Origin of the sequence: Pseudooceanicola nanhaiensis, from assembly GCF_020171315.1 — a bacterium.
GTDB lineage: Bacteria > Pseudomonadota > Alphaproteobacteria > Rhodobacterales > Rhodobacteraceae > Pseudooceanicola > Pseudooceanicola nanhaiensis_A.
Map to the genome: position 1 here is coordinate 509371 of NZ_JAIUZP010000001.1, position 54062 is coordinate 563432.

The 54062-nt window shown below is 66.8% G+C and carries 60 protein-coding genes and 2 tRNA genes (1 of these 62 running past the window's edge); 42 read left to right on the plus strand and 20 right to left on the minus strand.

Annotated elements, in window-relative coordinates; genetic code table 11:
* The 5 genes in view from LCM32_RS02330 to LCM32_RS02350 are tightly spaced (at most 1 nt apart) and all read left to right on the plus strand, a layout consistent with a single transcriptional unit that may run on beyond the window.
* Positions 1-184: the 3' portion of a TRAP transporter large permease gene (locus tag LCM32_RS02330; RefSeq protein ID WP_224819442.1), read on the plus strand. 1094 nt of this gene lie to the left of the window's left edge; only the last 184 of its 1278 coding nucleotides appear in the window; the start codon falls outside the window, past its left edge; it ends in the stop codon at positions 182-184.
* A 1-nt stretch (position 185) separates the two neighbouring features.
* Entirely contained in the window at positions 186-926 is a 741-nt protein-coding gene (locus LCM32_RS02335) for an IclR family transcriptional regulator (RefSeq protein ID WP_224819443.1), read from the plus strand.
* Positions 923-2998, plus strand: a complete 2076-nt coding sequence (locus LCM32_RS02340) for a hydantoinase/oxoprolinase family protein (RefSeq protein WP_224819444.1) — start codon at positions 923-925, stop codon at positions 2996-2998. Before LCM32_RS02335 ends, LCM32_RS02340 begins: the two co-directional genes overlap by 4 nt.
* Entirely contained in the window at positions 2995-4548 is a 1554-nt protein-coding gene (locus LCM32_RS02345) for a hydantoinase B/oxoprolinase family protein (protein ID WP_224819445.1), read from the plus strand. The genes LCM32_RS02340 and LCM32_RS02345 overlap by 4 nt, the downstream gene beginning before the upstream one ends.
* A complete protein-coding gene (locus LCM32_RS02350) occupies positions 4535-5287 on the plus strand; it encodes an HpcH/HpaI aldolase family protein (protein ID WP_224819446.1) in 753 nt (250 codons plus the stop codon). The genes LCM32_RS02345 and LCM32_RS02350 overlap by 14 nt, the downstream gene beginning before the upstream one ends.
* An 18-nt stretch (positions 5288-5305) precedes the next feature.
* Here the strand turns inward: LCM32_RS02350 and LCM32_RS02355 are convergent, their stop codons facing one another.
* From LCM32_RS02355 to LCM32_RS02375, 5 genes are all read right to left on the minus strand, one after another.
* Positions 5306-6238, minus strand: a complete 933-nt coding sequence (locus LCM32_RS02355; RefSeq protein ID WP_224819447.1) for an AEC family transporter — start codon at positions 6236-6238, stop codon at positions 5306-5308.
* A gap of 15 nt (positions 6239-6253) precedes the next feature.
* On the minus strand, positions 6254-6595 hold the full coding sequence (gene arsC, locus LCM32_RS02360) for an arsenate reductase (glutaredoxin) (protein ID WP_224819448.1): 342 nt from the start codon (positions 6593-6595) through the stop codon (positions 6254-6256).
* Entirely contained in the window at positions 6592-7650 is a 1059-nt protein-coding gene (locus tag LCM32_RS02365) for a quinone-dependent dihydroorotate dehydrogenase (protein WP_224819449.1), read from the minus strand. The genes arsC and LCM32_RS02365 overlap by 4 nt, the downstream gene beginning before the upstream one ends.
* Positions 7647-7985 carry a DUF952 domain-containing protein gene (locus LCM32_RS02370; protein WP_224819878.1) on the minus strand — a complete coding sequence of 113 codons (339 nt, stop codon included), beginning with the start codon at positions 7983-7985 and terminating at the stop codon, positions 7647-7649. The genes LCM32_RS02365 and LCM32_RS02370 overlap by 4 nt, the downstream gene beginning before the upstream one ends.
* A gap of 115 nt (positions 7986-8100) precedes the next feature.
* Positions 8101-8322 carry a hypothetical protein gene (locus LCM32_RS02375; RefSeq protein WP_224819450.1) on the minus strand — a complete coding sequence of 74 codons (222 nt, stop codon included), beginning with the start codon at positions 8320-8322 and terminating at the stop codon, positions 8101-8103.
* 71 nt (positions 8323-8393) lie between these two features.
* Here LCM32_RS02375 and LCM32_RS02380 point away from each other — a divergent pair, with 71 nt between their 5' ends.
* On the plus strand, positions 8394-9026 hold the full coding sequence (locus LCM32_RS02380; RefSeq protein WP_224819451.1) for a TetR/AcrR family transcriptional regulator: 633 nt from the start codon (positions 8394-8396) through the stop codon (positions 9024-9026).
* A gap of 136 nt (positions 9027-9162) precedes the next feature.
* Entirely contained in the window at positions 9163-10719 is a 1557-nt protein-coding gene (locus LCM32_RS02385) for a bifunctional metallophosphatase/5'-nucleotidase (protein ID WP_224819452.1), read from the plus strand.
* Between the two features lie 164 nt (positions 10720-10883).
* Here LCM32_RS02385 and LCM32_RS02390 read toward each other — a convergent pair whose 3' ends face one another.
* Positions 10884-11384 (minus strand): DUF4405 domain-containing protein, encoded by a 501-nt coding sequence (locus LCM32_RS02390; protein WP_224819453.1) that lies wholly within the window; start codon positions 11382-11384, stop codon positions 10884-10886.
* Positions 11385-11537: 153 nt separating this feature from the next.
* Here LCM32_RS02390 and LCM32_RS02395 point away from each other — a divergent pair, with 153 nt between their 5' ends.
* Positions 11538-11852, plus strand: coding sequence for a DUF1992 domain-containing protein (locus LCM32_RS02395; RefSeq protein WP_224819454.1), 315 nt, complete (start codon positions 11538-11540; stop codon positions 11850-11852).
* Positions 11853-11866: 14 nt separating this feature from the next.
* Here the strand turns inward: LCM32_RS02395 and LCM32_RS02400 are convergent, their stop codons facing one another.
* Positions 11867-12334, minus strand: a complete 468-nt coding sequence (locus tag LCM32_RS02400) for a hypothetical protein (RefSeq protein WP_224819455.1) — start codon at positions 12332-12334, stop codon at positions 11867-11869.
* A gap of 241 nt (positions 12335-12575) precedes the next feature.
* Between LCM32_RS02400 and LCM32_RS02405 the strand changes: the two genes are divergently transcribed.
* The 3 genes from LCM32_RS02405 to LCM32_RS02415 all read left to right on the plus strand — a co-directional run bounded on the left by LCM32_RS02405 (position 12576) and on the right by LCM32_RS02415 (position 15830).
* Positions 12576-12902, plus strand: coding sequence for a DUF883 family protein (locus LCM32_RS02405; RefSeq protein WP_224819456.1), 327 nt, complete (start codon positions 12576-12578; stop codon positions 12900-12902).
* A gap of 6 nt (positions 12903-12908) precedes the next feature.
* Complete coding sequence (locus LCM32_RS02410) at positions 12909-13277, plus strand: hypothetical protein (RefSeq protein WP_224819457.1); 369 nt, start codon at positions 12909-12911, stop codon at positions 13275-13277.
* Positions 13278-13490: 213 nt separating this feature from the next.
* A complete protein-coding gene (locus LCM32_RS02415) occupies positions 13491-15830 on the plus strand; it encodes a penicillin acylase family protein (RefSeq protein WP_224819458.1) in 2340 nt (779 codons plus the stop codon).
* Between the two features lie 419 nt (positions 15831-16249).
* Here LCM32_RS02415 and LCM32_RS02420 read toward each other — a convergent pair whose 3' ends face one another.
* The 4 genes from LCM32_RS02420 to LCM32_RS02435 are packed head-to-tail and all read right to left on the minus strand — an operon-like array spanning position 16250 to position 19933.
* Positions 16250-17014, minus strand: coding sequence for an IclR family transcriptional regulator (locus LCM32_RS02420; RefSeq protein ID WP_224819459.1), 765 nt, complete (start codon positions 17012-17014; stop codon positions 16250-16252).
* A 53-nt stretch (positions 17015-17067) separates the two neighbouring features.
* Positions 17068-18366 carry a TRAP transporter large permease gene (locus tag LCM32_RS02425; RefSeq protein WP_224819460.1) on the minus strand — a complete coding sequence of 433 codons (1299 nt, stop codon included), beginning with the start codon at positions 18364-18366 and terminating at the stop codon, positions 17068-17070.
* Positions 18367-18386: 20 nt separating this feature from the next.
* Positions 18387-18923, minus strand: coding sequence for a TRAP transporter small permease (locus LCM32_RS02430; RefSeq protein WP_224819461.1), 537 nt, complete (start codon positions 18921-18923; stop codon positions 18387-18389).
* Positions 18920-19933, minus strand: coding sequence for a TRAP transporter substrate-binding protein (locus LCM32_RS02435; RefSeq protein WP_224819462.1), 1014 nt, complete (start codon positions 19931-19933; stop codon positions 18920-18922). The genes LCM32_RS02430 and LCM32_RS02435 overlap by 4 nt, the downstream gene beginning before the upstream one ends.
* 251 nt (positions 19934-20184) lie before the next feature.
* Between LCM32_RS02435 and LCM32_RS02440 the strand changes: the two genes are divergently transcribed.
* Positions 20185-20553 (plus strand): MarR family winged helix-turn-helix transcriptional regulator, encoded by a 369-nt coding sequence (locus LCM32_RS02440; protein WP_224819463.1) that lies wholly within the window; start codon positions 20185-20187, stop codon positions 20551-20553.
* An 18-nt stretch (positions 20554-20571) separates the two neighbouring features.
* On the opposite strand, the gene LCM32_RS02445 is transcribed toward LCM32_RS02440, so the two are convergent.
* On the minus strand, positions 20572-21072 hold the full coding sequence (locus LCM32_RS02445) for a flavin reductase (RefSeq protein ID WP_224819464.1): 501 nt from the start codon (positions 21070-21072) through the stop codon (positions 20572-20574).
* Between the two features lie 309 nt (positions 21073-21381).
* On the opposite strand from LCM32_RS02445, the gene LCM32_RS02450 reads away from it, so the two are divergent.
* From LCM32_RS02450 to LCM32_RS02465, 4 genes are all read left to right on the plus strand, one after another.
* Positions 21382-21879 carry a GNAT family N-acetyltransferase gene (locus LCM32_RS02450; protein WP_224819465.1) on the plus strand — a complete coding sequence of 166 codons (498 nt, stop codon included), beginning with the start codon at positions 21382-21384 and terminating at the stop codon, positions 21877-21879.
* A 62-nt stretch (positions 21880-21941) separates the two neighbouring features.
* Positions 21942-22634: a molecular chaperone DjiA gene (locus LCM32_RS02455; RefSeq protein WP_224819466.1), complete on the plus strand. Its 693-nt coding sequence runs from the start codon at positions 21942-21944 to the stop codon at positions 22632-22634.
* Entirely contained in the window at positions 22634-23659 is a 1026-nt protein-coding gene (locus LCM32_RS02460; RefSeq protein ID WP_224819467.1) for an endonuclease/exonuclease/phosphatase family protein, read from the plus strand. The genes LCM32_RS02455 and LCM32_RS02460 overlap by 1 nt, the downstream gene beginning before the upstream one ends.
* A gap of 39 nt (positions 23660-23698) precedes the next feature.
* The gene (locus LCM32_RS02465) at positions 23699-24112 is read left to right on the plus strand and encodes a hypothetical protein (protein ID WP_224819468.1); all 414 of its coding nucleotides are present in this window, start codon (positions 23699-23701) and stop codon (positions 24110-24112) included.
* Between the two features lie 94 nt (positions 24113-24206).
* Here LCM32_RS02465 and LCM32_RS02470 read toward each other — a convergent pair whose 3' ends face one another.
* The 4 genes from LCM32_RS02470 to LCM32_RS02485 all read right to left on the minus strand — a co-directional run bounded on the left by LCM32_RS02470 (position 24207) and on the right by LCM32_RS02485 (position 29840).
* Positions 24207-25763, minus strand: a complete 1557-nt coding sequence (locus LCM32_RS02470; protein WP_224819469.1) for a Ppx/GppA family phosphatase — start codon at positions 25761-25763, stop codon at positions 24207-24209.
* An 83-nt stretch (positions 25764-25846) separates the two neighbouring features.
* Positions 25847-28021 (minus strand): RNA degradosome polyphosphate kinase, encoded by a 2175-nt coding sequence (locus LCM32_RS02475; protein ID WP_224819470.1) that lies wholly within the window; start codon positions 28019-28021, stop codon positions 25847-25849.
* Positions 28022-28084: 63 nt separating this feature from the next.
* The gene (locus LCM32_RS02480) at positions 28085-28768 is read right to left on the minus strand and encodes a chromosomal replication initiator DnaA (protein ID WP_224819471.1); all 684 of its coding nucleotides are present in this window, start codon (positions 28766-28768) and stop codon (positions 28085-28087) included.
* A gap of 1 nt (position 28769) precedes the next feature.
* On the minus strand, positions 28770-29840 hold the full coding sequence (locus tag LCM32_RS02485) for an AI-2E family transporter (RefSeq protein ID WP_224819472.1): 1071 nt from the start codon (positions 29838-29840) through the stop codon (positions 28770-28772).
* 156 nt (positions 29841-29996) lie between these two features.
* On the opposite strand from LCM32_RS02485, the gene proS reads away from it, so the two are divergent.
* The 3 genes from proS (at position 29997) to LCM32_RS02500 (ending at position 33972) form a co-directional block, all read left to right on the plus strand.
* Positions 29997-31349, plus strand: a complete 1353-nt coding sequence (gene proS, locus LCM32_RS02490; protein ID WP_224819473.1) for a proline--tRNA ligase — start codon at positions 29997-29999, stop codon at positions 31347-31349.
* A 681-nt stretch (positions 31350-32030) separates the two neighbouring features.
* Positions 32031-33176, plus strand: a complete 1146-nt coding sequence (locus LCM32_RS02495; RefSeq protein ID WP_224819474.1) for a M20 family metallopeptidase — start codon at positions 32031-32033, stop codon at positions 33174-33176.
* A 406-nt stretch (positions 33177-33582) separates the two neighbouring features.
* The gene (locus LCM32_RS02500; RefSeq protein WP_224819475.1) at positions 33583-33972 is read left to right on the plus strand and encodes a hypothetical protein; all 390 of its coding nucleotides are present in this window, start codon (positions 33583-33585) and stop codon (positions 33970-33972) included.
* Positions 33973-34090: 118 nt separating this feature from the next.
* On the opposite strand, the gene LCM32_RS02505 is transcribed toward LCM32_RS02500, so the two are convergent.
* Positions 34091-34165: transfer RNA gene (locus tag LCM32_RS02505), tRNA-Thr, on the minus strand.
* A gap of 241 nt (positions 34166-34406) precedes the next feature.
* On the opposite strand from LCM32_RS02505, the gene LCM32_RS02510 reads away from it, so the two are divergent.
* From LCM32_RS02510 to LCM32_RS02600, 19 genes are all read left to right on the plus strand, one after another.
* Positions 34407-34592, plus strand: a complete 186-nt coding sequence (locus LCM32_RS02510) for a hypothetical protein (RefSeq protein ID WP_224819476.1) — start codon at positions 34407-34409, stop codon at positions 34590-34592.
* A gap of 6 nt (positions 34593-34598) precedes the next feature.
* Positions 34599-35867 (plus strand): UDP-N-acetylglucosamine 1-carboxyvinyltransferase, encoded by a 1269-nt coding sequence (gene murA / locus LCM32_RS02515; RefSeq protein WP_224819477.1) that lies wholly within the window; start codon positions 34599-34601, stop codon positions 35865-35867.
* A complete protein-coding gene (locus LCM32_RS02520; RefSeq protein WP_224819478.1) occupies positions 35864-36334 on the plus strand; it encodes a DUF2948 family protein in 471 nt (156 codons plus the stop codon). Before murA ends, LCM32_RS02520 begins: the two co-directional genes overlap by 4 nt.
* 98 nt (positions 36335-36432) lie before the next feature.
* Positions 36433-37737, plus strand: coding sequence for a histidinol dehydrogenase (hisD, locus tag LCM32_RS02525; protein WP_224819479.1), 1305 nt, complete (start codon positions 36433-36435; stop codon positions 37735-37737).
* A gap of 3 nt (positions 37738-37740) precedes the next feature.
* Entirely contained in the window at positions 37741-38220 is a 480-nt protein-coding gene (locus LCM32_RS02530) for a UPF0262 family protein (RefSeq protein WP_224819480.1), read from the plus strand.
* Positions 38221-38223: 3 nt separating this feature from the next.
* Positions 38224-38682 (plus strand): low molecular weight phosphatase family protein, encoded by a 459-nt coding sequence (locus tag LCM32_RS02535; protein ID WP_224819481.1) that lies wholly within the window; start codon positions 38224-38226, stop codon positions 38680-38682.
* Positions 38683-38732: 50 nt separating this feature from the next.
* Complete coding sequence (locus LCM32_RS02540) at positions 38733-39128, plus strand: ketosteroid isomerase-related protein (RefSeq protein WP_224819482.1); 396 nt, start codon at positions 38733-38735, stop codon at positions 39126-39128.
* Positions 39125-39706, plus strand: a complete 582-nt coding sequence (locus LCM32_RS02545; protein WP_224819483.1) for a GNAT family N-acetyltransferase — start codon at positions 39125-39127, stop codon at positions 39704-39706. The genes LCM32_RS02540 and LCM32_RS02545 overlap by 4 nt, the downstream gene beginning before the upstream one ends.
* Positions 39707-39817: 111 nt before the next feature.
* The gene (locus LCM32_RS02550) at positions 39818-40690 is read left to right on the plus strand and encodes a carbon-nitrogen hydrolase family protein (protein ID WP_224819879.1); all 873 of its coding nucleotides are present in this window, start codon (positions 39818-39820) and stop codon (positions 40688-40690) included.
* A 79-nt stretch (positions 40691-40769) separates the two neighbouring features.
* Positions 40770-40988 carry a translation initiation factor IF-1 gene (infA, locus tag LCM32_RS02555; RefSeq protein WP_010137880.1) on the plus strand — a complete coding sequence of 73 codons (219 nt, stop codon included), beginning with the start codon at positions 40770-40772 and terminating at the stop codon, positions 40986-40988.
* 85 nt (positions 40989-41073) lie between these two features.
* On the plus strand, positions 41074-41652 hold the full coding sequence (locus LCM32_RS02560; RefSeq protein ID WP_224819484.1) for a Maf family protein: 579 nt from the start codon (positions 41074-41076) through the stop codon (positions 41650-41652).
* Entirely contained in the window at positions 41649-42683 is a 1035-nt protein-coding gene (locus tag LCM32_RS02565) for a ribonuclease E/G (RefSeq protein ID WP_224819485.1), read from the plus strand. Before LCM32_RS02560 ends, LCM32_RS02565 begins: the two co-directional genes overlap by 4 nt.
* Entirely contained in the window at positions 42680-42898 is a 219-nt protein-coding gene (locus LCM32_RS02570) for a DNA gyrase inhibitor YacG (RefSeq protein ID WP_222493124.1), read from the plus strand. The genes LCM32_RS02565 and LCM32_RS02570 overlap by 4 nt, the downstream gene beginning before the upstream one ends.
* A gap of 101 nt (positions 42899-42999) precedes the next feature.
* Positions 43000-43074: transfer RNA gene (locus LCM32_RS02575), tRNA-Phe, on the plus strand.
* A gap of 163 nt (positions 43075-43237) precedes the next feature.
* Complete coding sequence (locus tag LCM32_RS02580; RefSeq protein ID WP_224819486.1) at positions 43238-44443, plus strand: tyrosine-type recombinase/integrase; 1206 nt, start codon at positions 43238-43240, stop codon at positions 44441-44443.
* The gene (locus LCM32_RS02585) at positions 44436-45530 is read left to right on the plus strand and encodes a hypothetical protein (RefSeq protein WP_224819487.1); all 1095 of its coding nucleotides are present in this window, start codon (positions 44436-44438) and stop codon (positions 45528-45530) included. Before LCM32_RS02580 ends, LCM32_RS02585 begins: the two co-directional genes overlap by 8 nt.
* Before the next feature lie 100 nt (positions 45531-45630).
* On the plus strand, positions 45631-45834 hold the full coding sequence (locus LCM32_RS02590) for a helix-turn-helix transcriptional regulator (RefSeq protein WP_224819488.1): 204 nt from the start codon (positions 45631-45633) through the stop codon (positions 45832-45834).
* Positions 45834-46235, plus strand: a complete 402-nt coding sequence (locus LCM32_RS02595) for a hypothetical protein (RefSeq protein WP_224819489.1) — start codon at positions 45834-45836, stop codon at positions 46233-46235. The genes LCM32_RS02590 and LCM32_RS02595 overlap by 1 nt, the downstream gene beginning before the upstream one ends.
* Positions 46236-46303: 68 nt before the next feature.
* A complete protein-coding gene (locus LCM32_RS02600; protein WP_224819490.1) occupies positions 46304-47353 on the plus strand; it encodes a tyrosine-type recombinase/integrase in 1050 nt (349 codons plus the stop codon).
* Between the two features lie 251 nt (positions 47354-47604).
* Here LCM32_RS02600 and LCM32_RS02605 read toward each other — a convergent pair whose 3' ends face one another.
* Complete coding sequence (locus LCM32_RS02605) at positions 47605-48987, minus strand: MFS transporter (RefSeq protein WP_224819491.1); 1383 nt, start codon at positions 48985-48987, stop codon at positions 47605-47607.
* Positions 48988-49411: 424 nt separating this feature from the next.
* On the opposite strand from LCM32_RS02605, the gene LCM32_RS02610 reads away from it, so the two are divergent.
* The 4 genes from LCM32_RS02610 (at position 49412) to LCM32_RS02625 (ending at position 52678) form a co-directional block, all read left to right on the plus strand.
* Positions 49412-49765 (plus strand): cyclophilin-like fold protein, encoded by a 354-nt coding sequence (locus LCM32_RS02610; RefSeq protein WP_224819492.1) that lies wholly within the window; start codon positions 49412-49414, stop codon positions 49763-49765.
* Positions 49766-49925: 160 nt separating this feature from the next.
* Positions 49926-50876 carry an alpha/beta hydrolase gene (locus tag LCM32_RS02615; RefSeq protein WP_224819493.1) on the plus strand — a complete coding sequence of 317 codons (951 nt, stop codon included), beginning with the start codon at positions 49926-49928 and terminating at the stop codon, positions 50874-50876.
* A gap of 120 nt (positions 50877-50996) precedes the next feature.
* On the plus strand, positions 50997-52169 hold the full coding sequence (locus LCM32_RS02620; protein WP_224819494.1) for an MFS transporter: 1173 nt from the start codon (positions 50997-50999) through the stop codon (positions 52167-52169).
* A gap of 71 nt (positions 52170-52240) precedes the next feature.
* Positions 52241-52678 carry a cyclophilin-like fold protein gene (locus LCM32_RS02625; protein WP_224819495.1) on the plus strand — a complete coding sequence of 146 codons (438 nt, stop codon included), beginning with the start codon at positions 52241-52243 and terminating at the stop codon, positions 52676-52678.
* A 74-nt stretch (positions 52679-52752) separates the two neighbouring features.
* On the opposite strand, the gene LCM32_RS02630 is transcribed toward LCM32_RS02625, so the two are convergent.
* Together LCM32_RS02630 and LCM32_RS02635 are read right to left on the minus strand one after the other, a co-directional pair.
* A complete protein-coding gene (locus tag LCM32_RS02630) occupies positions 52753-53523 on the minus strand; it encodes an SDR family NAD(P)-dependent oxidoreductase (protein ID WP_224819496.1) in 771 nt (256 codons plus the stop codon).
* A 55-nt stretch (positions 53524-53578) separates the two neighbouring features.
* Positions 53579-53968 (minus strand): DUF2255 family protein, encoded by a 390-nt coding sequence (locus LCM32_RS02635; protein WP_224819497.1) that lies wholly within the window; start codon positions 53966-53968, stop codon positions 53579-53581.
* Between the last annotated feature and the right edge of the window lie 94 nt (positions 53969-54062).

Sequence of the window (54062 nt, forward strand, 5' to 3'; positions counted from 1 at the left end):
GATCGGGATGATCACGCCGCCGGTGGGGCTGTGCCTCTTCATCGTTTCGGCCATCGGCAAGCAGCCCTTGGAGAAGGTCGCGCTGGCGATCCTGCCGATGATCGCGATCTGCCTGATCACGCTGCTGCTGGTGGCCTTCATCCCGGCGCTGACCCTCAGCCTGCCCGCGCTTCTGGGAGGATAACATGGGCGATATTTCCAACTCCAACACGACGAACCAATCCACCGTGGCGGCCTTTGCCATTCTGGAGGAAATGGCCCGGGTGGCCGAACCTTCGCGGGTGACGGATCTGGCCAACACGCTGGGGATGCCGCGGGCGCGGATCTACCGCTACCTGCAGACGCTGGTGACGCTGGGCTATGTCCGGCAGGACCCCGAGACGGAGCGTTACCGGCTGACGCTGAAGCTCTTCCACCTCGGGCAGGCGATCGCGGACGGTACCCAGCTGACCGCCGCCGCGCGCCCGATCATGCAGGCGCTGCGCACGCAGGTGCAGCAGACCGTCACCCTCTCGATCCCCGAGGCCAGCGGCATGCGTGTCCTCGACATCTTCCGGATCGAGACGCCGGTGCAGATCGTCACCAAGCCCGGTGCGGTGCTGCCGCTTGAGACCTCGGCGCAGGGCAAGCTGGCGCTTGCCTACTGGGCGCCGGTGGCGGGCCGTGACCTGCCCGAGCCGCTGACGTCTCAGGTGGCGGAGGCGCGGCGCAAAGGCTGGGCGGTGGCGCCACAGGAAACCCTGCCGGGCGTGAACGCCGTCTCGGCCCCGATCTTCGACATCGAGGGACGCTTCGTGGCGACGGTGACCATCGTCGGCTCGGTGCAGCACCTCACCCCGGAACCGGCGGAGGCCTTCGTGGTCGCCGTCACGCGCGCGGCCCGCGAGATCTCGGCCGAACTTGGATGCATGGAGTACCCCGTATGACCCGATATTCCCTCGCCATCGACATCGGCGGCACCTTCACCGATGCGGTCCTGCTGGCCGACGATGGCCGCAGCTTCGTGGACAAGACCCTGACCACCCACAACAACCTGCTGGAAGGCTTCTTCCGCGGGGTGGAGCTGGTCACCGGCCACGCGGGCATCGCGCCCACCGACGTGGACGACGTGGTGGTCCATGCCACGACCGTGGTGACCAACGCGCTGATCGAGCGGAAGGGCCCGCCGGTGGGGCTGATCCTGACGGAGGGCTTCCGCGATATCCTCTATATCCGCGAGGAGCACCGCTATGACATGTACGATCCCCAGATCGAATTCGCCGAGCCGCTGATCCCGGCGGAACGCACCTTCACCCTGAAGGAACGCACCTATGCCGATGGCAGCGTGGGCGTGGCGGTGGACCGCGACGAGGTCCGCAAGGTCATCGCGGAGTGCCGCGCCAAGGGTGTCGTCTCTGTCGCGGTCTGCCTGCTGAATGCCTACCGCAACGGGGGGAACGAGGAAGAGGTGCGCCGCGTCTTTGCCGAGGAAGCGCCGGAGATCTATGTCTCACTCTCCTCCGTCATCGCGCCGCAGATGCGGGAATACCTGCGCGCCTCGACCGTGGCGATCAACGCCTACACGGTGCCGATCACGCGGCCCTACCTGACCGCGCTGATCGCCGAGCTGAAGGCGCGCGGCTTCAAGCAGCAGCCGCTGATCATGCTATCGAACGGCGGGGTGATCGGGGCGGAACGCGCCTCCACCATGCCGGTGCGGATGATCGAAAGCGGGCCTGCGGCGGGGGCACTGGTGGCCTGCTACTTCAGCCGGATCTTCGGCATTCCCGACCTCATCAGCTTCGACATGGGGGGCACTACGGCCAAGGCCTGCATGGTGCAGAACCACGAACCGCTGGTCACCGGCACCTTCGAGGTCGACCGCCGCTATCGCTTCAAGCCCGGTTCCGGCATGCCGATCACCGTGCCCTCCATCGACATGATCGAGATCGGGGCCGGGGGCGGCTCCATCGCCTGGGTGAACGACCTGGGCCTGCTGAAGATCGGACCGGAATCCGCGGGCTCCATGCCCGGGCCGGTCTGCTATGGCCGCGGCGGCGAAGACCCCTGCGTGACCGATGCGGACCTCGTTCTTGGCATCCTGAACGCGGAACGCTTCCTCGGCGGCGACATGCAACTGAACCTTGCGGGCGCCGAGGCGGCCTATGACAGGCTGGGCGAGACGCTGAACCTGCCGCGCCACAAGGCGGCATGGGGTGTCTTCGAGGTGGTCTGCGAGCAGATGGCCGCCGCCACCCGCACCCATGCGACGGAGCGCGGCATCGACTACCGCGGCCTGCCGCTGCTGGCCTTCGGCGGAGCGGGCCCGGTCCATGCCTGCATGGTGGCTGAGCTGACCGAAAGCTCCAAGGTGATCTATCCGCCGCTGGCCTCGGTCCTCTCGGCCTTCGGCACGCTGGTGACACCGGCGCAGATCGACCTGGTGCGCAGCCATGTGGCCACGCTGGACACCATCGACTGGTGCGGGGTCGACAGCGTGCTCGACAGCATGATCCTCGAAGGCTCCACCGCACTGGCCGAGGCAGGCATCCGCGAGGATGAGTTCAACTTCGCCTTCGCGGCCGAGATGCGCTACCTCGGCCAGCAGTCCGAGGTGCGGATCGACCTGCCCGCCGACCCGCGCAAGATGCGCGACGCGCAGGCGATCAAGGACCTGTTCGAGGCGGAATACGACAAGCAGTACGGCCTCAAGCTCGACGGGATGGAGATCGAGATCGTGAACTGGCTGGTCACGGCCTCTGGCCGCCAGCCGAAGCGCGATCCGGGTCAGGCGGGCCTCGACGGCGACCGGGGCGAGGAAACGCGCCCCGTCTACATCAAGGGCGACGCGCAGGAGGTGCCGGTCTGGCAGCGCCGCGCGATCACCGAAGAGGACCGTATCGCAGGTCCGGTCATCATCGAAGAACGGGAAACGACGATCTTTGTCCTCGGCGGCTGGGTCGTGACACGGCACGAGAGCGGCAGCCTCGTGGCCGAGAAGACGGGAGAAGCAGCATGAGCATGGATGGCGTCGAACTTCAGATCCTCTGGTCGAACCTGATCGGGATCGTCAGCGAACAGGCCCGCGCGTTGCAGCGCATCGCCTTCTCGCCCATCGTCCGCGAGGCGGGCGACCTTGCCAACGGCCTCTTCGATGAACAGGCGCGCATGGTGGCGCAGGCCGTGACCGGCACGCCGGGGCATATCAACTCGCTGGCGGCGGCTGCGCGCAACCTGCTGGAAAACTGCGACCGCGACAGCCTGAAGCCGGGCGACGTGCTGATCACCAATGATCCGTGGATGTCCGCGGGCCACTTCTTCGACATCACCGTGCTGTCGCCGATCTTCAGGGGCGAACGGATCATCGGCTATGCCGGCTCCACCATCCACCACGCGGATATCGGTGGCTATGGCATCGGCTCCGGCGCGCGGGACATCCACGAGGAGGGGCTCTGGATCCCCACCATGAAGCTCTACGAGGCGGGCAAGCCGAACGAGACGCTGTTCCAGATCATCCGCCGCAACGTGCGCACGCCCGATGCGCTGATGGGCGATCTTGGCGCGCAGGTGTCCTCGGGCATCATCGCCTCGGACCGGCTGAATGCGCTGTGCGACCGCTATGGGCTGGATGACATCGCGGAACTGTCGGAGGAGATCATCGCCCGGTCCGAAAAGGCCACGCGCGACGCGATCCGCAAGCTGCCGGGCGGGACCTATCACGGCGCCTCCACCTTCGACGTGCCGGGCGGGCAGACGATCACGCTCAAGACCGCCGTCACGGTGGATGCCGAGGCGGGCGAGATCGTGGTAGACTTCGACGGGTCGTCGCCGCCGTCCTCCATGGGGATCAACGTCGTGCCTGCCTATACCCACGCCTATGCCACCTTCGCCGTGCGCTCCTCGCTGAACCCGGACCTGCCGAACAACGCGGGCTCGCTGGCGCCGATCCGTCTGAAGCTGCCCGAGGAATGCGTGGTGAACGCCAAGTATCCCTCGCCGGTGAACGCGCGCCACGTGGTCGGCATGTATGTGCCCTTCCCGATCCTCAAGGCGCTCGCGCAGGTGATCCCCGACAGCGTGGTGGCGGAAGGGTCCGGCGCGGTCTGGACCGTGCAGATCCAGGGCAAGGACAAGGAGGGGCGGCCCTTCACCTCCTCCATGTTCAACTACTCAGGCGGCATGGGCGCGCGGGCGTCCAAGCCGGGCATCTCGGCGGTGTGCTATCCCACCGGCGTCTCGGCCGTGCCGGTGGAGGTGCTGGAGGCGACCTATCCCATCGCATTTACCTGCAAGGAGCTGGAACACGGCTCGGGCGGGGCAGGGCGGCAGCCGGGCGGCGATGGCCAGCGGATTGGCTACCGCATGCGCACCGGGCGGTCGTGGCTGCTGAACACGATCCCCTCGCGGTTGAAGTCGGGCCCGGAGGGCCTGCTGGGGGGCAGCGACGGCAAACCGGGGGTGTTCCAGATCAACGGCGAAAGCGTCGAGGACACCCGCAAGCGCGAGATGCAGGCGGATGACGAGGTCTTCATGATCACCCCCGGGGGCGGCGGCTATGGACCCGCGTGAGGCCTTTGCCCGCCGCCTGCGGGCAGGCGATCCGCTGACCGGGACCTTCGTGAAATCGCAGGACCCGGCGACGGTGGAAATCCTCGGGCAGGCGGGTTTCGACTGCCTGATCCTCGACGCGGAACACGCGCCCTATGACCGCGGCACGCTGGCGCTGATGCTGATGGCGGCGCGGGCGGCGGGGATCGCGGCGCTGGTCCGCGTGCCCTGCGAGGTGCCGTGGATCGCCACCGCGCTGGATGCGGGGGCAGCGGGCGTGATGGTGCCGCAGGTGCGCGACGCGGATCACGCGCGCGCCCTCGTGCGGGCGATGCGGTTCGCGCCCGACGGCGACCTCGGCTTCTCGCCCTCCACGGCGGGGGCGGGCTATGGCGCGCGGGGGATCGCGCGCCACCATGCGCAGCAACAGAAGGAAGCGGTGCTGATTTGCCAGATCGAGGACCCGAAGGCGGTGGAGAACGCGGGCTGGATCGCCTCTGTCCCCGGCGTCGATGCGCTGCTGGTGGGGCCGGTGGACCTGGCCGTCTCCGCGGGCGAGACCGATCCCGCTGCGCCCGCCGTGCAGGAGATGTGCCGCAGGGTGATCTCGGCGCAGGGGGCGGCGACGGGGCTCTTCCTCGGACAGCCCGCACAGGCCGGGCAATGGCGCGAGATCGGGGCCAGCCTCTTCATCCTCGGCACCGATCAGGGGTTCCTGATGCAGGGCGCGCGGGGCGCGGTGACGGCCTTTCGCGGCTGATCCACCGGCCTGCGGGGCTTAGTGGGTCACGAACCAGATCACCGCACTGACGGTGATGAAGGACAGCGCCGTGGCCACCACCACGGCCGAGGCCGCGGGCATCTCGGCGCCGTGCCGCCGGGCGAGGATGGGGAAGATCGTCATCATCGGCAGCGCGGCAAAGACGATACCGATGCGGCGGATCTCCGGGTCGATCCCGGGCATCAGCGCCAGCGTCAGGCTGGCCGCCAGCGGGTGTACCACCAGCTTCACCACCGTCAGGACCGAGACGCGCCGCCAGACGCCGTGGACCTCGTACATGGCAATCGTGCCGCCCACGATCACCAGTGCCGCCCCCGGTGCCATCGCCGCCAGCATGGTGATCGAGGTCTGGAGCGGCGTCGGGATATGCACCCCGAGGCCCGCCACCGTCAGCCCGAGGGCAAGCGCGATCACCAGCGGGTTGGTGATCAGCCCGTGGCCGATCTGCTTCACCGCCGAGACGATGCCCGAGCCGTGGGAATAGAGGTAGTCAGAGGCGATCAGCGCGATCGGCAGCACCACGAGGTTCTCGACGATCAGGATCGAGGCCACGACCGGGGCCGCCGCATCGCCGAAGACGGCGGAGGAGATCGGGATGCCGAGGAAGGAGGTGTTGGACACGCCTGCACCCAGCGTCATGATCATCGCCTGGTTCGGCGGCTGCTTGAGCCAGAGCCGCATGACCGCAAAGAGCACCGCCATGGAGATCAGCGAGCCGATGGCATAGGCGAGGATGAAGAGCGGGTTCATCCCGCCGCCGCTGGCCCCCTTCACCACGGCGGCGAAGATCAGCACCGGCAGGCTGACGCGGACCACGAACTGGCTGACCGCGCCCATGTGTTCGCCGGGGAAATAGCCGGATTTCACGATCCCGAACCCCAGTACGATCAGCGCGTAGAGGGGGAGGATCAGCAGCAGGTTGTCGATCACGGCGAGGAGGCTCCGTCAATCGAAGAGGCGCAACACCTCTTCCGGCGGGCGCCCGAGGGCGGCCCGTCCATTCTGGAACACCACCGGCCGTTCGATCAGCTTGGGGTGTTCCGCCATAGCAGCCAGCAGCGCCTCCTCATCGGCACCGGCCAGGTTGAGTTCCTTGAAAAGCGCCTCCTTGCGGCGGATCATCTGTTCCGCCGGCAGGCCAAGCGCCTCCCGTGCCGCCTTCAGCTCGTCGAGCGTGGGCGGGTCGTCGAGGTAGCGGCGCACCTCGGGGGTGATGCCGCGCGCCTCCAGCAGGGCCAGCGTCTCGCGCGACTTGGTGCAGCGCGGGTTGTGCCAGATCACTGTCATAGCCAGTCCTCGATGCCGGTGCCCACGGCCTCGGCCACGGTGGCAAAGCCGTCCTGCTCCAACAGCCGGTCGAGGCCCCGGGCGATGTCACCCGCCAGCGACAGGCCGCGATAGGCCAGTGCCGAATAGAGCTGCACCGCCGAGGCGCCCGCGCGGATCTTGGCATAGGCCTCGCCGGCGGAGCTGATGCCGCCGACGCCGATCAGGGGCACGCGGCCCTCGGTCAGCTGTGCCAGCCGGGCCAGTTGCCGGGTCGAGAGGTCGAAGAGCGGCGCGCCGGAGAGGCCACCGGCCTGATCCTTGTGGCGGCTCAGCAGCCCGTCGCGGCGCAGGGTGGTGTTGGTGGCGATCACCGCATCCACCGGTGCGCTCAACGCGACCTCGGCCACGTCGGCCAGTTCCTCGGTGCTCAGATCGGGGGCGATCTTCAGGAAGATCGGGATCGGCCGGGGCAGGGCGTCACGTGCCTCCAGCACCCGGGCCAGCAGGGCGGAGAGCGCGGCCTTGCCCTGAAGGTCGCGCAGCTTCTCGGTGTTGGGCGAAGAGACGTTGACCGTGGCGAAGTCGAGATGCGCCGCGCAATGCTCCAGCACCTTCACGAAGTCGCCGGGCCGGTCCTCGCTGTCCTTGTTCGCGCCGAGGTTCAGGCCGATCACCGCATCGCGGGGGCGCTGCGCCAGACGGGCGCCGACGGCTTCCATGCCCTCGTTGTTGAAGCCGAAGCGGTTGATCACCGCATTGTCCTCGGTCAGGCGGAAGAGCCGGGGCTTGGGGTTGCCGGGCTGGGGCCGGGGCGTCACGGCGCCAACCTCGAGGAAGCCGAAGGCCGCGCGGGACAGGGGCGAGAGCGCCTCGGCGTTCTTGTCGAAGCCGGCGGCGAGGCCCACGGGATTGGCGAGGCTCAGCCCCGCCACCTGCGTGCGCAGGCGGGGCGAGGTCACGAGGCCGGAAAGCGGCACGGCCCCGGTGCGCAGGGCCAGCAGGGCAAGCCTGTGGGCGCGCTCCGGGTCGATCCGGTGCATGACGCCGAGGCCGAGGCTTTCCAGCGGGTTCATTCCATCGCCTCCGGGAAGACATGTGCGCCGTCCACCAGCGGCAGCGGCGCGTGCCACGCGACGTCCGACAGTGCCAGCTTGCGGTAGAGATGCGGGAAATCGGCCCCGCCACGCGAGACCTCCCACTTCAGCGCGTCGCCAAGCGCATCGGCTTCCACCGCGGCGAGGATCAGCCCCTCGGCCCCGGCGAAATGCTTGGCCGCGGTTTCGGCGGCCTGCGTGGCGGTGGAAAAGTGGATGAAGCCGTCGGCGAGGTCGACGGGCGCGCCCTCGGTCTCTCCCGCAGCTTCGAGCGCCTGCCATTCGGCGGCACGGAAAATCTTGTAGATCAGCATGAGGCGAGCCATGCCAGCCCCCCGCCGCAAGGTCAATCCACCTTGCGCGGCGGGGGCGCAAGGCGAGGGCCGCTGCCCGTTTTCTGATCCGGAAAACGGGCAGCCGCGAAGCAGGTCAGAGCCAGCGGTGGCAGTGGCGGTGGATGCGCGGGATGATCACGTAGACCATCGAGAGCACGACCATCGGCACGATGATCAGCGTGCGCTGCCACATCTGCCATTCGGGCGTCAGGGGCCCGGCCACGTAAAGCAGCGACGTCACCAGCGGGTAGACGACAAGGAAGACAAAGAGAGAGAGGCGGATGCGGGAAGGGGCTTTACCGGTGGGGGAGGACATGCGAAAACTCCTATCGAAACGGGGCGTACTGGTTATATGTACGATGCGTTTCGTTTTGTAAAGGGGGGGCGATGTCCGACAGCGAGAAAGGCGAAAGCGCAGGCGAGACGCGGCGCAAGACCAGCCGGCATTCCATCGGCGCCCGGCGCAATCCCGAGACGGAGGCGGCGGTGCTGGCGGCGGCGGAGGTCCTGCTGCGGGAAAAGGGCGCGCGCGGCCTGACGATGGAGGCGGTGGCGAAACGGGCCCGGGCCTCCAAGGCGACGCTCTACCGCTGGTGGCCCAGCCGGGGCGCGCTGCTGCTGGCGGTCTACAACCGGATGAAGGGCGAGATTGACTATCCCGACACCGGCAGCCTGCTCGACGACATCGGCATCTTCTACGACCTCGTGCAGCGGCACTGGCAGGCCAGCGGCGGCATTGTCTTTGCACAGATCATCGCCGAGGCGCAAAGCGATCCGGGCGTGGCCGAGGCGCTGAACACCTATCGGCGCGAACGGCAGGTCCAGCTGATCAAGGTGGTCGAACGCGCCATCGGGCGCGGTGAACTGCGCGCAGGGGCCGAGGCCGAGGCCCTGACCGATGCGATCATCTCGCTCATGTGGGTGCGGTTGCTGACCGGGCGGGTGGGGCAGGACGGCCATGTCATGGCGCGCGGCCTGTTGCAGGGCTGGATCTGCGACCGGAATGTAACAGGCGTGTGACAGTTTGATGACAGCTTAGGCGGCGGTGAGCAGCCTGCCGCTTCGTCATGAAGGTGACTCAGAGATCGGTTTTGACTCGTGCCCGGGGCCGGGGCAGCATTCCGGCACATCATACCGTTATCGAAGGGATATAGTGATGCCTGTCCGTCTTCTGACGAGCGCCGCCGTGCTGGCTCTCAGCGCCGGCGCAGCAATGGCAGATTACAACCTGACCATTCTGCATACGAACGATTTTCACGCTCGTTTTGAACCGATTTCCAAATACGACTCAGGCTGTTCGGCCGAGGACAACACCGAGGGCAAATGCTTCGGTGGCTCCGCCCGCCTGATGACCGCGATCGAGGCGGCGCGCGCCGGCTCCGACAATTCGATCCTCGTGGACGGTGGCGACCAGTTCCAGGGCACGCTCTTCTACACCTATTACAAGGGCAAGCTCGCCGCCGAGATGATGAACAAGATGGGCTACGACGCGATGACCGTGGGCAACCACGAATTCGACGACGGCCCCGAAGTTCTGCGCGGCTTCATGGATGCGGTCGATTTCCCCGTGCTGATGTCGAACGCCGATGTCTCGGGTGAGGCGCTGCTGGCCGACGTGCTGATGAAATCCACCGTCATCGAGAAGGCGGGCGAGAAGATCGGCCTCATCGGCCTGACACCGCAGGACACCGACGAACTGGCCAGCCCCGGCAAGAACATCATCTTCACCGATCCCTCCGATGCCGTGCAGGGCGAGGTCGACAAGCTGACCGCCGAGGGCGTGAACAAGATCATCGTGCTCAGCCACTCGGGCTATGGCGTCGACAAGACCGTGGCCGAGAAGACCACCGGCGTGGACGTGATCGTGGGTGGCCACACCAACACCCTGCTGGGTGACATGGATGGCGCCGAGGGCCCCTATCCGACCATGGTGGGCGATACGGCCATCGTTTCGGCCTATGCCTACGGCAAGTTCCTGGGCGAGCTGAACGTCACCTTCGACGACGAGGGCAAGCTCATCGAGGCCTCGGGCCAGCCACTTATCATGGATGCCGCCGTGACCGAGGATGACGCCGTCAAGGCGCGCATCGCGGAAGCCGCTGCCCCGCTGGAGGAAATCCGCAACAAGGTCGTCGCCGAGGCCGCCGAGGCCATCGACGGCGAGCGCGGCTCCTGCCGGGCACAGGAATGCACCATGGGCAACCTCGTGGCCGATGCCATGCTGGACCGGGTGAAGGATCAGGGCATCGACGTGGCGATTGCCAACGGCGGCGGCCTGCGGGCCTCCATCGACGCCGGTGAGGTCACCATGGGCGAGGTTCTGACGGTGCTGCCGTTCCAGAACACGCTGTCGACCTTCCAGGTGAAGGGCGTGACCCTGAAGGAAGCGCTGGAAAACGGCGTCAGCCAGATCGAGGAAGGCGCAGGCCGCTTCCCGCAGATCGCCGGCATGGCCTTCACCTATGATCCCACTGCCGAGCCGGGCCACCGCGTGGTCGAAGTGACCGTGGGCGGCGCGGCGCTGGACCCCGAAAAGGTCTATGGCGTGGTGTCGAACAACTACATGCGTGGCGGCGGTGACGGCTACAAGATGTTCATCAATGCGATGAACGTCTACGACTTCGGCCCCGACCTGGCCGATGTCACGGCCGAATACCTCGCGGTGAATGCGCCCTACCAGCCCTACACCGACGGCCGCATCAAGACGAAGTAAGCTTCGGATCGGGCGGCGGCGCCCCGGGGGTTCCCTCCCGGGGCGTCTTCGCCCGGACCTTGGACCTTCGGGCGGAACGCCCCTCTGAAGACACATGCGCCCCGCCCGGTCCCTCAACCGGGCGGGGCGTTTCCTTCGGCGCGGTCCCTGCCTCTTGGGCGGGATCAGTCGCGCGCGAAGGCGACCTGCAGCGCCTGTCCGTTCAGCGCGCGGTCGTTTCCGGTCATCTGCGAGATCGAGGTCTCGGGCGTGGCGTCGAAGCCCTGTGCCTGAAGCGAGGCGACGAGGGCCTCGGGTGTCTTGCCGATCACCTGTGCTACGGCCGACAGCGGCGCATCCTGAAACGCGCGGAACATCATGCCCGGGTTCACCCCGGAGGCCTCTGCGCCGGTCAGGTTTATCGAGGTGATCACCGTGGCCAGCACACCGGCGGCGAGGATGCCCACGGCCAGCGGCTTGCGGAAATAGCCCTTCAGCGGGCGCCAGTTCATCGCGATGTGGAAGCCCGCAGCCGCCATGACGGCAAAGCCGATCCACTCATGCGCCACCCGCGACAGGGTGCCGCCGGTGTGGAAGAAGAGCACGACGCCGGTCACGGCGACGATCAGGAAGGTGGCAGCGGTCAGGGGCGTGGCCCATTTGCGCAGGTTCAGGCTGGCGGACATGGCTGGTTCCTCGTTGGCGTGTCACAATGGGTTCTACGCCGTAGCAGGCCCATTCCGTCGCACGGGGGCTACATTGGATGTTTCGATGCCGCAGGGCGTTCTCTCGCAGGGCGTGCAGGTCTATATTGACCGCAGCGACAAGGAGCGCCCGCGATGGACCACCCCCTGATCGACCTGATCAATGCCCGGATCGCCCAGGCCGAGGCCGAGGGCGCCTTCGACAACCTGCCCGGTGCGGGCAAGCCGTTGCCGGAGTGCGACGACCCGGAAAATGCGCTACTGAACAGGATCGCGAAGGAACACGGTGCGACGCCTGAGTTCGTCAGCCTCTCGCGCGAGCTGGCCAAGCTGCGCGAGGAGCTGCGCGGCGAGGGCGACCGCACGGCACGTCACAGGCTGATGAAGGATATCTCGATGATGGAAGCGCGGGTCGATATCGCCCGCCGCGCCTTCACGCGCAGCCGCTGAAGGCGGCGCCTGCCTCAGTTCGGCTGAAGCAGGTCGCTGGTCGTGTAGGTGTAATCCACCTCGTCGTCGAGGCTGTCATAGCTCATGTAGCCATAGGACGAGTAGTAACTGCTGCTGCCGTAGAAGGTGGTGGAGAGGCTGCTGGTCACATCCAGCGTCTGGGTCGAATAGCTGTTCACCGTGCTGACGCTCCAGGAGCCGTTGCTGGCCCGCACCGTCAGGGAATAGCCGGTCAGGTTGTTGAACGCGATCCGGTCGCCGGTGGCGACATGGGTGAGGATCGGGAACCAGGCCGCACCCAGCCAGTAGACCGTGTGGGTGACGCCCGAATAGGTGAATTCCTCGGTCTGGGTGTAGCCATCACCGCCGCCGCCGCCACCGCCACCGCCGCCACCGCCGCCCCAAGCGAGCAGGGGCGTCGCGCCGAGCGACGTCAGGATCACGGCAATGGCCGGAACGGTCAGGGTTTTCAGCTTGGGCATGACGGGCGGTGCCTCGAAATGATGTCTGTGCTTTGGTCAGCTTTGTTTCTTAATCTGCCATTTGGGCAAGAATGAGGCCCGTGTTCGGCCCTGCGCGGGTCGAGTTGGGGCCGTTTCCGGCCCACCCGGGCGGTGCCCCCGGGGCGCGGCGGCAGGTCGCAGATGAAGAAAGTTCTGGAACAATGCGCCGAATCCCGCGTTTGCTTGGTGAATTCAAACAGCACACTGCTAGGAGCACATCATGGTTCGCGCCGTTGAGACCACCAAGTCGGAAGCCTCTGCACAGGAAATTCAGGCCCAGCTGGATGCGCTGCGGGCCGATGTTGCCGGCCTGACGAAGGCCATGGGCGACTACGGTCGCGCACAGGGGGCCAACCTGCGGGAAGCCGCCTCCGAGACGGCCGCCACCGCACAGGCCCGCGCACAGCAGCAGCTGAGCGAAGCCGAAGCGCAGCTGAAGTCGGCCTATTCCTCGGCCGAAGCCTCGGTGCGCGAGAACCCCGCCATGGCGCTTGGTCTGGCGGCCGGTGTCGGCTTCCTCGTCGGGCTGCTGACGCGCCGCTCGTAAGACCGGATGTTCGGCTACCTCCAATGGCGCCTCGGTGTGGCGCTAAAGAAATCGGCCCTCGGGGCCGTTGGGCTGGTCCTCATGCTTGTGGGGCTGGCCTTTCTCACCGTGGCGGGGTGGATCCTGCTGGCCACCACCTATGACACGCTGATCGCCGCGACGGTCATCGGCTGCGTCTACTTCGGGCTGGGCCTCGTGTTCCTTGGCTTTGCCATGCGCCGCCCGCGGATGCCCGTGCCGCCCACGCCGGTCGCAGCGCCCATGGCCGCGATGCCCGGGCTGATGGGGGCCTTCCTGCAGGGGCTGAGCGCGGGACGCGCCGCCCGGGGCACGCCCCCGCCACCACCACCCCCGCCGCCGCACACCCATTGTTGAGCCCCCTCGGCTCTCTCTCCCGCCCCGCGCGCCCCCCGGCCCGCGGGGCGGTGCCGTTTAGAGGGCAGGGCGGGCCTCTCGTTGACGCTTAGGGCAGTTTTGCGGTGGATGTGCTGGACTCACGGCCCGGTTCGCGCAAAAATCAATGCATGTGTATCGCTTGGCGATACGGTTCAGCTTATGCCCCGCGCGGGGCCATTCATGGGGACGAACATGCCGAACGACACCACGACGGACCATCCGCTTCAGGGGCTCGACGGCCCGGTCGAGATCAAGGTGGACGAACACGGCGTCGCCCACATCCGGGCGGGCTCCAAGGGCGATCTCTTCTTTGCGCAGGGCTTCAACGCCGCGCGCGACCGGCTCTGGCAGATCGACCTCTGGCGCAAGCGCGGCCTCGGGCTGCTGTCGCAGGATTTCGGCCCCGGCTACCTTGAGCAGGACCGCGGCGGGCGGCTCTTCCTCTACCGTGGCGACATGCAGCCGGAATGGGACGCCTACGCCCCCGACGCCGAGGAGATCTGCGAGGCCTTCGTGCGCGGCATCAACGCCTACGTGGACGAGGCCATCGCGGGCCGCGCCGTGATGCCGCCGGAATTTGCGCTTGCGGGCACGCAGCCCTCGCACTGGCAGGCGGCGGACGTGGTGCGCATCCGGACCCACACTCTGACGCGCAACGTGCTCCACGAAATGATGCGCAGCAACCTCATGGGGATGGCCGACGGCAAGGTCGATCGCCTGCGGACCGAGCTGAACCCGCCGGTAGAGCCCGATTTCGACCCCAGCGTGCCGCCGGGGTCGCTGCCGCCCTCCGTCCTCAACGATTTCAAGCTGGCCTGCGGGCCGGTGCGCTTCTCCGACGCACGCCTGAACGCCCCGCTGGAAGAGGCCGAGCGCTGGACGCAGGTCACGCCCCTTGGCGACGTGGTGCTGGTGGCTGAGAGCGAAGGCTCCAACAACTGGGTAATCTCGGGCGAACGCACCGCCACGGGCCGCCCGATCATGGCGACCGACCCGCACCGCACCCACGCGCTGCCCTCGCTGCGCTATGTCGTGCATCTGACCGCGCCGGGCATCGACGTGATCGGCATGGGCGAGCCCTCGGTGCCGGGCGTGATGATCGGCCACAATGACGCCATCGCCTTCGCGCTGACGATCTTTGGCGCGGATCAGGAAGACATCATGGTCTATGACCTCGATCCCGAGAACCCGCTGCGCTACCGCTACAAGGACGGCTGGGCCGAGATGGAGGTGGTGACCGAGGTGATCCCCGTGAAGGGCGCCCCGGACCAGACCCGCGAGCTGCATTACACCTGCCACGGCCCGGTGATCAGCCGCGACGGCACCCGCGCCTATGGCATCAAGTCCGCATGGAGCGAACCCGGCAGCGCGCCCTACATGGCTTCGCTCGGGATCATGCGGGCCAAGGATCACGACGCCTACATGCAGGCGGTGCAGGGCTGGGGTACGCCTTCGGTCAACCACATCTATGCGGACCTCACCGGCAAGATCGGCTGGCAGACCCTTGGCGTCACCCCGATCCGTCCGAACTGGAACGGGTTGCTGCCGATGCCGGGCGACGGGCGGTTCGAATGGGCTGGCAAGCTGACGGTCGAGCAACTGCCCCATACCGTGAACCCCGAGCGCGGCTATGTCGCCACGGCGAACGAGAAACGCACCCCCGAGGACTGGGATCACGAGACGCAGGCGGTGACCTTCGAATGGACTGACGGCAGCCGCGCGGCACGCATCCATTCGGTGCTGGACGAGGACGACGCCCATACGATCGAGGCCGCCTGCAAACTGCAGAACGATGTCTTCTCGGACCCGGCGCGGCGCTGCAAGGCGGTGCTGGCGGGGCTGAGCTTCGAGGGTGCTGCGGCCGAGGCGGCGGCGCTTCTGGCGGGCTGGGATTGCTTCCTGACGGCAGAGTCCGGTGCGGGGCTCTTCTACGAATACTGGATGGCCAAGCATCTGGTGCCTGCCATCGCGCGGGAGTTCGGCGCCAGCGACAAGGCCATCGGCCTCGTCGGCACCGGCGCGCCGCAGACCGTGCTGGCGATCCTCGAGAAGCCGTCCGAGTGGCTCGACGGTGGCGCTGCAACCCGTGACCGGCTGCTGGCGGAAAGCCTCGCCTCCGGCTGGGCTGACTGCCTGACGCGCTTTGGCGCGGACGTGGCGGGCTGGGCCTGGGGCGATCTGCACACGCTGCCGCTGCCCCATGCGCTTGCGGGCGCCTATCCCGAGGCCGAGGGCTGGTCGATCCCGGCGATGCCGCTTGGCGGGTCGGGGTCGACCCCGAACATGGCGGTCTACCGGGCGGGCGATTTCCAGACCTTCACCGGGCCGTCCTGCCGGATCGTCATGGACGTGGGCGACTGGGACAACTCGGTCTTCGTGAACCTGCCGGGGCAGTCGGGCGATCCGCGCTCGCCGCATTACACGGACATGAAGACCGACTGGCTGACCGGCGGCTATCGCCCGCTGCTCTATACCGCTGCGGCGGTGGATGCGGCGACGGAAGCGGTGGTGACACTGACGCCCGCGGGCTGATCTGCGGCGCGTGACAGGACAGGGGCCGTCTGCGAGGGCAGGCGGCCCTTTTCTGTGTCTGGTCCTGCACCCTCTCCATCTGCCTCGCGCGCGACACTCGGGGAGGCGCAGAGCGCCCTACCCGGGGGAGGGTCGGGCGCGGCCCACTCGAAGCGCGGGCTGGTGACTGACGGTTGGGGGACAGGGCGCGCGTGTTGGGATGCTAGGGGCTCGGATACGTTGTGCGCCGGGATGGGAGTGTTTGGGCTGCGCGGATGAATGACGCCTCACAGCCTCTCCGTCTGCCCTGCGCCCGACACTCGGGGAGGCGCAGAGCGCCCTCCCCGGGGGGAGGGTCGGGCGCGGCCCGCGCGAAGCGCGGGCAGGAGGCGGATAGAGGGTGGGGTGTGTGACGGGAGTGGTTGAGGTCTCGGCGCGTTTTAGCCCGACAGCGCATCTGCCGCGGCAATCGCGTGGGGCGCGAACCGCCGCCGGAACTCCGCCTCGGACCAATCCGCCAGCGTGCCCGCGATATGCACCGCCGCCACGGGCCGCCCGGCGCTATCGGTGACGGGTGCGGCCACCACCACCTCGCCCAGAAGCGTCTCCTCCACGACGCAGGCATAGCCCTGCTCGCGCGCTTCGTGGACCTTCTCCAGCACCGCGGCCGGATCGGTCAGCGTCTTGCGCGTCCGCGCCAGCATCTCGGACCGGGCCAGCAGCCGGTCCACCGCCGCATCCGCCATCAGCGCCATGCAGGCCCGCCCGCCGGAGGTGCAGAACGTGGGCAGCCGCCGCCCGGGCAGGGTGGCAAAGAAGGCCTCGCGCCGCGATTGCAGGCGCAGGGCATAGAGGATCGTCACACCGTCGAAGAGGCTCAGGTCCACCCGCTCGCCGCAGGTTTCGCGCAGGTTCCCCAGCACCGGGGCGGCGCGTTCGATCAGCGGCGTGATCCGCAGGTAATCAAAGGCCCGGTCCAGCGCCCGCTTGCCCGGGACCAGCCCGCCCGCCGCACGTTCAAGGTAGCCGAGCCCGAGCAGCGTCTGGCAGATGCGCTGCGCCGCGCTCTTGTCGATGCCCGCCGCCTTGGCGATCTCCCCGAGCGAGAGGGCGCGCGGCTCGGCGCCCCAGACCTCCAGCACGGCAAAGGCCCGCGCCACGGAGCGCAGGAAGAGCCTCTCGTCGATCTCGCCGGTGTCCGTCATGCCGTGCCTCCTGTCGGGCCGAGCGTATCGGAGAGCGATACCGGCGGAAAGCCCTACATGGAGTTCGGCAGCGCCAGAACCAGCACGGGGAAGGCGATGATCAGCGCCACGCGGACGATGTCCATCGCGACGAAGGGCAGCAGCCCGCGGAAGATTGTGCGCAGCTCCACGTCCTTCACGACCGAGCGCAGGACGAAGGCGTTCATGCCCACCGGCGGGGTGATGTAGCTGATCTCGGTGATCACCACGACGAAGACGCCGAACCAGATCAGGTCAAAGCCCTGCGCCGCCACGACCGGGTAGAAGATCGGCACCGTCAGCATGATCATCGACAGCCCCTCCAGCACGCAGCCGAGAAGGAGGTAGATCACGAGGATCGTCAGGATGACATGTAGCGGCGTGTCGCCGAAATAGGTCACGAACTGCTGCATGTCCTGCGTCATGCCGCTGAGGTTCACGTAGTTGGTGAAGGTCAGCGCGCCGAAGAGGATGAAGAACATCATCGCCGTGGTCTTGGCCGCGTCGAAGAGCGTGGCAAAGGTGGTGGCAAGGGAGAACTTGCCCGAGAGCATGGTCAGCAGCAGGGCGCCCGCCGCCCCCATGCCCGCGCTTTCGGTGGGAGTGAAGACGCCAAGGTAGATGCCGCCCATGACGAAGACGAAGAGCACGATGGCCCCCAGCGTGCCGCGCAGGGCGCGGAAACGCTCGGCCAGCGGCAGCTTGGGTTCGGCCACCAGCTCGATCCCGCGCAGCCGGATCGAAAGCGCCACGGCCAGCGTATAGCCGAGGATGCCGAGCAGCCCGGGCACGATCCCCGCGAGGAAGAGCTTGCCAATGTCCTGCTGGGTCATGATCCCGTAGAAGACGAGGATCACCGAGGGCGGGATCAGGATGCCCAAGGTGCCGCCCGCCGCGATCGAGGCGGTGGAGAGGTCATCGGGATAGCCGAAGCGCCGCATCGAGGGCAGGGAGATCCGCGTCATCGTGGCCGCCGTCGCCATGGAGGACCCGCAGACCGAGGAGAAGCCGCCGCAGGCGATCACGGTCGCCAGCGCCAGCCCGCCGCGGCGGTGGCGCAGCCAGGCGTGGGCCGCGTCGTAGAGGTCCCGCGCGATGCCCGATTGCACCACGAAGTTGCCCATCAGCAGGAAGAGCGGCAGCACCGAGAGCGAGTAGTTCCGCCCCTGGTCGAAGAAGGTGGTGCCCAGCAGGGACAGCGCGGGCGTCCAGCCGATGATGGCCACGGTGCCCAGCACCCCGATCAGCGTCAGCGCGATGGAGATCGGCAGGCCCACCAGCAGCAGGCCGAAGAGGGCGACCATGCCAAGGGGCCAGGAAGAAAGAAACGACATCGGCATCCTCGGGGGAAGTCTCAGCGGCGCAGCACGTCGCGCAGGGCCACGTAGAGCGTGACGGCAACCGCCACGAAGGTACAGAGCGCACAGAGCCAGGTCACGGGCGCGACCGGCAGGCGCAGGGAGTTCGTCACGCCGTTGTAGCTGGCGATCTGCGAGCCATAGACCCAGAGCCGCCAGCCCACCACCGCCAGCACGGCAGAGGTGACCAGCGCCAGCACCAGCTTGCGCCAGGGCTGCACCCAGTCCGGCAGGCGCGAGGTCAGCAGGTCCACGGTGACATGTTCATCGTCCAGCGACACGGCGGGCAGCCCGATGAAGACCACCGCCGCCAGCAGCAGCTCGGTCAGTTCGGTGGCACCGACCAGCGGGCTGTTGAAGACATAGCGGCCGACCACGTCCACGACGGTCAGCCCCATCATCACCAGAAGGATCACCCCGCAGAGCACCGCCAGCACGCGGCGCGGCCAGGAGGCGCGCACCGCGGCATCGGGGGCCGGAGACGTTGCCGTCTCCGGGTCTTTCGCGAAATGCTCCGCCGCGTGAGGGCTCATTCGCTCTCCTTGGCGATCTCGGCCTTGAAGAGGTCGAGCGCGGCCTGCGCATCGACGCCGGTTTCCGCGACCTCGGCCAGCTTGGCCTCGACGATCGGGGCCACGGCCTCTTCCCAGGCGGCGACCTGTGCTTCGGTGGCGGGCGTGACCTCGATCTTGCCCTCCATCGCGGCCAGGCCCTTGGCATCCTGACGGTCCCACATCTGGCCGGCCATCCGGGCAAGAGCCTCGCCGGTCACGCCGTCGATCTGCTCTTGCTGCTCGGCGCTCAGGCTGTCCCACTTGGCCTTGTTCATGACGATGTAGAACGAGGTGTTGTAGAGACCGTTCGGCACCGAGATGGCCTTAGTCAGCTGCGGGATCAGTCCGAAGAAGTTGACCGACTCGTAGGGGAAGAAGATCCCGTCCGCGACGCCCTGGCTGAGCAGCTCGTAGGTCTTGGAGGAAGGGCCCTCCACCGGCACGGCGCCAAGGGCGCTCGCGATCTCGTGGACGATGCCGCCGCCCACGCGGATCTTCTGGCCCTGCATCACCTCTGCCGCGGTGATGTCGCCGTCCTTGAGGAAGATCTCGCCGGGGCCATGGGTGAAGACGGCCAGCACCTTGACCTGGTCATATTCGCCCGCGTCCTTCAGCATCTGCTCGAAGACGCGCCAGTAGGCGACCGAAATCGCCTCGGCGCTTTCGCCGAGGAAGGGCAGTTCGGCCAGGTTGGTGGTGCGGAAGCGGCCCGGCGAATAGCCCTGCACGCCGAAGGTGATGTCGGCCACGCCGTTGACAGCGAAATCGAAATGCGCGGGCGGCGGCCCGAGGGGCGCGGGCAGGATGTTGGCGACGACCTCGCCACCGGTGGCTTCCTTGATCTGTTCCGTCATCGGCACGATCACCTCGGACACCAGCGGATGCGAGGGCGGCAGCCAGTTGGCCACCGTCAGCGTGGTCTGCGCCATGGCGGAACCGGCCAGCGTTACAGCGGCCGCAGTCGACAGCATCAGTCGTTTGAGGAACATTTTTCTTTCCCTGTTGTTGAGGTCGTACGGGGGTAATCCCCCGGAATTCACATGAACATTCTTCTTTTTGACATATAACCGCCAAGACATGCTCGCATCACGGGGCCACCTTGCCTAAAGATGCGGAATACTTGGACAAGAAAAGAGGCATAATGGCCAGCCTGCCAGACGAAGCGACCGGAATGGAAGGGCAATTCCGCAAGACCGAGTGGCCTTTCTACTGGATCACCCGTACGTCCGCCCGATATTTCATGACCCTCGAGAAGCGCCTGAAGCCCATGGGCCTCGACGTGCCCCGCTGGCGGGTGCTCATGTCGCTCTACGAGGACGAGCATCTGAGCGTCTCGGAAATCGCCGACCTGTGCATCATCAAGCTGAACACGGCCACCAAGATCATCCAGCGGATGGTGGCGGACGGGCTGGTGACGACACGCTCGCGGCCCACCGACGGGCGCGTGACCGAGGTCACGCTGACCGCCAAGGGCGACGCCAAGCGGCGCGAGGCGCGGGCGATTGCGGATGGCGTGTTCGAGGCGGCCTTCTCGGATCTGAGCGCCGAGGAACGCCAGGCGCTCAATACGCTGACGGAACGGGTTTTTCACCGGCTGGGCGATCTCTGATCCCGCGCCGGGCACCTCTCAGAGCGCCTTGAGCGGGTGGAAGTCGCGGCCGAACCAGATCAGCGTTTCGGCCTGACCCTCCGCCAGCTCCATCGCCTGAACCTCGCAGAAGAACACGGTGTGAGAGCCGACGGGGCTGTGATCGGTAATCTTGCAGTCGAAGGCGACGGAGGCATCGGTCAGCACCGGCGCGCCGGTGACGAGGGTGCGCCAACTGCCGGAGCGGAAGCGGTCATCCTCCTCGCGGCCCGCGAAGGCGGTGGAGAGCGCCTGATGCCGTCCGGCCAGCACGTTCACCGCCACGACGCCGTTGTCGCGGATGATGTCGTGCGTGCGCGAGGCGCGGTTCACGCAGATCAGCAGGGTGGGGGGCGTGTCGGTCACGGAACAGACGGCGGAGGCGGTCATGCCGTGCTTGCCTGCCGGGCCATCGGTTGCCAGCACCGTGATGGCCGCGCCCATGCGGGCCATGCCTTCCCGGTAGACCTCTGTCCGGATCGGGTCGCTCTGCTCGGTCATCTCGTCCTTCCTGCGGCGGCGGGCCGCCTCACGTGGTGCCCGCCACGAAATCGGTCGGAACCGGCCCGAGGTCAAGCATCGGTGCCCGGATTTCCCGTCACGTCCTGCGTGCAGGGCTGCACAGTCGTGGTTGCGCCGGGCCATCGGCGGCCCGTGGTGGCCCGTGCGCTGTCCACTTGGCGCCTGCCTGCGCGGCACCCGCCAACCCTGCGGTGGCGGTGACAGGGCTGTCCGGGGCCTTCCGCGCGGTTGGCCCTTGCCCTTCGCGCGCGGTGGGCAGAGGAAAGGGGCAAACCATCGAGGCCCGCTATGACGATCACTCTGCGCCCCGCCGCCCTGCCTGCCGATACCGATGCGATCCTCGCGATCTGGACGCCGGTCATCCGCGAAACCACGATCACCTTCGCCAGCGATCTGAAGACGCCCGCGACGCTGGTGGACTACGTCGAGGGCCGCCGCGCCCGCGGACGGGAGTTCTTCGTGGCCGAAGAGGCGGGCGAGATGCTGGGCTTTGCCACCTACGACCAGTTCCGCGGCGGTGACGGCTATGTGCACGCGATGGAGCATACGATCATCCTCGGGCCGCAGGCCCGGGGCCGGGGCGTGGGCCGCGCACTGATGACGGCGGTCGAGGACCACGCCCGCGCCGCCGGGGCCCACACGATGGTGGCCGCCGTCAGTGGCGAGAACGAGATCGGCATCGCCTTCCACGCGGCGCTTGGCTACGATCACGTCGGGCGGATGCCGCAATCGGGGCGCAAGTTCGACCGCTGGCTGGACCTTGTCCTGATGCAAAAAATCTTGTGACTCCTTGACACATTCTGCGATGCCGCACTGACAGCGGGGATCGCAGCCGATAGGATGGTGCCATGTCTGTCTGGTCCCGCATCAAGGAAGCGCTGAAGGCCCTGGCCGGGGGGGAACCCCTGAGCGAGGTCTTCGACCGTCTGCGCACCCCGCCCGAACGGTCTGTCGCCTTCACCATCGCGGTCATCGCGCTGTCGGCCAAGATGGCCAAGGCCGATGGCCTCGTCACGCGCGACGAGGTGACGGCCTTCCGCGAGGTGTTCCAGATCGCCCGCGAGGACGAGGCCGACGCGGCCCGTGTCTTCAACCTCGCCCGGCAGGACGTCGCGGGCTACGAGGTCTATGCCCGCCGCATCGCCGAGATGTTCCGCGACCAGCGCGGCACGCTGCTGGACCTGATGGAGGGGCTCTTCCACATCGCCGTGGCAGACGGGCACTACAACCCGCTGGAGGACGAGTTCCTGCTCAGCGTGTCGCGTATCTTCGGCCTGCCGGATGCAGAGTTCCGGGTGCTGCGCGAACGCTTTGCGCCCGGCGTCGCGCGCTGCTGCGATCCCTATGCGGTGCTGGGGCTGGAACCGGGCGCCACGATGGAGGATGCGCGCAAGGCCTGGCGCCGCGCCGTGCGGGAAAGCCACCCGGACCAGATGATCGCCCGCGGCGTGCCGCAGGAAGCCATCAAGATGGCCGAGAAGCGCATGGTCGACATCAACCGCGCCTGGGAAGAGATACAGGCCAGCCGACAGCCCGCGTGATGCGGATCGCCACCTACAACGTCGAGTGGTTCAACGCACTCTTCGACGATCAGGGTGGCCTTTTGATGGATGACCGCTGGTCCGCCCGGCACAACATCACCCGCGCGCAGCAGATCGAGGCGCTTGGCCTCGTGTTCACGGCGCTCGACGCGGATGCGATCATGGTGATCGAGGCGCCGGACGAGAATTCCCGCCGCTCCTCCGTCCCCGCGCTGGAGACCTTCGCCCGGGCCTTCGACCTGCGGGCGAAGACCGCGATCATCGGCTTTCCCAACGACACCCAGCAGGAAATCGCGCTGCTCTACGATCCCTATCTGATGGATGTGCGCCACGATCCGCAGGGCGATCCCACCGGCAAGAAGGGCGCAAGCGAGGCGCCGCGCTTTGACGGGGTGTTCCGGATCGACCTCGACATCGACGCGACCGAGGACCTCGTGCGGTTCTCCAAGCCGCCGCTGGAGTTGGCGGTGAGGACCATGGGCGGGTTCGAGTTTCGCATGATCGGGGCGCATCTGAAGTCCAAGGCCCCCCATGGCGCGGTGAACGAAAGCGACGTAATGCGGCTTTCGATCGCGAACCGGCGCAAGCAGCTGGCACAGGCGATCTGGCTGCGCCAGCGGATCGCGGCCCATCTGGCCGAGGGCACGCCCCTGATGCTCATGGGGGATCTCAACGACGGTCCCGGGCTTGACGAATTCGAACATCTTTTCGGGCGTTCCTCCGTTGAAATCCTGATGGGGTCGGTGGAAGAGTTGCAGATATACGATCCAAACGCCCGGCGGGCCCTGTCGTCCCGGCTGAACGCGCCGCCGACCTCGGCCCGGTTCTGGATCGAGACCGAGGGCCGGTATCTGCAGGCGCTGCTGGACTACATCATGATCTCGCCAAGCCTCTGCGCGAAAGATCCGACGTGGCGGATCTGGCATCCCTTCGACGATCCCGGCTGCTGGTCCAAGCCGGAGCTGCGCGAAGCCTTGCTCACGGCCTCCGATCACTTCCCAGTCACGCTGGATATCGACCTCTAGGCCCTATGCGCGGGCAGGGGGCAGTCCTATATTGAGCTCATGAGACATCGCCTGACACTCCCGCTGTCCCTTGTCATGGGTCTTGCCCTGTTGCCCGGTTTCGGCGCGGCCGAGATCGTGGAACCCGCACCGACGCCCGAGATGGAAGAGGCCGAGGATGGCGCGGGCCTGATGGGGCGGGGGGCGGAGCTCTTCTTCCGCGGGTTGCGGGACGAGATGGCCCCCGCGATCGAGGGGCTGGAGGACTGGGCCCGCGATGTCGGGCCGGGGATGAAATCCTTCATGGAAGAGATGGGCCCGGCGTTCCGCGACCTGATGGGCGACATCAAGGACTTCAGCCAGTACCACAAGCCCGAGGTGCTGCCGAACGGCGACATCATCTTGCGCAAGCGCCAGCCGGGGGAAGAGCCCGAGGCGGAGGCCAAGACCGAAAGCGGGCCGATCGACCTCTGATCGGCCACTGCGCGCCGGCAAGGCGCCATCTCGGTGAAGACCGACCACCGCGTCGACAGGGGCCTGCCGTCCTATCTACCGATGTGCTGCGCGTTCAGTCCCGCACGTCGATCTGCGTCGTCGCGTTCAGCGAAGAGGCCAGCGAGGCAAAGCGCGCCTGCGCCACTTCCCCGAAGAGCGGCCAGGCCGCGCGGCTGAGCTTCAGCGTCAGGTGCCGCTTCTTGGGCTGCCAGACCAGTTCGCCCGGATCGGCGTCCTTCTCCAGCCAGAGCATCGCGCCAAAGCGCATTGCCTTGCCCAGAACCTCTGCCTGCAGCAGTTCCTTCTCGTCGAGGAAGTCGTAGAGGTTCTCGAAATGGGTGCCCGAGCGCTTGTTCTTGTAGCGGTGCAGCAGGGCCACGCCGAGGAAGACCCGCTCGGGGTGGTTCATGCCGCCGAGGTTGGCGCGGGTGGCGGTCTCGAAGCAGACCTCGGCCCGGTAGTCGGGATGGGCGCGCCAGTTCACGTCATGCATCAGGCAGGCAGCCTTCACGAGACGCATCTTCTCGGGCTTGGCACCGTGGAAGAGCGGCTTGATGAAGGTATAGAGCACCCGCCCGAAGCCCGGGATGCGGCTGTCCTTGTTGTCGGAGAACCGCGCCGCCTCGATCAGCGGATCGCGGTCGCGCAGGGCCTGCGGCATCTGCCCGTAGAGCAGCCCCTCGCGGATACCGTAGGAGGAGATGGCGATGTCATGGGGCCGGAAGGCGCGCACCACCTCCAGCAGCACCTCGGCTGCCAGCGGGACAAGCGACATCCGCGCGCCAGAGATGCCGCAGCGGCTGCGCAGGTCGGAGGCATCGCTTTCCTCGATGAATTTCACCGTCTCGCGGACAGCGGTGGCGGTCATCCGGTACTCGTGCAGGACGTGCATCGGGTAGCCCTGCCGCTCCATGTCGATCCGCGCGATGGCGCGCCACGAGCCGCCCACAAGGAACATCCGGTTGCGCTGCGTCCCGAGCGCCTCCTGAAGCTTGGCGATCTCGGCCTTGATGTGGGCGCGGCGGCCCTTCTTGCCGCCCTTCACGTCGGCCAGCTTCAGCGGCCCGAGCGCCGATGTCTCGGCCCGGCCCACTTCGCCGCCCGCGATCTCTGCCAACTCCATCGAGGAGCCGCCGATGTCGCAGATCAGCCCGTAGGCCCCCGGCCAGCCCAGCAGGACGCCCTGCGCCGAAAGCCGCGCCTCCTGCTTGCCGTCGATGACATGGACGCGGACGCCGGTCTGCTTCTCGACCTCGGCCACGAAATCGGCGCCGTCCTCGGCCTCGCGCACGGCGGCGGTGGCCACGGCGGTCAGGGGCGTCGCGCCCATGCCGCGGGCCAGCAACTGGAACCGGTGGATCGCGGCAAGCGCCCGGCGGCGGCCCTCGGGGTTCAGCCGCCCGGTGTCGGACAGGCCCGCGCCGAGGGCGCACATGATCTTTTCATTGTAGAAATACGCGGGCGAACGGGCCGCCCCGTCAAAGACCACGAGCCGGACGGAGTTCGAGCCCACGTCCACCACGCCCACGCGGCTGAGCGCACGGGCGGCGGCATCGTTGAAGAGCGGCCGACCGAAGGGGCCCCAATCCGGCTCACCGGCATGCGCGGCGGGTTCGTTGTTGGCGTCCATGGCTCTTTCCGTCTTCTCACCCACGTCAGGCCAGACCCTTATGCGGGGCGGGGCCTCTCCCGGTCAACCGTCACGCGGCTGCGTCAGTTCCGCTCGTGTGTCAGCTGTGGCACGTCCGAGGCCCCCGCCGAGCCCCGGCCCGAGAGCGAGGGGTTTTCCATGAAGAAGCGGTGGCAGTTGAAGGCGAAGGCATCCTCGGGCAGTTCGGCCCGCAGGAATTTCCCGTCCGGCTGCATGACCCAGCTCTGCGCCTGATCGTGCAGGTTCGCGGCCATGATCTGGCTGGTGATCTGCGCCTTCACGGTGGGGTTCTTCACCTCCACCAGCGTTTCGACCCGGCGGTTCAGGTTCCGGCTCATCCAGTCGGCGGAGGAGAAGAAGACCCGCGCCTGCTGATGCGGCAGCCCGTGGCCGTTGCCGAAACAGACGATCCGCGAATGTTCGAGGAAGCGCCCGACGATGGATTTCACGCGGATGTTCTCGCTCAGCCCCTTGATGCCGGGGCGCAGCCCGCAGATGCCCCGGATCACGAGGTCGATCTCGACCCCGGCCTGCGAGGCGGCATAGAGCGCGTCGATGATCTTGGGCTCGATCAGCGAGTTCATCTTGGCCCAGATCACGGCCGGACGGCCCGCGCGGGCATTCTCGGCCTCGGCCTCGATCATCTCGATCAGGTCGTCCTTCATCCAGTGGGGCGAGATCGAGATGTTCTCCAGCTTCTCGGGCACAACGTAGCCGGAGAGGTAGTTGAACACTTTCGTCGCATCCCGGCCGAGCGCCGCGTCACAGGTGAAGAAGCTGAGGTCGGTGTAGATCCGCGCCGTGATCGGGTGGTAGTTTCCGGTGCCGTAGTGGGTGTAGGTCACGAGGTTGTCGCCCTCGCGGCGCACCACGGTCGAGACCTTGGCATGGGTCTTCCAGTCCACGAAGCCATAGACCACGTGGGCGCCCGAGCGTTCCAGCCGCCGCGACTGGCGGATGTTGGCGGCCTCGTCGAAACGGGCCTTCAGTTCCACAAGTGCCGTGACCGACTTGCCCTCTTCCGCCGCCTCGCAGAGCGCCTCGACGATGGGGGAGTTCTTGGAGGTCCGGTAGAGCGTCTGCTTGATCGCCACCACGTCCGGGTCGCTGGCGGCCTGCCGCAGGAAGCGCACCACCATGTCGAAGGTCTCGTAGGGGTGGTGCAGCAGCATGTCCTTCTGGCGGATCGCCGCGAACATGTCGCCGTCGTGGTCCTGCACCCGTTCCGGCACGCGCGGGGTGAAGGAGGGCCAGAGCAGGTCGGGCCGGCTGTCGAGCACCAGTTCCGAGAGCATGGTGATGCCGATCATGCCGTCGACCTCGACCACCTCGTCCTCGTGGACGTGTAACTCGCGCATGATGACGGATTTCAGGGACTCGGGCGCGTTGGCCGAGATCTTGAGACGCACCACCTCGCCGCGGCGGCGGCGCTTCAGGGCGGTTTCGAACTCGCGCACGAGATCCTCGGCCTCTTCCTCGACCTCGAGGTCGCTGTCGCGCAGCACGCGGAAGGAACAATGGCCCGTGGTCCGGTAGCCGGGGAAGAGCTGCTCGATATTCTCCAGCAGCAGTTCTTCCAGCGGCAGGAAGCGGTTCTGTCCGCTCTCGGAGGGCAGGGGCACGAAGCGGTCGATCTGGTGCGGGATCGGCAGCAGCGCCATCAGCGGGCGGCGGTCCTTCTTGCGCTCCAGAGCAAGGGCGAGGGCAAAGCCGGTGTTCGGGATGAAGGGGAAGGGATGCGCCGGGTCGATCGCCAGCGGCGAGAGCACCGGGAAGACCTTCATCAGGAAGATGTCGTCGAGGTAGTCGCGATCGCCCTGGGTCAGCCCGTCCCGCAGCACGATGGAGATCCCGGCCTCCTGCATCAGGCCGCGCAGTTCGCCCAGCACCTTCTGCTGGCGCTCCATCAGCTGGCGCGCGTCCTCGTTGATCAGCTTGAGCTGTTCCACCGGCGTCAGACCGTCCTGCGCGGGGGTGGTGTTGCCCTCTTTCGCCAACTCCCGCAGGCCCGCCACGCGGACGGTGTAGAATTCATCTAGGTTGTTGGCCGAGATCGACAGGAAGCGCAGCCGTTCCAGCAGCGGCACGCGCGGGTTCTCTGCCTCTTCCAGCACCCGCCAGTTGAAGCCCAGCCACGAGAGTTCGCGGTTGTAGAACCGGCCGGGGCCCTCGCGGTCAAGCTCGGGCAGGTCAACGGGGGCGGGGAGCGGGTCGTTCAGGAAGTCGGCGGAAATCATGGGGCTGATATGGTCTAACGCTGTAACGGAAACATGTCGGAAGGGGCGGTCGTCAGAGGGAATTTATGCGCCCTGCAACTCGCCCCTGTCCAGAAACTCCTTGGCCAAGCCGCGGGTGACGGGACGTTGCCGGGCCAGCGAATAGGCATCCAGCCCCGAGACCACGCGCCGGGCGCTCTCGAAGGAGCGGTCCATCCGGCGCAGCAGGTAGGGCAGCAGGTTCGGCGGCGGCGAGAGTTGCCGGTCGGCAAAGAGCTTGACGAGGATCATCTGCAGCAGCGCGTCGTCCGGCGCCTCGATCACGGCGGCCTGCGTGCCCTGCATCCGGCTTTGCAGGTCGGGCAGGGTCAGGCCCCAGCGGGCAGGCGTGCCGGTGCCGGTGACCAGCAGCGTGTGCCCCTCGGCCAGCACGAGGTTGTGGAGATGGAAGAGCGCGGCCTCCGCGTCGCGGTCGCCCGCGATGCCGGGCACGTCCTCCACCGCCACGGGGCCACGGGCCAGCATCGGCACATCGGCGCGCGACAGGCCATCGGCGGGCAGGATCGTCGCACCGGAGCGGGCGGCCCAGACGTGGGCGAGGTGGGTCTTGCCGGCGCCGCGCTGCCCCACGAGGGCCAGCTTGGAGCCGGGCCAGTGCGGCCAGAGATCGACGAGCGCCTTGGCCATGGCATTGGAGGGGGCGGTGAAGAAGTCTTCCGGTGCCCGCGCGGTGCGCACGGGCAGGTTCAGGCTCATCTGCCGCTCCATCTCAGGCCGCCTCGTCGTCCTGATCTAGACCGCGGTAGAGACGGCTGTCCTTGTACTGGTCGATCATGAAGCGGGCCAGCACGCCGAGGGCGGCGGCCAGCGGCACCGCGACCAGCATGCCGACAAAACCGAAGAGCGAGCCGAAGACCGAGAGCGCGAAGATCAGCCAGACCGGGTGCAGCCCCACCGAACTACCCACCAGCTTGGGCGTCAGGAAGTTGCCCTCGACCACCTGGCCGATGACGAAGATGCCCGCGACGAGCGCGATATGGACCCATTCGCCCCAGAACTGGAACAGCGCCAGCCCGATGGCGAGCGCGCCGCCGGTGAGCGAGCCCACGTAGGGGATGAAGGTCACCAGCCCCGCGAAGGCCCCCACGACGAGGCCGAACTGAAGCCCCACCAGCATCAGTGCCGCGGCGTAGAAGGTGCCGAGGATCAGGCAGACAGTGCCCATGCCGCGGATGAAGGCGGCCAGCGTACCGTCGATCTGGCGGGCCAGCTTGCGGATCGTCGGCGCGTGATCGCGCGGCAGCAGCCCGTCGATATCGGCCACCATCCGGTCCCAGTCGAGCAGCAGGTAGAAGGCCACCACCGGCACGATGACGAAGAGCATGACGATGTTGATCAGCGAGCCCACCGAGGTCAGGGCGGTGTTCAGCAACTCGCCCCCCTTGGACTGGATCGTTTCACCGATGCTGGTGAGCGACTGGTGCACGATCGAGTCCTGCCGCAGCAGGTCCGGGAAACGGGTCTCGATGAAGGTCTGGAGATCGTCGAAGAGCTTGGGCGCCATGTCGAAGAGCGAAATCGCCTGATCGATCAGGGTCGGGATGACGAGAAGCGCCATCAGCACGAAGATCAGGATCGCGGCCAGCGTGATCGTCACCGTCGCCATGACGCGGCTCAGCCCCGCGGCCTCCAGCCGGTCGGCGACCGGATCGAGAAAATAGGCAACGGCGGCGCCCAGAACGAAGGGCAGGATCACGTCGCCCAGCCACCACAGGGCCAGCACGAAGACCGCCGCGGCGACACCCCAGTATTTCATCTGGTCCCGGACGGGCAGGCCCATGGCGGATTCTCCTTGTTTCCCCGGTATCTTGGGGCAGGGGGCGGCGGTTTCAACCTAAAAGCCCGGTTTTGCACGGGATCCCCTCCCTTGCCAAGCGGTCTCACTTGCCGCACAACGCGGAGCCACGTGAACACGCCAAGCCACAAAGGGTCCAAGATGCGTCTGAGCCGTTATTTCCTGCCCGTCCTGAAGGAGACGCCCTCGGAGGCGCAGATCGTCAGCCACCGCCTGATGCTGCGGGCCGGGATGATCAAGCAACAGGCCGCAGGCATCTATTCCTGGCTGCCGCTCGGCTTCAAGGTGCTGCGCAACATCGAGAAGATCGTCCACGAGGAGCAGCAGCGCGCGGGTCATATCCCGATGCTGATGCCGACGCTCCAGTCGGCCGACCTCTGGCGCGAATCCGGCCGTTACGACGCCTACGGCCCCGAGATGCTGCGCATCCGCGACCGGCATGACCGCGACATGCTCTACGGTCCGACCAACGAGGAGATGATCACCGACATCTTCCGCAGCCACGTCAACAGCTACAAGAACCTGCCGCTGACGCTCTACCACATCCAGTGGAAGTTCCGCGACGAGGTCCGCCCTCGCTTCGGCGTCATGCGCGGCCGCGAGTTCCTGATGAAGGACGGCTACAACTTCGACCTGACGAAGGAAGACGCGCTGCACGCCTACAACCGGCACCTCGTCTCCTACGTGCGCACCTACGAGCGGATGGGCCTTCAGGCGATCCCGATGCGCGCGGATTCGGGCCCGATCGGCGGCGATGACACCCACGAGTTCCTCGTGCTGGCGGAAACGGGCGAGTCGGAGGTCTTCTACGACAGCGCCGTCACCGACATCCGTCTGGGCGACCGGGCCATCAACTACGACAGCGTCGAGGAATGCCGCGCGGTGATGGAGGAGTTCACCTCGCTCTACGCCCGCACGGACGAGACCCACGACGCCGCCATCTTCGAGCAGATCCCCGAGGAGCGCCGCCGCGTCGCCCGCGGGATCGAAGTGGGCCAGATCTTCTATTTCGGCACCAAGTACTCCGAGCCGATGGGTGCCACGGTTCAGGGCCCCGACGGCAAGCCGGTGCCGGTGCACATGGGCTCCCACGGGATCGGCGTCAGCCGCCTGCTGGGCGCGATCATCGAGGCGAGCCACGACGACAAGGGCATCATCTGGCCCGAGGGCGTCACGCCGTTCCACGTGGGCATCGTGAACCTGAAGCAGGGCGACGCCGAGGCGGATGCCGCCTGTGACGCGCTCTACGACAGCTTTGGCGCGCTGGGGCTGGAGGTGCTCTACGACGATACGACCGAACGGGCCGGGGGCAAGTTTGCCTCGATGGACCTGATCGGCCTGCCGTGGCGCATCACCGTGGGCCCGCGCGGCCTGAAGAACGGCGTGGTCGAACTGACCTGCCGCCGCACCGGCGAGAGCGAGGAGCTGCCGCCCGAGCAGGCGGTCGAGAAAGTGGCGGCGATCTACCGCGCGCACGGCATCGGCCGGGTCTGAGGCCCGCATCGGCCCTGAGGGGCCGAAGACGATCAGGACACCGGCCCCTCGCGGGCCGGTTTTCTTTTGGGATGTTGGGGCGGGGCGCTTGGCGTCGCGATCCGCGAGGGGTAGGGGCTGATCCCTGTCGTTGATGGATCGTCTCGCGCTCGGCGCGAGGCCGCGACCGCGCCTGACGCCCCAAATCCCTCACCGCACCACGCAAAGCCGCGCATCGACGGCGCGCGCGGAGGCGATCTGCCGTCTCTGGCCACCACTTTATCGCAGCAAAGCTCGTCCCTCCCTCGAAAGCGACCGCCCTGCCTCACCAAATCGCCGCCGCTTGGGGGCGCGCCGGCGATGCGCGGCGGCCTGCGGCCTTGTTCCGCGCTGGCGACAGTCGACGGCCGGGTGAAGTACAGCGTTGGAGAGTTCCCTGTCGCTGTTCTTGACGGAGTTGCAGGGGGCCGCCGTGGCTTGGTGGTGCCCTGAAATCGCGTAGACAGGTCACAATACTGGCCCACCGTCTAAGGGCACCGCGATGCCATGTCCGTTACGCTCCGCCGCAAGCCCTCCCACTTCCTGTGCACTCCCCGGCAAACCCGGGCGCCCACTCCCGCCTCTGCCGCTTTCAATTGTACATCCGACAATAACCCGTGCAGTCTCCGCCCCGAGACGGACGCAACAGGAAAGACCCCTCAGATGACCCAGAAGACGCTCGACTGGCTGGCCGCGCACGAGGCCGACATGCACGCGCTGCTCGAGGCGCTTGTGAACACGGACAGCAACTCCCACGACCGGGAGGGTGTGAACCGGGTGAAGGACCAGATCGAGGCCTTCCTGACCGAGAAGGGGCTGACCACCTCCACCACGACCCTCGGCCCGGGGGGCGACGCGCTGCACGCCCGCCTTGCCGCCGGTACCGGCAACCGCCCGGTGCTGATGATGGGCCACATGGACACGGTCTTCCCCACCGGTGAGGTCGCGAAACGGCCCTTCAAGGTCGAGGACGGCATCGCCTCGGGCCCGGGCTGCGCCGACATGAAGGCGGGCCTCGTGATGAACGCCTTCGTCATGGCGGCCTTCGCTGCCACCGGCGAAAGCCCGGTGCCGCTGCATGCGCTCTTCACCCCGGACGAGGAAATCGGCTCGCCCGCCTCGGCCCCGGTTATCGAGGCCGCCGCCGCGGATGCCCGTGCGGTCTTCAACTCGGAACCCGGCCGGATCAGCGGCAACGTGGTGAACGGCCGCCGGGGCGGGGCGTTCTACAAGGTCACGATCACCGGGCGCGCCGCCCATGCGGGTCAGAACCCCAAGGACGGCCGCAGCGCCATCGACGAGTTCGCGCGCAAGACACTGGCCTGGCACGCGCTGCCCGAGCAGGACAGCTGGGACATCAACGTGAACGTCGGCCTTGTCTCGGGCGGGCAGTCGGTGAACACCATCGCGCCCTATGCCGAGTGCCAGATCGACCTGCGCTATGCCACCAAGGAGGAATACGAGAAGGCCGAGGCCGCGATCAAGGAGATCGCGATGACCTGCCGCGAGGATGGCGTCAGCGCCACCTTCGAGCGGCTGGGGGCCTTCCTGCCGATGCTCCAGACCGAGGGCAGCGCCGCGCTGACCGAGGCTTACCTGTCGGCGGCCCATGATCTTGGCCAGACCACGCAGGCGGAATTCACGCGCTCCTGCGCAGATAGCGGCATCGCCTCCTACACCGGGACGCCGACGCTCTGTGCGACGGGGCCGCGCGGCGGCAAGGGCCACTCGCCCGAGGAGTTCCTCGACATCGGCACCATGGTGCCTCGCGCACAGGCCATGGCGCTGACGATCCTGCGCATGGGCTGAGCCATCAGCGACACAGGATGAACGGCCCCGGTTTCGGGGCCGTTTGCCTGTCTGGGGTTTGCCCGACCGGGATTTGCCTGACCGGGATTTGCCTGTCCGGGATTTGCCTGTCCGGGGTCTGCCGGGTGGAAGGCCCGTATGTCTGCCTTTGACGGCCTTGCAGCGCCGGACAACAGCAGAGGCCACGCCGCAATGGGCATCATTTCGGCCCTATTCACCACGATATTGGCCGAAAGAGGCCTTCCGGGGGGGACGCGGCGCGGCTGATGTCCTACCCTGACCGGGCATCGCGCGGGCTTCGTATTTCAGGGGTACCGTGCGCGGCAGATGTGGAACGAGTATTTTGGGGGACGGGCCCGCGCTTCAGGGGACGTGAAGCCGCGCCCGGTATTTGCGGATTTATTGAATGAAACTCATATTGCTGGCCGCGGGGGCGGCTGTGCTGGTGGCTTGGGGGCTGCTTGCACGGGCACGGGCGAAGCCTTTGCCGGACGATCTCGCTGTCATTCCGATCAGCCGGATGCTGGAATTCTGCGCCTTGGAACAGGGGGCCGTGTCCGTCGCGCTGATCGACCGAGAGGGCGAGGCGGTGCGGGACCTCGGAGAGTTCGACCACCCGGCCGCCGCCGTCGGAGAGGTGCAGCAGGCCTGCCATAGTGCGAAGATCAGGCTCGTGCGGATCACCAAGAGCCGCCCGCATTGCTTTGTTGTTGTCGGTCTGGACGAACCGGCACAGCGCGGCGTGAAGGCCGGGGCGCCGGGCTGGGCGGGGGCAGTGCTGCGGAGCGTCAACTGACGGGCTGACCCGTCGGCCGCCGGGCAGGAGGGGCATGGTCCTTCGGTGGCATGCGCTCGCACGGCAGGCGATGTCCCGCGACCGGTTTGTGCGTCTTTATTTTTCGGGGGGAGTGGAATGGTGCTGCTGGACAGGATTGAACTGTCGACCTCTCCCTTACCAAGGGAGTGCTCTACCACTGAGCTACAGCAGCACTATGTTCCAGTTTCTGGCGGCGGTGAGTACCGTCCGAACCGGGCACTGGCAAGACCCTTTCTGTCGTTTCCCGCCTTCCCTCGCGTCGGCTCCTGTGTCGCGATCCGAGGGGCCCATCGCCGGGCGGTGCGGTCAGCTGCGGGCGTGCCCGTCAGGCTGTGGGCGGCTGATTAGACGCATTCGACGCGGGGCGCAAGCGCAATCTGGACCCTTTTTTGCGTCTGAAGTACAGAAGGACCATGACCGACAAATCCCGTACCTCTCGGCTGAAGAGCCAGGACCGTCAGGACAGGCTGAAAGCCGCGCTGAAAGCCAACATGGGCCGCCGCAAGGCACAGGCCCGTGCCCGGCAAGCCGCTGATGCCACTGGCGAAGAGAAACGGACAGAACAAGCCGGCGACACCGGCACACGCGAAGAGGACTGAGAGCGGATGGATTCGATTCTCGTCACCGGCAACGGTGCACTGAACGGGCAGATTCCCATTGCGGGAGCCAAGAACGCCTGCCTGACCCTGATGCCGGCGACGCTGCTCAGCGATGAACCGCTGACGCTGACCAACGCGCCGCGGCTGTCGGACATCAAGACGATGACCCTGCTGCTGCAGTCGCTGGGGGCCGAAGTCTCGTCGCTGCAGGACGGCAAGGTGCTGGCCATGTCGAGCCACGACCTGACCAGCCACAAGGCGGAATATGACATCGTGCGCAAGATGCGCGCCTCGATCCTCGTGCTGGGGCCGCTGCTGGCGCGCTACGGCGAGGCGATCGTCTCGCTGCCCGGCGGCTGTGCCATCGGCGCGCGGCCCGTCGACCTGCACCTCAAGGCGCTGGAGGCCATGGGCGCGGAGCTGGACCTGCGCGAGGGCTATGTCTTTGCCAAGGCCCCCGGCGGGCTGAAGGGCGGCACCTACGAATTCCCCATCGTCTCGGTCGGGGCGACGGAAAACGCGCTGATGGCCGCGACGCTGGCCAAGGGCACCACGGTGCTCAAGAACGCGGCCCGCGAGCCCGAGATCGTCGATCTGGCGCAATGCCTGCGCAAGATGGGCGCGCAGATCGAGGGGGAGGGGACCTCGACCCTCACCATTCAGGGGGTTGAGCGTCTGCACGGCGCGACCCACCCGGTCGTCACCGACCGGATCGAACTGGGCACCTACATGCTGGCCCCCGCCATCGCGGGCGGCGAGGTGGAACTGCTGGGCGGGCGCATCGACCTCGTCGGCGCCTTCTGCGAGAAGCTGGATGCCGCGGGCGTCTCGGTCACCGAAACGCCGACCGGCCTTGTCGTCGCGCGCAAGAACGGCCGCATCCGCGCCGTGGACGTGATGACGGAGCCCTTCCCGGGCTTCCCGACCGACCTGCAGGCGCAGATGATGGCGCTGCTCTGCACCGCCGAAGGCACCTCGGTGCTGGAAGAGAAGATCTTCGAGAACCGCTTCATGCATGCACCGGAGCTGATGCGCATGGGGGCCAAGATCGACGTGCACGGCGGCACCGCCAAGGTGACCGGCGTCGAGCGCCTGAAGGGTGCGCCGGTGATGGCGACCGACCTGCGGGCCTCGGTCTCGCTGATCCTGGCCGGTCTGGCGGCAGAGGGCGAAACGCAGGTGAACCGCGTCTACCACCTCGACCGCGGTTATGAGCGGGTCGAGGAGAAGCTCTCGGCGGTCGGCGCGAAGATCGAAAGGATCAAGGGCTCATGACCCAGGACGCAGGTTTCGAAGACGGGCGCGAGCGCCCGCTGAACCTCGGGGCGGAGGATGGCGAGGACCTCAAGGTCATCGCCGCCCTGACGCAGGACGCGGTGCTGGAGGCCAGGGACGTGTCCTGGCGGCCCAAGGAGCGGCGGCTGGCGCTGCTGGTGAACCGCTTCCGCTGGGAAGACCGCGGGATGGAGCGTCACGGGCCGGAGCGGGTGCGCTCGCTCCTCGTCATCGACAACGTGCTGAAGGTTGCGAGCCAGGGCATCGACCCGAAGGACCGCGAGACGGTGCTCTCGCTGCTCTCCATCGACTTCGAGGCCGATGCGGAGCCGCCCTCGGGCGCGGTGCTGCTGACCTTCGCGGGCGACGGCGCGCTGCGGCTGACGGTCGAGGCGCTGGACGTCAGCCTCAAGGACGTGACCCGGCCCTATCGTGCGCCCTCGGGCAAGGTGCCGAGCCACGAGTGACGCGCCCGCGGGCGCGGGGCCGAAGCGGGCCTTGAAACGCTGCCGCTTGAGGGTGCCGGACACAGGTATTATGGGATGGGCAACCAAGGAGTTGCCCAATGCCCCAGTTTCTCGACACGACCGAGCCGGATTTCGAAGCCCGCTTTGCCGCCCTGCTGTCGGCCAAGCGCGAGGACAGCCCGGATGTCGATCATGTGGTGGCCGGGATCATCGCCGACGTGCGCGCCCGGGGCGATGCCGCGGTGCTGGAGCTGACGGCGAAGTTCGACCGGCTTGAGCTGACGCCCGACACCATGGCCTTCTCCGCCGAGGAGATCGACGCCGAGATCGCCAAGGTCCCCGCCGACGAGCGTGAGGCGCTGGAACGCGCGGCGCAGCGCATCCGCGCCTACCACGTCCGCCAGATGCCCGAGGATGCCCTCTGGACCGATCCGGACGGGGCGACGCTGGGCTGGCGCTGGACGCCGGTGTCGGCGGCCGGCATCTACGTGCCGGGCGGTCTGGCCTCCTATCCCTCTTCCGTGCTGATGAACGCGATCCCCGCCAAGGTGGCTGGCGTCGAACGTCTGGCCATGTGCGTGCCCACGCCGGGCGGCGTGGTGAACCCGCTGGTCCTGCTGGCCGCGCGCATCGCGGGGGCCGACGAGGTCTATCGCGTGGGCGGGGCGCAGGCCGTCGCGGCGCTGGCCTATGGCACCGACACGATCGCGCCGGTGGACAAGATCACCGGCCCCGGCAACGCCTTCGTCGCCGCCGCCAAGCGCCGTGTCTTCGGCAAGGTGGGCATCGACATGATCGCGGGCCCCTCCGAGATCCTCGTGATCGCGGATGCGGACAACAATCCCGACTGGCTGGCGCTGGACCTGCTGAGCCAGGCGGAACACGACCCCGTGGCGCAATCCATCCTGATCACCGATGATGCCGCCTTTGGCCGCAAGGTGGCCGAGGCCGTGGACGACCGCCTCAAGACGCTGGAGCGGCGCGAGATCGCGGGTGCCAGCTGGGCCGATTACGGCGCGGTAATCGTGGTGCGCGACCTCGACGAGGCGGCGGCGCTGTCGAACCGCGTGGCGCCCGAACACCTTGAGCTTTGCGTCGCCGATCCGCGCGCGCTGGCGGAAAAGACCGTCCACGCGGGGGCCATTTTCCTCGGCGGCTGGACGCCCGAGGCGATCGGGGATTACGTCGGGGGCCCGAACCATGTGCTGCCCACGGCACGCTCGGCGCGTTTTTCCTCCGGTCTGTCGGTTCTGGACTTCCTCAAACGCACCACTCTGGCAGAAATGACCCCGGCGGCGCTGAAAGCCATTGGCCCCGCTGCCGAAACGCTGGCAAAGTCGGAGAGCCTGGAGGCTCACGGCCTGTCGGTGCGTGCCCGTCTGGACCATCTGAATGAGGAATGAGCGATGTCCCGGATCAGCCTGATCGAGCTGGATGACAGCAACCTGCCGCCTCCGACCCCGGAGATCGAGCAGGAGCGCAAGGTGGCGATGTTCGACCTTCTGGAGGAGAACAGCTTCACCCTGCCGAAACGGGACGAACGCGAGGTGCCCGCCGGGCCCTACCACGTCGGCCTGTCGATCCGCGAACGCCGGCTTGTCTTTGACATCAAGACCGAGGACGACCAGCCCGCGGCGCAGTTCCTGCTGTCGCTGGGGCCGTTCCGGCAGGTGGTGAAGGATTACTTCGCCATCTGCAAAAGCTACTTCGACGCCGTGAAGAACCTGCCGCCGGCGCAGATCGAGACCATCGACATGGCCCGGCGCGGCATCCACAACGAGGGTGCCCGGGTGCTGATCGAACGTCTGGAGGGCAAGGCCGAGGTCGACAACGACACGGCGCGCCGTCTCTTCACCCTGATCTGCGTCCTGCACTTCGGGGGCTGACGGGTGCCGCATCAGCTGCCGCAATCGGTTCTCTTCTGCTGCGACCACAACGCCGTGCGCTCGCCCATGGCGGAGGGCATCATGAAGAAGCTCTACGGCCCCGGCGTCTACGTCCAGTCGGCAGGCGTGCACAACGATCTGGAGATCGACGGTTTCGCCATCGCGGTCTGCAAGGAGATCGGGGTGGAGCTGGAGCGGCACCGCTCGCGCTCCTTCGACGAGATGCAGCAACTGGGGGACGACCTGTCCTCCTTCGATCATATCGTGGCGCTGTCCCCCGCCAGCCAGCACCGCGCGCTGGAGCTGACGCGGTTCTTTCACCTGACGGTGGATTACTGGCCGATCATGGATCCCACCGGTCTGGGCGAAACCCGCGAGACCAAGCTCAACGCCTATCGTCAGAGCCGCGACCAGATCGTCCGGCACCTGACCGAACGCTGGGGCCCCGCCCCACAGGGTTGACCGCCCCGGCCCGCTTTCCTGCCACCTTCCAAGCCAGTTCAGAGGACAGAATGAACGACACGATCCGTGCCTATTTCGCCGCTTTCAACGCGGGCGATACCGAGGGAATGCTGGCCTGCCTGACGGCTGACGTGGCGCATCACGTCAACGAGGGGCAGGTGCGCGTGGGCAAGACGCTCTTTGCCGAGTTCTGCGCCCACATGGAGCGCTGCTACAAGGAGGAACTGACCGACATGGTGATCTTCGCCAACCCGGAAGGCACCCGCGGCGCGGCCGAGTTCATCGTGAACGGCACCTACCTCGTGACCGATGCGGGGCTGCCGGAAGCGAAGGGCCAGACCTACCGCCTGCCGGGCGGCTCGTTCTTCGACCTGAAGGACGGGAAGATTTCCCGCGTGACCACCTATTACAACCTCGCGGACTGGATCGGGCAGGTCTCGGCGTGATCGAAACGCGGGTCCTGACCGGAGAGGCGCTTGGCGCTGCGCTCGACGACGTGGCGCGGCTGCGAATCGCCGTCTTCCGGGACTGGCCCTATCTCTACGAGGGCGACCTCGACTACGAGCGGCGCTACCTCGACGTCTATACCACCGACACGGCGGTGGTCGTGGCGGCGCTCGACGCGGGCCGGGTCGTCGGTGTCGCCACCGGCATGGGCATGGAGGAGGCGGATGCGGATTTCGCCGCTGCCTTCGCCGGGCGGCCGGAAAAGGCGGACGAGGTCTTCTACTGCGCCGAATCCGTCCTGCTGCCGGAGTACCGGGGGCAGGGGCTGGGGCACGCCTTCTTCGACCTGCGCGAAGACCATGCCCGGGCACTCGGGCGGCGCTGGTCGGCCTTCTGTTCGGTGGTGCGTCCTGCGGATCACCCGGCACGGCCCGAAGAGTATCGTCCGCTGGATGACTTCTGGCGCGGGCGCGGTTATGCGCCGGTCGAGGGGGCGGTGGCGCGCTATCGCTGGACGGACGTGGGCGCGGATGAGCCGACGGGCAAGGATTTGCAGGTCTGGATGCGGGCGCTCTGAGCCTTTCGGACGGATGCGCCTGCGGCGGGCGGGGAGGGGGGGCTGTCTGCCCCCCATGTGCCTGCGGCACATTCCCCCCGAGGATATTTGGGAACAGAGGATGATGGGATGGTGAAGATCGCGGCGGCGGCCTATCCGCTGGACTGGTTCGAGAGCTGGGAGTCCTATGTGGCCAAGCAGGAGGCCTGGGTGGCCGAGGCTGCGGGTGAGGGGGCGGATCTGCTGCTCTTCCCGGAATACGGCGCGATGGAACTGGCCTCGCTGGCGGGTGACGCGGCGACGGACCTGGATGTGGCGACCCGCGAGGTGGCGCGGCGCATGGGCGACGCGGTGGCCGTGGCGCAGCGGCTGGCGGCTGATCACGGGGTCTATATCGTGGCGGCCTCGGGGCCGGTCTTCGATGGCGAGGTGCTGGTGAACCGGGCGCATCTGGTGGCGCCCTCGGGCGCGGTGGATTTCCAGGACAAGGTGATCATGACGCTCTGGGAGCGCGATCCCTGGGGCGTCGTGGGGCAGGGGCCGCTGAAGGTCTTCGACACAGCGCTCGGCAAGCTGGCGATCAATATCTGCTATGACAGCGAGTTTCCGCTGCTGGCGCGGGCCCAGCGGGAGGCGGAACTGCTGCTGGTGCCGTCCTGCACCGAGGCCGAGGAAGGCTATTGGCGGGTGCGGATCGGCAGCCAGGCGCGGGCGCTGGAAGGGCAATGCGTGGTGGCCATGGCCTCGACCGTCGGGGCCTATCCCAAGGTGCCCGCGGTGGAGGCAAACACCGGCATGGGCGGGATTTTCGGCCCGCCGGACGCGGGGTTCCCGCCCAATGGCGTGCTGGCCGAGGGGCGGCTGGGGCAGCCCGGCTGGACCTATGCGGAGGTCGATCTGGCGCAGGTGGCCGAGGTCCGTGCCAACGGCCACGTGCGCAACCTGCGGGACTGGGACGAGCAGCCCGGTGATCACAATCCGCCCGAACTTGTCCCGTTGCGCTGAATCCCCCTTGAAAATCGCGCGCGTTGGGACCATTTAGGCGCATCCGTCCCCGCAGGGGGCGCCACTTAAAGGAGACCCCATGGCCAAGGAAGACATTCTCGAATTCCCCGGCGTCGTGAAGGAACTCCTGCCAAACGCGACATTCCGGGTCGAGCTCGAGAACGGCCATGAGATCATCGCGCATACGGCAGGCAAGATGCGGAAAAACCGCATCCGGGTTCTGGCCGGCGACAAGGTGCAGGTCGAAATGACCCCCTACGATCTGACCAAAGGTCGGATCAACTACCGCTTCAAGTAACATCCCGCGCGCGCCCCTGTCCGGGGCGCGCCGGTTTCTTTTCGACCGCCACCGTTCCGGCGGTGGCCTTCTGGCGGGGAGTGCCATGAAACTCATCCTCGGCTCCGGAAGCCCGCGCCGGCTGGACCTGCTGGCGCAGCTGGGCCTCACGCCCGACGCCATCCGCCCCCCTGACATCGACGAGACGCCTCTCAAGGCCGAACTGCCGCGCCCCTATTGCGCACGCATGGCCCGGGAGAAGGCGCAGGCCGTGCCCGCGGGCGCGGGCGAAGTCGTGCTTTGCGCGGATACCACCGTGGCGCTTGGCCGCCGCATCCTCGGCAAGCCGGTCGATGCGGGCGAGGCCGAGGGCTTCCTGCGGCTCATGTCCGGGCGGCGCCACAAGGTGATCACCGCCGTGGCCGTGGCCTGCGAGGGCCGCCTGTGGGAGCGTGACGTTGTCACCACCGTGCAGATGAAACGCCTCTCCGAGGCCGAGATCGCGGGCTATCTTGCCAGCGGCGACTGGCAGGGCAAGGCGGGCGGATACGGGATACAGGGGCCCGCGGGCGCCCTGATCCCCTGGATTTCGGGCTCGTTCACTGCCGTGGTGGGCTTGCCGCTGGCGGAAACCGCGGCGCTGTTGCAGGCGGCGGGCCTGCCGATCTGGAAGGACGCGACATGAAGGGTGCAGAGATTTTGCTGGGAGAATGGCAGGGCCGCGAGGCCGCCGCGCTGATGCGCGACGGGCAACTCGAGGACCTGCTGATCGACGGGGATGCGCCGCGTCCCGGCTCCATCTACCGGGCCCGGACCGACCGGCCGGTGAAGGGGCAGGGGGGCATGTTCCTCGCCACCCCGGATGGCTCTGCCTTCCTGCGGCAGGTGAAGGGGCTGGCCCCCGGCGCGCCGCTGCTGGTGCAGGTCACCGGCTATGCGGAACCCGGCAAGGCGATCCCGGTGACCCAGCGGCTGCTCTTCAAGAGCCGTTATGCCATCGTCACGCCCGAGGCCCCGGGCCTCAACGTCTCGCGCGCGATCCGCGACGAGGAGGTCCGCGACGAGCTGTTGGCCACCGCCCATGAGACCTGGGCCGAGGCTGGCGCACCGGAAGGGGCGGGGCTGATCCTGCGCTCCGCCTGCGCCGAGGCCTCCGCCGAGGAGGTCATCGACGACATCCTCGCCATGGCGGCGCTGGCCACGCAGGTGCTGGCCGACCTCGAGGGCGCGCCCGAGCTGCTGGTGGAGGGCGATGGCCCCCATGCGCTGGCCTGGCGCGACTGGTCGGAGCCCGCGCAGGTGACCGAAGGCGCCGATGCGCTGGAGCGCGACGACGTGGCCGGTGCGATCGAGGCCCTGGCCGAGCCGGAGGTGCCCCTGCCCGGCGGCGGGACAATGGTGGTCGAGCCCACCAAGGCCTTCGTCGCCGTGGACGTGAACACCGGGGGCGACACGAGCCCCGCCGCGGGCCTCAAGGCCAACACGGCCGCCGCCCGCGAACTGCCGCGCCAGCTGCGCCTGCGGGGACTGGGCGGCGTGGTGATCCTCGATCCCGCGCCGATGCCCAAGAAGGACCGCCGTGGCTTCGAGGGCAGCCTGCGAGCCGCCTTCCGGGCCGACGATGTGGAGACCAACCTCTCTGGCTGGACGCCGCTGGGCAACTACGAGCTGCAGCGCAAGCGCGCCCGCCTGCCGCTGGCAGGGGGCACCGCATGAGCTGCCCGATCTGCGGCAAAGACGTGGATGCGAAGTACCGTCCCTTCTGCTCGCGCCACTGCGCCGACGTCGACCTCGGCCGCTGGCTGAAGGGCGGCTATTCGGTGCCCTCGACCGATCCGGAAGACATCGAAGAGGCCCTCGACGCGCTGGAAAAAGGCCTTGGGGAAGAGGGGGCTGAACCCGGTTTCGGGACCCGCGGCAAGCCGCACTGAAGACGCCGTAGGGGCAGGCAAAAATTTTGCCGAAACCCTCTGGACACCTCCGCGGCGCTGCCATAAAACGCCGCAACCCGAGTGGCTCAGCCGCTCCCCGTGCCCGGGTAGCTCAGGGGTAGAGCAGTGGATTGAAAATCCTCGTGTCGGTGGTTCGATTCCGCCCCCGGGCACCATAAAATCATCCAGTTGAGATCGTATTTGCTCCGTAATACGCTGGTATTACGGGATTTGATCAGCCAGTTTGTCCGATGTCGTTCCGTCTCGTGCGCTGTGATCTACCCCATTCGGGGGTATGATCTGGGGTACGTGTCACGCTCCAAGTGGAAGGTACCCCCGATGGCGGTCCTGAGCGACGCAAAGATTCGATCCCTAAGACCGAAGAGCAAGCCATACAAACAGTCGGATTTCGACGGGCTGTACGTATTGGTCAACCCGAACGGTTCGAAGCTGTGGCGCTTCAAGTATCGGTGGTTCGGGAAAGAAAAGCTTCTTGCGCTGGGCAAGTACCCGGATATCGGACTGGCCGACGCGCGCCGAAAACGTGACGAAGTACGGAGCCTGATCGCGAAAGGAGAAGACCCGTCGAGTGCCCGCAAGCGTGAAAAGGCCAAGGAAGCTTCAGAGCAAAACGAAACCTTCGCCAAGCTGGCCGCGGAGCTGTTGACGAAAAAGCGCCGTGAAGGCAAGGCAGAGGCAACGCTCAAGAAGACGGAATGGCTTCATCGCCTCCTGAACGCCGACATAGGGGCCATCCCTATTACTCAAATTACAGCTCGGGATGTCTTAGTGCCGCTGCGCAAAGTTGAGAACAAAGGCAACCACGAGAGCGCGATCCGGATGCGATCTGCTGCCGGTGCCGTGTTCCGATATGCCATCGCGCTAGGCGTGGCCGACAATGATCCAACCTACGGGCTCAAGGACGCCCTGATCCGGCCAAGACCGCAACACCGAGCCGCGATTACTGAGCCTTCTAAGGTTGGAGGCCTGATGCGGGCGATCGACGACTTTTCCGGGCAGCGCACGACGCAGCTTGCGCTACGACTGCTTGCCCTGACGGCTCTGCGCCCGGGAGAGTTACGAATGGCAGAATGGGATGAGATCGACGAAGTTGGCGCGGTTTGGACTGTCCCGGCTCATCGCGCCAAGATGCGTCGCCCGCATGCCGTACCGCTCTCCCGGCAGGCTCAGGGCCATGTGGAAGAGTTACGGAAACTGACAGGAAGCGGAAGGCTTGTCTTCCCCTCGGTACGCTCGTCACAACGTTGCATGAGCGAAAACACGCTAAATGCCGCACTGCGCCGGCTGGGATACGGGAAAGACGAAATGTCATCGCATGGTTTTCGGGCAATGTTCTCGACGCTCGCCAATGAAGCTGGCCTCTGGCACGCGGATGCGATTGAGAGGGCGCTTGCACATATGGAGACGAACGAAATCCGCCGAGCATACGCGCGCGGGGAGCACTGGGATGAACGAGTCGAGCTCGCCCAATGGTGGGCCGATCAACTCGAGCAGATGAAAAATGGCAAGAACAAGCATGACTGAAGACCGGCGAGATAATTCAGAACCGACAGAGGCACTGTTGCAGGCTTGGATCTACCGAGATAACTGGTCGCTGCTGGATGCTGTTCCGCTCGCGCTGGGCGTGACGCCCGACAGCGAGGAAGCTTCAGAAGTTCTGAAAACTCAAACCGTAACGCTTGAAAATGCTAAGCGTGCGGGCGCGACGGTTGGTTCGCCGAAGTACTGGCTTTGGTGGGGGGAAAGAAATGGCCTGCCGTTTCATGATGAATGGTGGATGGCAGTCACTCCCGAGAGGCCGATTGGATATGACGGAAGGCATTTGGCTTTCAGCCGGAAGCAGGTGTTTTCGGAACGCTATCTCAGGCAGGAACGCCGCCTAATCGGAAATTGGGCCCGCAAACCTTTCTGGACCCCACGCGAGGCGATCGACCTTTCTCTGAACTTCGACCCATTTACGACGAATGGCTGGCAGGGGGAGGCGCCGGAGACCGGAGAGACGATCCGCGAGCGGGAAGACAGGTTCCTTGTTCTTGAACGCGCGCTGGAGATCGGGGCGATCTCCGAGAAAGCCTCGCCCCTAGAGTACATCCTCTGGCTGGAGGCCCGCGGCTACTATGTGTCCGAAGCATGGCGACGCGCCGTTGGGCTAAGGTCTGAAAACGTTCAACAAGCGGCTGAAAACCGCTCTGCCGAACTGGCGGCGGAAAACGAGGTTCTAAGAAGACAACTTCGAGAGCGGGATGCCAGGATCACTGAGCTTGAACTGCGACTGCGAGCCGAAGACACGAAAACCTGCAAATCCACTGACGAAATCTCTCGGTTCAGGAGGAGAATCAAGGAATTGTCGGAGGACCCGGCTTCTCCCTCCGAAAAGGGCGCGCAGGCAAAAAGAATTGCGAGTCTCGAAAAAGCACTGCTGGCTGCCGTCGTGGATGGACATTCCTATGACCCTCGGCCCGCTAAGTGTGATGTTCATCGTCAGGTCGCTGACAAGGCGAAGGAACTGGACTTCACTTTGAGTGCACAGACTGTCCGAAGATACCTTCAAGAAAGCGCGGATGTTCACGTTGATCAGGGGGTTTGGGAACTGATCTACCCAACAAAATAAGGATGCGAAGGTGTTTTCACCTTTGGAAACGTGATCTGGCGTCGGCCAGCATCGGACAAGGTCAGTCTTAGTTCTGTTCCCAAAGACAAGGACGGACAAGATGGCTTTCGATACCCTTTCGGATGACGCGCTGTTGCGCGAAAAACAGATCCTGCACCCGGGTGGCCCGGTGCCGGTATCCCGTTCCACATGGTGGGCGGGCGTGCGGAGCGGCCGGTTCCCCCAGCCGATTCGCCTCGGGCCGCGCACGACGGCCTGGCGCGTCGGTGACATCCGCGCGCTTCTTCGTGAGGGGGTCCGGTAGTGGGGCGCGGTTTCAACTGGCGAGCGCTCAAGGCACACCGCGTCTATACGCTTGATGAAGTCTGTGTGGCCCTGCGCTGCGGACCGAGCACGCTCAAACGCATCCTGCAGGAGGAAAAGGTTCAGGTCATCGATGAACAGGCGCCGTTCCTGGTGATCGGGGCCGATCTGATCCCAGCGCTGCGCAGCCGCTCGAAGAAGGAGGCCTTAGCGCCGGGGCAGATGTTCTGCCTCGGCTGCAAGAGCCCCTCCTTCCCCGACGCCGGGCTGGTCGATGATGTCAGTAAGCCGAAACAGCCGCCCCTGTTGCAGGCGCTTTGCAGCGGCTGCGGCGCGGTAATGAGCCGCCGTGTCGCGCGGGACCAACTCGATGTGTTTCTGAAGGCCGCCAGCCAGCGCTAGAGCAAAGACTTCCGACTTTATCTAAAGTCACATTGCCCTGTTATGGGCACCGAAAGAAGGAACACAAGATGACCAGCAAGAAACGTCATCCCGAAAATGTGCGCCTGCGTCGCCGCTACCAGACCTACTTGCGCGAGGCCAAGCGCCTATCGGAGCGGACCGTCAACGTAAACCTTGCGGCGATTGAGCGCTTCGAGGCGTCGACCGGCTATAAGCCGTTCAAACAGTTCCACATTCAGCAGGCGGTGGCCTTCAAGGATAGGCTCCGCGCTGAGAAGAGCGAAAAATCCGGCCAACCCTTGTCGGCCGCGACGATGAACCAGATCTGCCAGGCATTGCGTACCTTTGCACAGTGGCTTTCGGAGCAGCCCGGTTACCGCCGCGCGGTTCGCTATAGCGATGCCGACTATTTCAACTTGAGCAATGCTGAACAGGCGCAAGCGCGCAGCCACGATGCGAAACCGTCGCCCACTCTCGACCAGATCCGGTATGTCCTGACCAACATGCCCAGTGAAACTGATATCCAATTGCGTGACCGAGCGGTCATCGCCTTCCTTGCCTTGACGGGCATCCGGGTTGGGGCACTAATCACCCTTAAAATGGGGCACGTGAACCTGCATGACGGGTGTGTTTACCAGGATGGGCGCCAGGTCGACACCAAGTTCCGCAAAACTTCGGCGACGTCGTTCTTCCCCATCGGGGAAGACATCACGAAGATCTTCGAGGACTATGTCAACCACATGCGCAATGACCGCCTGTTTGGACCTGACGATCCGCTGTTCTCGAAGGTCAACGTCGTCTTGGGAGAAAGCCTGGCCTTCCAGGCGGCAGACCTCTCGCGCGCACCGTGGAAAGCAACCGCACCCGTGGGGAAGTTGGTCCGCGATAGCTTCCTCAAGCTTGGCTTGCCTAAGTTCGGCCCTCACAGCTTCAGAAAGACCCTCGCGCGCCTCGGTACCGAAATCTGCAGTACGCCAGAAGAGATGAAAGCCTGGTCGCAGAACCTTTCGCACGAGCACGTCATGACCACCTTCAACAGCTACGGCAATGTGCTGCCCGAGCGTCAGGCGCACTTGCTTAAGGTGATTGGAGAAAAAAGAACCATCGCGCTCGATTAGGGCCACTGCCGTTGGTTGGCCAAATCATTGCGACGATGGTCCTTAGGCCGGTCAGGCACTCGTACTCAGCCGCAAGCTGCGTCGTGGGGAGGGGCGTCTGTGGCTGAGCTGAACGGAGATTGCCGGCCTGCATGCGTCAGTTTCGCGTGGAAGCCAACGCCTTCGGATCGCACAGGTGCAGCTCAGGAGGATGCCCTTCGCGGCGCGAGGCGGGCACACCACCGTTGTCATCCTAGCGATGAATTGAGGCGTCAGGCCGCCGAGGGAATCTCGCGCCGCGACAGGAGCCATATCGCGACGGCTCCAGCGAGGCTGAAGCCCGTCGTGGCGATGACGGCGACATGCCAGTTGTGCAGGAGGGCATCCCCGTCGTCGCCGGCCATCAGGATCGAGATCATCGCGATGCCGAGGGCGGAGCCGAGGTAGCGCGCGGTATTGTTCGCGGCAGAGCCCATAGCGGCGCGGTGTCCAGGCACGGTGGCGAGTGCCTCGTGCCCGAGGGAGGCATTCAGGATGCCATTGGAGATCCCGGCCACCAGCAGGCCGGGCAAGGCGCTGACCCAGCCTTGGTTGGCGTCCAGGCAGAGCATCAGGAGCTGTCCGACGGCGCAGCCGAGGATCGAGAAGACGACACGATCGCGGGAGGTGATGCGCTCGGGCAGCGCAACAGCGCCGAGGGCGGCAACGACCGTCACGCCCGACCAGGCCAGGAGCACGGTGGCCGACGCCACCGGGGGCAGGCCAAGGCCGCGCACAAGCACCGTCGGCACCATCGACATCAGCGCGAGGACGCCCGCACCGGAGGCGAACGCTGCCAGCGTGGCCCCGGAGAAGCGAGGATAGGCGAAGAGGCCGAACGTGAGGATCGGGTTGCGTGCCCGCCGTTCGACCAGTGTGAAGAGGGCGAGCAGCGCCATGGCAAGCGCCAGCAGCAGCCCCACCAGCCGCGCGGTGCCAACGCGCAGTTCCACCAGCGCAGACAGCAGGCTGGCGAGACCGAAGATCAGAAGGATGCCGCCCGTGACGTCGACCTTCTCGGCGCTGCTGGGGTTGTCGGGCAGGTGACCGCGGGCGGCCAGGGCAAGGGCCGCGGACACGACAACGATCAGCCAGTGGGCCGCCTGCCATCCCGACAGCGCCATCAGGCCGGAGGCGATGAGCGGCCCGACGGCCACCCCCGCACCGAGGGCCGCGGCCCAGATCGCCGTGGCACGGCGCAGCACCGCCCCGCTGTATGCCTGCCCGAGGAGGCCCAGCCCGCAGGCCATGATCCCGGCACTGCCAAGGCCTTGCACGACCCGCATCACGATAAGTAGCGTGCCGCCGGTCGCCATGGCTGCCGCGATCGAGGAGAGCGCCGTGATCCAGAGCCCCGCTAGGAAGGTCCGCCTGCGGCCCAGCGTGTCGCCAAGCGCCCCGGCGGTCAGCAGACCGCAGGCCGACCCGAGAGGCATGCCGCTCATCACCCAGGCCTGCTGTCCGGCGCCGAGGGACAGCGAGGCGGTCATCGCCTCCAGCGTGGTCAGGGGAGCGGTGAAGACGACGAGCGCAAGGCAGGTGGCGAGGGCCACGAGGATCAGCGTGGCCGGAGAGGCGCCATCTGAAGCGGTCGGCTGGGCGGCGGTGGTGTGCATGGCGGGCCTCTGTCTGGGGAATCGTGCAGGGCAGGGGCCAGCGGGAGGAGGTGTCCCGGGGGGAGGCGAAGCGCCGTCAGGGAGGGGCGGCACATGTGCAGGCCCCTGCGGACACGACACTATCGTGGGTCGGGCAGGGGGAATATGATGCATTGTGGTAACCAGTAATGAGGCCGCGTCATGAAACCCCGGCGTCGGTCCGCTCCCTCGAGAAACGGTCTCGGGGCGCAGGTTGTCGAGAGGCCGTCCCGGGGCGGGCTCGTGAAACGCCTGGGCGCCGCTCCAGTGATGAGCTGCCTTCATGAGTGGTAGCGAGTCCTGGCCGCTTATCCCGCCGGCGGAAATGGCTAGATCCGTTCCATGCAGCGGCGGGCGGCGCATCTTCCCGTCCGCAGGCGAAGGAACCTCATGGAGGAAGCGCGACATGACCCGGATCATCGTCACCGTGGGCCAGACCACGTTGCACGCCACACTCGACGATACTCCCGCCGGGCGCGACTTCGCGGCGCTGCTGCCGCTGGAGCTGACCCTGTCAGATTACCACGGCATCGAGAAGGTCGCGGACCTGCCCCGGGCGCTCGACACAACCGGCGCGCCGTCGAGCTATGGCGCCAAGGCCGGGGACCTCACGCTCTACGCGCCGTGGGGCAACCTTGCCATCTTCTACAAGCCGTTCCGGGCCGCGGCGGGCCTTGTGCGGCTGGGGGCCTTCGACGGTCCCTTCGATACGCTTCTGTCGCAGGACGGCAAGCCCGTCACCTTCGCCCGGGCCGGCTGAGCCCTCGCCACTGTCAGAGGCGCTCCGGCGCAGCACCCACTCCCTAACGGACTCGACGGCGGCAGGTCTTTCTGCCGTCTCGGCCTCCGTTTCGCCAATGGCCCGGCTGGGCCGACACACAGACGACAGGGTCTCATCGAGGCCCGGGAAAGGACAGACCATGCCCAAGGCTGGCTATATCTTCGATCTCTCCGACAACGTCACCCGCACGCCGGTGACCTATGAAACCCGCTTCGGCATCGGCATCGCGGGCGATCTCTATCGCCCCGCCGATTTCGACGAGACGGCGCAGTATCCCGCGCTGATCATCGGCGCGCCCTATGGCGGCGTGAAGGAACAGGGCGCCGGCCTCTATGCCAACGAACTGGCGCAGAAGGGCTATGTGGTTCTGTCCTTCGATCCCGCCTGGAACGGTGCCTCCGAGGGCGGTGCGCTGCATCTCTCCTCGCCCGAGCAGATGGTCGAGGACTTCATGGCAGGCGTCGATTTCCTTGGCACCCGCGCCTTCGTCGACCGCGAGAAGATCGGTGCCATCGGCATCTGCGGCTCGGGTGGCTTCGCGCTTTCCGCCGCCAAGATCGACCCGCGGATCAAGGCCGTGGCCACCGTTTCGATGTATGACATCAGCCGGATGCAGAAGAACGGCTTTGGCGACACGATGACCGACGAAGACCGTCAGGGCCTTCTGAAGACCCTAGCCGAACAGCGCTGGGCCGATTTCGAGAGCGGCGATGCAGCGATGACCGACCGGGGCGCACCGCTGGATTGGGACGCCGAGGCGAACCCCGTGGGCGCAGAATTCGGCGCGTTCTATTCGCGGCCGCGCGGCTATCATCCGCGGTCGACCACGCAGTTCACCATGACCTCGACCCCGAGCTGGATGAACTTCGCCCTACTCGACGATCTCGACTGGCTCGCCGGGCGCCCGATCCTGCTGGTCATGGGGGACGAGGCCCATTCGCGCTACTTCTCGGAGGATGTCTATGCCGCCGCGTCGGAGCCGAAGGAACTCTACATCGTCGAGGGTTCGGACCACGTCGATCTCTATGACCGAATCGAGAAGATCCCCTTTACCAGGATCGAGACCTTCTTCGCCGACGCATTGAAATAAATGTCTTGAGACAGGGCCGGACGGCGGCCCTGTTCTTGTTTCGTGCCGGCCCACAGGGGCGTGCGCAGGGGCCGCTGGGAGGAGGGGCGGCCGTTCCATTTCGATGACCGGAGTCTTCCAATGATACACTCCTCCTCAACCTCCGTCGCGCTGCTGGCCATCGGGCTGGGCGCCTTCGGGATCGGCACCACCGAATTCGCCCCCATGGGGCTGTTGCCTGCCATCGCCGAGGGCATCAACGTCTCGATCCCGGCGGCAGGGCAGCTGGTGACGGCCTATGCGGTGGGCGTGATGATCTCCGCCCCCTTCATGACGCTCTACCTCGCCCGCTTCGGCCAGAAGAAGGCGCTGCTGGCCACAATGGGGATCTACATCCTCGGCAACCTGCTTTCGGCGCTGGCCCCTGAATACTGGTCGCTCATGGCGGGGCGGCTGATTACCAGTCTCTGCCAGGGGGCCTTCTTCGGCTTTGGGGCCGTGGCGGCCACCAGCCTCGTCCCCCCGGAAAAACGCGCAAGCGCGGTGGCGATCATGTTCATGGGCACCTCGATCGCGAACATCGGGGGCGTCCCCGCCGCGACGTGGCTGGGCGAGGTCGTCGGCTGGCGCTGGGCCTTTGCCGGGACCGTGGTGCTGGGCCTGATCGCACTGGCGGCGCTGGCTATTGCTTTGCCGCAGGGCGCGCCGGGCCAGCGGCCCGACGTGAAGCGTGAACTCGCGACGCTGATCCGCCCGCAGATGCTGGCCACCTTGGCCGGTACGATCCTTTTTGCGGGCGGGTTCTTCACCGTCTACACCTATGTCGCGCCGATCCTGCAGACCATGGCCGGGGCGACCCCCGCCTTCGTGACCGTCATGCTGGTGCTGATCGGGCTGGGGCTGACGCTGGGCAACTGGCTGGGCGGCAAGCTGGCGGATTGGTCGCTGGACGGCGGGGCCGGGGTGGCGATGCTGGCGCTGGCGCTGACCTCGCTGCTGATCCCGCTGGCGGTGATGACGAAGGTCGGCACGGTGATCGGCTTCGTCGCCTGGGCCGCGGCGGCCTTTGCCTGTGTGCCTGCGCTCCAGATGCGCGCGATGCAGGCGGCGGAAGACGCCCCGACGCTGGCGGCCTCCATGAATATCGCGGCCTTCAACCTCGGCAACGCGGTCGGCGCGGGTGTCGGTGGCCTCGCCATCGGGGCGGGCTGGGGTTATGGCGCCGTGCCCGTCGCGGGGGCGGTGCTGGCCGGTCTGGGGCTCGCGGTGATCGCCGGTCTGCACCTGGGCCGCGCAAAGCTGGCCGAGCAGTGATGCAGGACCGGGTGCCGTGATGCGCCCGGTCTCCCTTTTCAGCGCTCCATTGAACCGAGGTGAGCAGACCAATGACCCTAGCCTTTACCCCAGACCGCCGCGCCTTTCTTGCGGGCAGCGCCGCAGCGCTGATGGTGCCTGCAACCGCCCGGGCGCAGGAGATGCGCCTGCGCTGCCGCTACGACGATCAGGTCGTCACCTACAGGCTGCTGGACAATCCAACGGTGCGTGACCTGCTGTCGATGCTGCCGCTCGATCTCGAGATCCGCGATTTCTCGACCAACGAGAAGATCATCCACCTGCCGCGACGACTGGACGAGGGCGGGTTCGCGTCCTTCGGCAACGAGGCACCGGGGGACCTGTGCTATTTTCTGGGGTGGGGCAATCTGGCGCTTTTCCATGGCGCCTATACCTTCCGCAACGACTTGATACGGCTCGGCCACCTGGAAGGGGAGGTGACGCCGCTGCTGCACAAGGGGACCTATCAGGTGCGGATCGAGGTCGTCTGACGGCACGCTGCCCCCGGTCGCAGAAGGGGGGCGAACATGCAGCGGGAAGCCCGGATGGGCTCCCCGCAATGTTCTCAGAGGAACTGGCCGTTGTCGACCTGGATGACCTGGCCGGTCACGGCGCGGCCCATGTCCGACGCGAGGTAGAGCGCCGCATAGGCCTGATCGATCGCCTCGGTCGAAGGGACGGTCGTGTTGGTGTACTTGTCCGAGAACTCCAGCATCTCGCCGCCGCCTTCCTGTTCACCGGCTGCCCATGCGCGTGCGGCGTCGGTGTCGGTCACGCCGGGAGCGATGGCATTGCATCGGATCTTGGTGCCCGAGAGGCGGATGGCGATGTTCAGGGTCATCGTGTTGATCGCGCCCTTGGTCGAGGTATAGGCCACGCCGCAGATCGGCTTGTTGCCGTTGACCGAAGAGACGTTGATGATGCGGCCCTCGTTGCGGGGCATCATGTGATTGATCGCCTCGCGGCAGAAGCGGAACGGCCCGACAAGGTTGATCTCCATGATCTTCGCGAAGTGGTCGTCAGTGGTCTTCTCGACCGCGTACATCTCGCCTACGCCTGCGTTGTTCACAAGGATGTCGACCTGCCCAAAGGCCTCGATCGCCTTGGCAAAGACGCGGGCCGGGGCGTCGGGGTCGGCGCTGTCTGCCACGAGGCCGATGGCCGTGCCGCCCGCGGCCTCGATCTCCTTCACCGCTTCGTCGATGGCGTCCTGATGACGCGCGGTGATGACGACATTTGCGCCTTCCTCGGCGAAGAGGCCGGCAATGGCGCGGCCGATGCCCCGGCTGGCACCGGTGACGATGGCCGTCTGGCCCTCAAGCATCTTGGATTTCATGGGAGTGTCCTCTTCTGTCTTGATGTTTGGATGTCGGGGCCCGCAGGCGCCGGGATCAGTCGGCGTGCCGCGGCAGAACCTCGACCGTGGCAGCGCGGCTGTGCGCTGAGATCATCGGCGCGAGGTATCGGCTGCTGGCGTATTTCCGTTGGTAGGCCGCATCGATCACCGCGTTCAGCGTCGCATCGGTCACCCGCAGGAAAGAGACTTCGCGGGTCTCGCCGGCAATGGTGAGCTGCCCGGTGCCCTGAGCGCAGGCGGCACGGAACCAGCTGGACCCGGTGCCGCTGTAGGCGCGGATGAAGAGCCGGCCATTGGTCACGACGGACCAGATGAAGGTGGGGGTGCCCGGCGTCACACCGTCCGGGCGGTGCGGTGCGACGCGGACATCATCCGCCGTCGAGAAGATCGCGGCTTCTTCCGCTGTCCATGCGTTCCGGCTCATCGCTGCGTCCCTCTGGGGTTGTTCCGACTGCCGCTTGATATGGGCGGGGCGGGAGGGGGGACTATGGCGGCCGGATGTCTGTCGTTGATGAACG

Coding starts and splice junctions, on each gene's coding strand:
- LCM32_RS02335 (WP_224819443.1), top strand. CDS start 186: ATGGGCGATATTTCCAACTCCAACACGACGAACCAATCCACCGTGGCG.
- LCM32_RS02340 (WP_224819444.1), top strand. CDS start 923: ATGACCCGATATTCCCTCGCCATCGACATCGGCGGCACCTTCACCGAT.
- LCM32_RS02345 (WP_224819445.1), top strand. CDS start 2,995: ATGAGCATGGATGGCGTCGAACTTCAGATCCTCTGGTCGAACCTGATC.
- LCM32_RS02350 (WP_224819446.1), top strand. CDS start 4,535: ATGGACCCGCGTGAGGCCTTTGCCCGCCGCCTGCGGGCAGGCGATCCG.
- arsC (WP_224819448.1), bottom strand. CDS start 6,595: ATGACAGTGATCTGGCACAACCCGCGCTGCACCAAGTCGCGCGAGACG.
- LCM32_RS02365 (WP_224819449.1), bottom strand. CDS start 7,650: ATGAACCCGCTGGAAAGCCTCGGCCTCGGCGTCATGCACCGGATCGAC.
- LCM32_RS02370 (WP_224819878.1), bottom strand. CDS start 7,985: ATGCTGATCTACAAGATTTTCCGTGCCGCCGAATGGCAGGCGCTCGAA.
- LCM32_RS02375 (WP_224819450.1), bottom strand. CDS start 8,322: ATGTCCTCCCCCACCGGTAAAGCCCCTTCCCGCATCCGCCTCTCTCTC.
- LCM32_RS02380 (WP_224819451.1), top strand. CDS start 8,394: ATGTCCGACAGCGAGAAAGGCGAAAGCGCAGGCGAGACGCGGCGCAAG.
- LCM32_RS02385 (WP_224819452.1), top strand. CDS start 9,163: ATGCCTGTCCGTCTTCTGACGAGCGCCGCCGTGCTGGCTCTCAGCGCC.
- LCM32_RS02390 (WP_224819453.1), bottom strand. CDS start 11,384: ATGTCCGCCAGCCTGAACCTGCGCAAATGGGCCACGCCCCTGACCGCT.
- LCM32_RS02395 (WP_224819454.1), top strand. CDS start 11,538: ATGGACCACCCCCTGATCGACCTGATCAATGCCCGGATCGCCCAGGCC.
- LCM32_RS02400 (WP_224819455.1), bottom strand. CDS start 12,334: ATGCCCAAGCTGAAAACCCTGACCGTTCCGGCCATTGCCGTGATCCTG.
- LCM32_RS02405 (WP_224819456.1), top strand. CDS start 12,576: ATGGTTCGCGCCGTTGAGACCACCAAGTCGGAAGCCTCTGCACAGGAA.
- LCM32_RS02410 (WP_224819457.1), top strand. CDS start 12,909: ATGTTCGGCTACCTCCAATGGCGCCTCGGTGTGGCGCTAAAGAAATCG.
- LCM32_RS02415 (WP_224819458.1), top strand. CDS start 13,491: ATGCCGAACGACACCACGACGGACCATCCGCTTCAGGGGCTCGACGGC.
- LCM32_RS02420 (WP_224819459.1), bottom strand. CDS start 17,014: ATGACGGACACCGGCGAGATCGACGAGAGGCTCTTCCTGCGCTCCGTG.
- LCM32_RS02425 (WP_224819460.1), bottom strand. CDS start 18,366: ATGTCGTTTCTTTCTTCCTGGCCCCTTGGCATGGTCGCCCTCTTCGGC.
- LCM32_RS02430 (WP_224819461.1), bottom strand. CDS start 18,923: ATGAGCCCTCACGCGGCGGAGCATTTCGCGAAAGACCCGGAGACGGCA.
- LCM32_RS02435 (WP_224819462.1), bottom strand. CDS start 19,933: ATGTTCCTCAAACGACTGATGCTGTCGACTGCGGCCGCTGTAACGCTG.
- LCM32_RS02440 (WP_224819463.1), top strand. CDS start 20,185: ATGACCCTCGAGAAGCGCCTGAAGCCCATGGGCCTCGACGTGCCCCGC.
- LCM32_RS02445 (WP_224819464.1), bottom strand. CDS start 21,072: ATGACCGAGCAGAGCGACCCGATCCGGACAGAGGTCTACCGGGAAGGC.
- LCM32_RS02450 (WP_224819465.1), top strand. CDS start 21,382: ATGACGATCACTCTGCGCCCCGCCGCCCTGCCTGCCGATACCGATGCG.
- LCM32_RS02455 (WP_224819466.1), top strand. CDS start 21,942: ATGTCTGTCTGGTCCCGCATCAAGGAAGCGCTGAAGGCCCTGGCCGGG.
- LCM32_RS02460 (WP_224819467.1), top strand. CDS start 22,634: ATGCGGATCGCCACCTACAACGTCGAGTGGTTCAACGCACTCTTCGAC.
- LCM32_RS02465 (WP_224819468.1), top strand. CDS start 23,699: ATGAGACATCGCCTGACACTCCCGCTGTCCCTTGTCATGGGTCTTGCC.
- LCM32_RS02470 (WP_224819469.1), bottom strand. CDS start 25,763: ATGGACGCCAACAACGAACCCGCCGCGCATGCCGGTGAGCCGGATTGG.
- LCM32_RS02475 (WP_224819470.1), bottom strand. CDS start 28,021: ATGATTTCCGCCGACTTCCTGAACGACCCGCTCCCCGCCCCCGTTGAC.
- LCM32_RS02480 (WP_224819471.1), bottom strand. CDS start 28,768: ATGGAGCGGCAGATGAGCCTGAACCTGCCCGTGCGCACCGCGCGGGCA.
- LCM32_RS02485 (WP_224819472.1), bottom strand. CDS start 29,840: ATGGGCCTGCCCGTCCGGGACCAGATGAAATACTGGGGTGTCGCCGCG.
- proS (WP_224819473.1), top strand. CDS start 29,997: ATGCGTCTGAGCCGTTATTTCCTGCCCGTCCTGAAGGAGACGCCCTCG.
- LCM32_RS02495 (WP_224819474.1), top strand. CDS start 32,031: ATGACCCAGAAGACGCTCGACTGGCTGGCCGCGCACGAGGCCGACATG.
- LCM32_RS02500 (WP_224819475.1), top strand. CDS start 33,583: ATGAAACTCATATTGCTGGCCGCGGGGGCGGCTGTGCTGGTGGCTTGG.
- LCM32_RS02510 (WP_224819476.1), top strand. CDS start 34,407: ATGACCGACAAATCCCGTACCTCTCGGCTGAAGAGCCAGGACCGTCAG.
- murA (WP_224819477.1), top strand. CDS start 34,599: ATGGATTCGATTCTCGTCACCGGCAACGGTGCACTGAACGGGCAGATT.
- LCM32_RS02520 (WP_224819478.1), top strand. CDS start 35,864: ATGACCCAGGACGCAGGTTTCGAAGACGGGCGCGAGCGCCCGCTGAAC.
- hisD (WP_224819479.1), top strand. CDS start 36,433: ATGCCCCAGTTTCTCGACACGACCGAGCCGGATTTCGAAGCCCGCTTT.
- LCM32_RS02530 (WP_224819480.1), top strand. CDS start 37,741: ATGTCCCGGATCAGCCTGATCGAGCTGGATGACAGCAACCTGCCGCCT.
- LCM32_RS02540 (WP_224819482.1), top strand. CDS start 38,733: ATGAACGACACGATCCGTGCCTATTTCGCCGCTTTCAACGCGGGCGAT.
- infA (WP_010137880.1), top strand. CDS start 40,770: ATGGCCAAGGAAGACATTCTCGAATTCCCCGGCGTCGTGAAGGAACTC.
- LCM32_RS02560 (WP_224819484.1), top strand. CDS start 41,074: ATGAAACTCATCCTCGGCTCCGGAAGCCCGCGCCGGCTGGACCTGCTG.
- LCM32_RS02565 (WP_224819485.1), top strand. CDS start 41,649: ATGAAGGGTGCAGAGATTTTGCTGGGAGAATGGCAGGGCCGCGAGGCC.
- LCM32_RS02570 (WP_222493124.1), top strand. CDS start 42,680: ATGAGCTGCCCGATCTGCGGCAAAGACGTGGATGCGAAGTACCGTCCC.
- LCM32_RS02580 (WP_224819486.1), top strand. CDS start 43,238: ATGGCGGTCCTGAGCGACGCAAAGATTCGATCCCTAAGACCGAAGAGC.
- LCM32_RS02585 (WP_224819487.1), top strand. CDS start 44,436: ATGACTGAAGACCGGCGAGATAATTCAGAACCGACAGAGGCACTGTTG.
- LCM32_RS02590 (WP_224819488.1), top strand. CDS start 45,631: ATGGCTTTCGATACCCTTTCGGATGACGCGCTGTTGCGCGAAAAACAG.
- LCM32_RS02600 (WP_224819490.1), top strand. CDS start 46,304: ATGACCAGCAAGAAACGTCATCCCGAAAATGTGCGCCTGCGTCGCCGC.
- LCM32_RS02605 (WP_224819491.1), bottom strand. CDS start 48,987: ATGCACACCACCGCCGCCCAGCCGACCGCTTCAGATGGCGCCTCTCCG.
- LCM32_RS02610 (WP_224819492.1), top strand. CDS start 49,412: ATGACCCGGATCATCGTCACCGTGGGCCAGACCACGTTGCACGCCACA.
- LCM32_RS02615 (WP_224819493.1), top strand. CDS start 49,926: ATGCCCAAGGCTGGCTATATCTTCGATCTCTCCGACAACGTCACCCGC.
- LCM32_RS02620 (WP_224819494.1), top strand. CDS start 50,997: ATGATACACTCCTCCTCAACCTCCGTCGCGCTGCTGGCCATCGGGCTG.
- LCM32_RS02625 (WP_224819495.1), top strand. CDS start 52,241: ATGACCCTAGCCTTTACCCCAGACCGCCGCGCCTTTCTTGCGGGCAGC.
- LCM32_RS02630 (WP_224819496.1), bottom strand. CDS start 53,523: ATGAAATCCAAGATGCTTGAGGGCCAGACGGCCATCGTCACCGGTGCC.
- LCM32_RS02635 (WP_224819497.1), bottom strand. CDS start 53,968: ATGAGCCGGAACGCATGGACAGCGGAAGAAGCCGCGATCTTCTCGACG.